This is a genomic window from Duganella paludis (assembly GCF_054461335.1).
Genome location: NZ_CM136922.1, coordinates 3,397,836 through 3,455,506, shown reverse-complemented (window position 1 = coordinate 3,455,506; position 57,671 = coordinate 3,397,836). Strand labels below are relative to the sequence as shown.

Below are 57,671 nucleotides of genomic sequence, written 5' to 3'. Positions count from 1 at the left end.
TTGCTGTCAGGCCCGCGCAGGATGTAGTTCTTGAACAGGCGCACGGCGCGGCCGTGCGCGGTCACGCCCTCCAGCACCGCGTTCTTGCGCGCCAGCGTGACGTCTTCAAACTCGGTCCAATGCTCATGCAGGGAGGTCAGCTTGGCAAAGGCGATCACGCCCAGCAGCACAACCAGCGCCACAATTACGCCAAACCCGGCGTGCAGCCGGGTCTCCATTTTCATTCGACTGAACATGGCCTGCCACCTTTTGAGGAGATTGATTCCCAATCATTGTGAACCTATATTTCGCCTCAAAACTCACGAATACTCACCGGCGCTAATGCTGCAGCCATTGCTTTTGCAGACGCGCGAAACTGCCATCCTGCTTCATGTGCTCCAGCGCCCGGCGCCACTGCGCAACCTGCGCTTCCGGGGCATCCACAGGGAAGGTCAGATAGCTCTCTATGTTCATCAGGAACAGTACCGGTTCCACCACACCCGGCGCCACCTTGGCTTGCGCCAGCAACGCCGGCAGTTGTTCGCGGTCGAGCACCATGGCCTGGCGGCGGCCCGCCAGCAGCATGGTCAACATGGTCTTGGTGCTGTTGACCGGCTCCAGGTTGGTGAAGCCGGCGTCGTTCAGATATTGGTAGGCGTAGAAGTCGCGCGACAGCAGGATGCCGTCAAGCGTGCGTGCATCGTCCAGCACATGCAGGTGCACATGCGATCCGCGCAGGGCGTAGAGATTGGTCTGGGCGTCCAGCACCGGCCCCACCCACTGGAACAGCGCCTCGCGCGCCGGCGTGCGCTTGGGGCAGGCCAGCACCACGTTCTCGCCGGCCAGCGCCATGCGGTAGGCGCGCGCCCACGGCACCACCTGCATCGGCGTGTGGTCGGCCACGCGGCGCTGGATTTCCTTCACCACCTCGGCGCAAAAGCCGGTGACCACGCCGTTGCGCATGAAGTACAGCGGCGCGATGTCCGCGCCCAAGATGCGCAAGGGGCCGCGTGCGGCCGTGGCGGGTGCTGCGGGCATCGCCAGCAGCAAGGCCACGACACAGGGAATCCAGCGCATTAAACATCCTCGGAACCTGAGTCCCTAAAACTTGATGAAGTTCGCCTCATCGGGGTCGTTCATGTCGGGCATGCGGCGGGCGGCCGCGTTGGCGCTCAAGCGCGACGGCTTGGCCGGCCGGCGCTGGCTCGGCGCAATCAGCGGCTTGTGCGCGGCGCCGGCCAGCTTGAAGAAGGACATGGCCTGTTGCAGCTGCTCGGCCTGGGCGCTCATCTCTTCCGCCGTCGCCGCCAGTTCCTCCGAGCTGGAGGCGTTCTGCTGGGTGGTCTGGCTTAGCTGCGTCACCGCCGCGTTGATCTGGCCCACACCGGCCGATTGCTCTTCCGAGGCCGCCGTGATCTCCTGCACCAGGTTGGAGGTGCGGCGGATGTTCGGCACCATCTCGTTGAGCAGCTGGCCGGCTTTTTCCGCCAGCTGCACGCTGCTCGACGCCACCTGTTCGATTTCCTGCGCCGCCACCTGGCTGCGTTCGGCCAGCTTGCGCACCTCGGCCGCCACCACCGCGAAACCCTTGCCATGCTCGCCGGCGCGCGCCGCCTCGATAGCCGCGTTCAACGCCAGCAGATTGGTCTGGTAGGCGATGTCGTCGATGATGCTGATCTTCTTGGCGATCTGCTGCATCGCCGCCACGGTCGACTTGACCGCCTCGCCGCCTTCGGCCGCTTCCAGCGCCGCCTTGCTGGCGATGCCGTCGGTGACCTTGGCGTTCTCGGTGTTCTGCGAAATCGACGCCGTCATCTCTTCGACCGAGGCGCTGGTCTGCTCGGTGCCGGCGGCCTGCTCGCTGGCCGCCTGCGACAGCGATTGCGCCGTGGCGCTGACTTCTTCCGACGCCGACGCCAGCGACTCGGCGCCGTTGTTCACTTCCTGCACCACGTTCGACAACTTGTCGATCATGCTCTTCATGGCCGCCAGCAGGCTGGTGGTGTCGCCGGCCGTGAGCTGCACGTCGGCGCGCAGGTCGCCGTCGGCCACCAGGCGCACGATGTCGGCCGCATAGGCCGGGTCGCCGCCCAACTGCTTCATGATGCCTCGCAAAATCAGCATGCCCAGGACCACCAGCACCACCAGCGCCACGGCGGACGCGGTGTACATGCTGGAGAAGGCGGTGGCGGAGGCAACGTCGGCCTGCTTGACGGCATCGTCGCCGTACTTGACGTTCAGTTCCACCAGCTTGTCCAGGTTGAGCTCAACCTCGTGAAAGGAAGTGCGGTTGTCCATCAGGTTGGCGTGCAGCGCGACAAACAGCTCCTTGCGCTTGCCCGGTTCCGCACTTTGGATCTGCGTCAGCAGGGTGGTGAATTCGTCGTTCTTGCGCTTCCAGGTGTCCCAGGCCTTGACGAAGACCTTCCACACCGCCTCTTCCTCCTTGGTTTGCGGCAGCGGCTCGTAGGCCTTCCAGGCCACCTCGATCTGGCTGAAGATCTCGGCGCGGCGCTTGATCTGCTGGGTGATTTCCGCCGTATTCTCCGGCGTCATGGCGGCGGCGTCGGCCGCGCGGTTGGCGGAGCGGATGCCGGTCTTGCCTTCGTTGATACGCAACAGCGCCTGCACCGATGGCATCCGGTTCTTGCCGATTTCGGCCAGCATCTCCCCTTGTTGTTTCAAGCCCTGGAAGGCGATCAGCACCACCAGCAACAACGCCAGCACAGCGACGCCGATCAGCGTCAGGAGCTTGGTCCGAACTGTAATGTTTGCAAACATGATGCCTCCTAGGGGATGTGCGCTACGAATTCCTGCAGGTGCAAGGTCGATACCAGGTGCTGCACGTCGAGCAGCAGCACGAAGCGGCCGCCCACCTTGCCGATGCCCTTGAGCAGATCGGCCTTCACGGCGCCGAAGCGCGGCGCCGGCTCGATGTCGGCGCCCGGTATGTCGAGCACCGCGTTGACCGCGTCCACCAGGATGCCGATGACGAACGGTCCCTCCTCGCCGGCCACCTCCACCACGATGATGCATGTGCGCTTGCTGATCGGCGACGGTTCGCGTTCCAGCCGCCGCGCCAGGTCCAGCACCGGCACCGCCGCGCCGCGCAGGTTGATCACGCCGCTGATCGCCGCCGGCATCTGCGGCACCGCCGTCACGCCGGCGTATTCCAGGATTTCGCGCACCGCCAGGATGCCCATGGCGAACATGTCCCGGCCCAGCATGAAGCTGAGGTACTGCGCCTGCGCCTGGGCCTGGCCCTGTATGGGTGCAGGCGGATCGGCGACGGTCAAGCTGCTCATGGTGTTACCTCGTTAGAATTTGACGAAGTGCGACTCATCCGGCTCGCTGACTTCCTTCATGCGGCGGCTCACCGCCATGCCGCCCGACAGGCGCGGCGGCTTGCGCGCCGGCGAAGGCGTAGCGCGCACCATATGCGAGGCGCCGGCCAGCTTGAAGAAGGACATGGCCTGCTGCAGCTGCTCGGCCTGGCCACTCATCTCTTCGGCCGTCGCCGCCAGTTCCTCGGAGCTGGAGGCGTTCTGCTGGGTGGTCTGGCTCAGCTGCGTCACCGCCGCGTTGATCTGGCCCACGCCGGCCGATTGCTCTTCCGAGGCCGCCGTGATCTCCTGCACCAGATTGGAGGTGCGGCGGATGTTCGGCACCATCTCGTTGAGCAGCTGGCCGGCCTTCTCGGCCAGCTCCACGCTGCTGGACGCCACCTGCTCGATTTCCTGCGCCGCCACCTGGCTGCGTTCGGCCAGCTTGCGCACCTCGGCCGCCACCACCGCGAAGCCCTTGCCATGCTCGCCGGCGCGCGCCGCCTCGATCGCCGCGTTCAGCGCCAACAGGTTGGTCTGGTAGGCGATGTCGTCGATGATGCTGATCTTCTTGGCGATCTGCTGCATCGCCGCCACGGTGGACTTAACCGCCTCGCCGCCTTCGGCCGCTTCCAGCGCCGCCTTGCTGGCGATGCCGTCGGTGACCTTGGCGTTCTCGGTGTTCTGCGAAATCGACGCCGTCATCTCTTCGACCGAGGCGCTGGTCTGCTCGGTGCCGGCGGCCTGCTCGCTGGCCGCCTGCGACAGCGACTGCGCCGTGGCGCTGACTTCTTCCGAGGCCGACGCCAGCGCTTCGGCGCCGTTGTTCACTTCCTGCACCACGTGCGACAGCTTCTCGATCATGCTCTTCATGGCCGCCAGCAGGCTGGTGGTGTCGCCGGCCTTGACGTCGACCTCGATGCGCAGGTCGCCGTCGGCCACCTGGCGCACGATGTCGGCCGCGTAGGAAGGGTCGCCGCCCAGCTGCTTCATGATGCCGCTCAGGATGAACAGGCCGATCACCACCAGCAGCGCCAGCGCCACGCCGGAAGACAGGTACATGCTCTTCATGGCGCTGGCGGATGCCGCTTCGGCGCTTTTCACGGCGTCATCGCCGTACTGGGAGTTCATGTCCACCAGCTTGTTGAGGCTCTCTTCCGCTTCGCGGAACGGCGCGCGGCTTTCCTGGATCGCGTTGTGCAGAAGCCCGGACAGTTCCTTGCGCTTGGTCGCGTCGGCCCGGACGATCTGGCCGGCGATGTCGGTGATCTGCGCATCGCGCTGTTTCCAGTTGTCCCATTGCTTGACGAAGCTCTTCCACAGCACGGCTTCCTCCGGCGCCTGCGGCAGCGGATCGTAGATCTTCCACGCCTTGTCGATCTCCGCCCACGACTCCTGCTTGCGCTTGAGCTCATGGCTGACGCCATCCGCTTCCTCCGCGTACATGCCCATCGCGTCGATGGCGCGGCTGGCCGAGCGCAACGCGGTCTGTCCTTCGCTGATCACCAGCAGCGCCTGCACCGACGGCATGCGGTTGCCGCCGATCTCGGCCAGCATCTCGCTCTGCTTCTTCATGCCAGCAAAGGCGATCAGCACCACGGTCACCAGCGCGGCAACGGCCACCGCAAGCAAAATTAAAATCTTCGATCGTACCTGCAATGTCGACAACATCAGTGTTCCCCTCTAGCTTTGGTTATGTGTATGCTTACTCTTCGCCGGCCAGCGCGCGCAATCTGCGCCGGTCCTGCCTGATCCACCCCACCAGCTCTTCGGCCGGCATGGGCTTGGCCAGTAAATACCCCTGCGCCATGTCGCAACCGAGGTCGCGCAACAGCTTCCAGTCCTCCACCGTTTCCACCCCTTCGGCCACGGTGGCCACGCCCAAACTCTGCCCCAGGTCGAGCGCGCTTTTCAGCACCATCAGGCGGTTGGGCCACTGCGCCGCGCCGTTGACGAAGGCGCGGTCGATCTTCAGTTCCGTGAACGGGCAGCGCGCGAACTGCTGCATCGACGAATAGCCGATGCCGAAATCGTCCATCGCCAGGCCATAGCCGGCCAGCCGCAGGCGGCCCATATTGGTCAGCGCCTGCGACAGCTGGCGCATCACGCTGGTCTCTGTCACCTCCCACACCAGCGAGGCCGGCGCCACCCCGGAGGCGGCCACGCGCGCCATCAGGCGGTCGATGAAACCGCGGTCGGCCAGGTTGTCGGCCGACAGGTTGACCGACACCGTCAGCGGCGGCAGGCCGTGCTGCTGCCAGTCCAGGATGCGCTCCAGCACCTGCTGCACCAGCTCCAGCGTGAAGTCGGCCATCAGCGGATGGCCTTCCAGCGTGTCGATGAAGTGCGCCGGCGACAGCATGCCGCGCTGCGGGTGCTTCCAGCGCGCCAGCGCCTCCACCCCTTTCAGGTGGCCGTTCTGCATGGCGATCTTGGGCTGGAAGTAGGGCACGAACTCGCGCCGCGTCAGCGCCTGCGCCAGTTCCTCCAGCGTCGCCTGCGGCAGTGGCTGCGGCGCGGCCGGGGCGCAATCGCCGGAACGGTCGCCGGCCTTGACCAGCAACTGCGTCAGCGACTCCACCTGCACCGGCTTTAGCAAGGTGCCCAGCAGGCCGAAGCCGTCGTCTTCGCAAGCCATGTTCTCGATGATCTCCAGCAGGCGCGGGTCGCGCGCGCTGATCACGATCAGGTTTTCCGCCAGCCGGCGCTCGCGCAGCTGGCAGGTCAGCTCGATGCCGTCCATGCCCGGCATTTCCAGATCGGTCAGCACCAGGTAGATCGGCTTTTCCGCGCAGGTCTCCAGCACGCGCAGCGCCTCGTTGCCGTCGCCCGCTTCGAGGATCTGGCCGAAGTTCAGCTGCCGCAGCAGGCCCACCAGGTAGCCGCGCTGGACCACGCTGTCCTCCACCACCAGCACGCGGCGGCCGGTCCAGCAGGGCACGGCGGCGGCAGTGGTAGCGGCGCTGGTGGCGCTGGTGGCGCTGGTGGCGCTGGTGGGTATCGTATTCATCATCAATACTGCAACTGTTGCAGGATTTCGCGGTAGATCGCGTTCAGCGGCACCGACTTCTCGACGCCGCCGCGCTTGACCGCTTCCTTGGGCATGCCGTACACCACGCAGCTGGCCTCGTCCTGCGCCACGGTGCGGGCGCCGGCCTTGAGCATCTCCAGCAGGCCGGCCGCGCCGTCGTCGCCCATGCCGGTCATGATCACGCCCAGCGCATTGGCGCCGGCCGCGCGCGCGGCGGAGCGGAACAGCACATCGACCGAAGGCCGGTGGCGGTTCACCAGCGGCCCGTCGACCACCTCCACGAAATACTGGGCGCCGGTGCGCCGCAGCAGCATGTGCTTGCCGCCGGGCGCGATCAGCACCTGGCCCTGCAGCACGCGGTCGTTGTTGGCCGCTTCCTTGACGCGCACCTGGCACACGCTGTCGAGCCGCGCGGCAAAGGCGGCGGTGAATTTTTCCGGCATGTGCTGCACCACCACGATGCCCGGCGCCACGCGCGGCAACGCGGTCAGCACTTCCTCCAGCGCCTGCGTGCCGCCGGTGGAGGTGCCGATCGCCACCACGCGCTCGGTGGTGGTGGTCATCGGACGCGCATCGGCCGGCGGCAGGATGGCGTCCGCATTCAGCTTGACGGTCACCGGCGGCGGCGGACGGTTGGCCAGCTTGCCGACATGGGCGCCGGCGGCGGCGCGCACGGCCGACACCAGTTCGTCGGCGCTGTCGTGCAGGAACTGCTTGAGGTCCAGGCGCGGCTTGGTGATGATGGCCACCGCGCCGGCGGTCAGCGCCTCCACCGAGGTCTGCGCGCCCTTCTCGGTCAGGGTCGAGCAGATCACCACCGGCGTCGGATGTTCGGACATCAGCTTGCGCAGGAAGGTGATGCCGTCCATCTTCGGCATCTCCACATCGAGCACGATCACGTCCGGCCACTGCACCTTCATGCGCTCCATGGCCAGCAGCGGGTTGGCCACCGCGTGGGTGACGGTGATGCCGGGGGCCGCGTTCAGCAGGCCGCTCAGCACCTGCCGCACCACGGCCGAGTCGTCGACGATCATGACCTTGATTCCGCTCATGCCTGGTTTCCTGTCCCTGTGCCGCTCCACGCCGGTTCCGGTGGAACCTGGCGGCTCAACACCTCGCCGCTGCGGATGGTGAAAATCAATTGACGGTGCCCCTCGCCGAACAAGCTCTCGGACACCACGTGTATGCCGTGCTGCTGCAACATGCTGCGCGCGTAATCGCCGTTCTGGGTGCCGATGTCGCGCACCTTGCCGCTGCGCGGGAACATGGCGCCGCCGCCGAAGATCTTGCCCTGGCACTGGGTCAGCGGCACGCCGTGCTGCGCCATGCCTTCCACCATCAGGCGCATGGCGTCGGCGCCGTACATGCCCGGCTTGTCGGACGGGCGGTCCTGCTTGCGGCGGCCGTGGCCGGGCAGCAGGAAGTGCGACATGGCGCCGATGCGCGTCGCCGGGTGCCACAGCGTGATCGAGACGCAGGAGCCGAGCAGCGTGCGCACGCGGTACTGCGCATCGCCGACGAAAAATTCGCCCGGCATCAGAAAGATATCGATCAGCTTGGCGGCAGTCATGGCTTGCGATAGATCGAGGGCGCCACGGCGGTCACGCTGTCGTTGATGTCGTTCAGCGTTTCCGAATGGCCGATCAGGAAGTAGCCGCCCGGCCGCAGCTGCGCCAGCAATCGCGCCACCACCTGGCGCTTGGTCTCCAGGCTGAAATAGATCATCACGTTGCGCAGGAAGATCACGTCGAAGGTGCCGATCTTGGGCAGCGGCGCGTTCAGGTTCAGGTGCTGGAACTGCACGCGCTGGCGCAGCCCGCGCTCGATCAGCAGGGTGCCGGCCTCGCTGCCCTGCCCCTTCAGGCAGAAACGCTTCAGGTAGGCCTGCGGCATATGGGCCGCGCGCTCCATCGGATAGTGGCCACGGCGTGCGCTGTGCAGCACGCGGGTGCTGATGTCGGTGCCCAGCACCTCCCACGCCGCATCCTCGCCCATGGCGTCGGCCAGCACCATGGCGATGCTGTACGGCTCCTCGCCGCTGGAACTGGCGGCGCTCCACACGCGCAGGCCGCGGTTCTTGGCCGCCGCATCCTGCGCCAGGTCGCGCAGCAGGGCGAAGTGCTTGGGTTCGCGGAAGAAGTAAGTCTCGTTGGTGGTCAGCAGATCGACCGCCATCTGCAGCTCGGCCGGCTGCGCGCGGCTCTCCAGCAGGCGCAGATAGTCGCCGTAGCTGTCGAGCTGATAGTGCGCCAGGCGCTTGGCCAGGCGGCCGCTGACCAGCGCCTGCTTGCCGTTGGCCATGGTGATGCCCGCCGCATCGTAGATGAAGCGCTGGAACTGCGAAAACTCGCGCTGGGTGATCATGGTTACCGGCATGGCGCACCGCCCGTCATGCTGCCGCGCTGGCGGAGGCCGTGCCGCGCGCCATGTCGACGATTTCCTCGCTTGAGAGCACGCGCTCGATGTCGAGCAGGATCACGAAGCGTCCATTGTACTTGCCCATGCCGGCGATGAAGTCGGGACGGATGCGGGTGCCGAACGACGGCGGCGGCTCGATGTCGGCGGCGGCGATTTCCACCACCGCGTTGACCGCGTCCACCAGCATGCCCAGCACCTGCTTGCTGTCGCTGTCCTCGCCCTCGGTCTCGACGATGACGATGCAGCTGCGCTTGCCGATCACGCTGGGCGCGCGGCCAAAGCGGGCCGACAGGTCCATCACCGGCACCACCGCGCCGCGCAGGTTGATCACGCCGCGCACGCAGGGCGGCATCATCGGCACCGTGGCCAGGCTGCCGTACTCGATGATCTCCTTGATGTGCAGGATGCCCACCGCATACTGTTCCTCGCCCAGCATGAAGGTCAGGAACTGGCTGGGCAGCGCGGCCCCGCTCTGCAGCGCGACGATGGCACTGCTGCCATATGGGACTACATTCGTGACTACATTGGCCTCGTTTGCGGCACTCATCTCATCCTCTCCGGTTTATGCTGCCAGGGCGACGACGCCCTTGCCGCCCACGGTGTGCATCAGCGCCGACACGTCCAGGATCAGCGCCACTTCGCCGCTGCCCAGGATGGTCGAACCGCTGATGCATTTGACTTCGCTGAACATCGGGCTGAGCGGCTTGATCACGGTCTGGAATTCGCCCAGCAGGGTGTCGACCACCAGGCCGGCGCGGTGGTTGCCGAACTTGAGCACCACGATGCTCTCGCGCCGCGTGGCCGCGCCCTCAATGCGGAACAGCTCGCGCAGACGCACCAGTGGCAGCACCTGGCCGCGCAGGTTGGTGTAGTCCTGGCCCGGCTCGGTGGCGTACTCGATGCACTCCTCGATCATGTCGAGCGGGATGACGAACACCGACGATCCCACCTGCACCAGGAAGCCGTCGATGATGGCCAGGGTCAGCGGCAGGCGCACGGTGACGGTGGTGCCCTGCCCTTCGCGGCTGCCGACGTCGACGCTGCCGCGCAGCGCCGTGATGTTGCGCTTGACCACGTCCATGCCGACGCCGCGCCCGGACAGGTTGGTGATCTTCTCGGCGGTGGAAAAACCGGCTTCGAAGATCAGGTTGTAGATTTCGCTGTCGGTGAGCTTGCGGTCGGGGTCCACCAGCCCGCGCTCAATGGCCTTGGCCAGGATCTTCTCCTTGCGCAGGCCGCCGCCGTCGTCGCTGACCTCGATCACGATGCTGCCCGATTCGTGGAAGGCGTTCAGCTTGATCATGCCCTTGGCCGGCTTGCCGGCCGCCACCCGCACTTCGGCCGGTTCGATGCCGTGGTCCATGGCGTTGCGCACCAGGTGCATCAGCGGATCGCCGATCTTCTCCACCACGGTCTTGTCGAGTTCCGAGTCCTCGCCGTCGACGATCAGGCCGATGTCCTTGCCCAGTTCGCGCGCGACGTCGTGCACCACGCGCTGGAAGCGGTTGAAAGTGGCGCCGATCTTGACCATGCGCAGTTCCAGCGCGGCGTCGCGCACGTCCTCAACCAGCCCGGTCAGGGTCGAGGTGCATTCGAGCAGTTCGACGTTCTGGATATGCTGGCCGATCATGCTGGCGCGCGCGCCGGCGATGATCAATTCGCCCACCAGGTCGATCAGGCGATCGAGCTTGTCGGAGTCCACGCGGATCGAGCGGCTCTCCTGCGCCTTCTGGTCGCTGACCTGCTTCTGCTTGGCCAGCGCCGCCTCCACCACCACCGGCGGCACGTTGCCGGCGCCGACCAGGATGCTGCCCAGCTGCTGGGGCGGCGCGTCCTCGGCGCGGTTGTCGGGATTGGACTGCTGCTGCAGCGCGCCGTCGAGTTCCTGCTGGGTCACGCTGCCGCAGCGCACCAGGATCTCGCCAAGGCGGGCGTCGCGTTCCGGCAGGGTGCGGATCAGGTTCACGTATTCGGACACCTTGCTGTGCGGGGGCAGGATGCGGATCTCGCAATCGTCCTGGACGAACTCGAACACGCCGGCGATGGCGTCGCGGTCGGCCGCGCTGTCGAAGGCGATTTCAAAGCCGAGGTAGCACAGTTCGGCGTCCATCTCGTCGGCCGACGGCAGCGCGTCCGGCAGCGTGGCGATGCCGACGATGCGGCCCAGCTTGGACAGGTAGCGCAGGAAGGCGATCGGGTCCATGCCGTTCTGCAGCACCTCGCGGCCGAAGCGCAGCGAGATGTGCCAGAAGTCGTTGCGCCGTTCGTCGAGGCGCTCGGCGTCGATGCGGTGCACGCCCGGCTCCGCTTGCGCATGCACCACCGGCACGGCGGGAATCGCCGGAGCGGCGTCGCCGTCCATGTGGCGCCGCAGCTGCTGTTGCAGCATCTCGCCTTCGGGCGCGGTGTCGGGGTCTTGCTCGGTCTGGCCTGCGGCCAGGCCGTCGGTCAGGCCGGACAGGTAGTCGCAGCAGGACAGCAGCAGCACCACCATTTCATCGTTGAGCACCACGCTGCCGTCGCGCACCTTGTCGAGAAGGCTCTCGACCACGTGGGTGAAGCCGACGATGTGGTCCAGGCTGAACAGGCCGGCCGAGCCCTTGATGGTGTGGGCGGCGCGGAAGATGGCGTTGATCGCCTCGCCCTGATCGCCGGCCAGGTCGACGTTGAGCAGCGCGTTTTCCATTTCTTCGAGCAGCTCGCGGCTTTCGGCGATAAATGTCTGTAGCGCTTCGTCCAGGTTCATGGCTCTTCCCTTGTCAGGCGTGAATCAGCACGGCGTCGCCGAAGAAGGCGCCGAGATCGAGCATCTCAAAGATTTCCATCACGGCCGGGCTATGCTGCAGCAGGCGCAGCTCGCGCTGGTCGGCGGCGGCTGCCTGCTTGGCCAGCATCAGCACCTGCAGGCCGGAGGTATCGAGTTCGGTCACGCCGGACAAATCGATTTCCAGCACGCGCGTCTTGCGCAGCGCCTCCAGTACGGTGACCTTCAGATCGGCGGCGCGGTAGATGTTCATCTCGCCGTCGATGGAAATACGCGTGACATCATCGGCCATGGCGGTCTCCGTGGACTCGGTTGATCAGGGCAGGACCAGCTTGGCGACGGCGCCCAGCAGCACTTCCGGCTTGAACGGCTTGACCACCCACGCCTTGGCGCCGGCCGCCTTGCCTTCTTCCTTCTTGCTCTCCTGCGATTCGGTGGTGAGCATGATCACCGGGGTGAACTTGTAGTTGGGCAGCTGCTTGAATTCGCGCACGAAGGTGATGCCGTCCATATTGGGCATATTGACGTCGCACACCACCAGATGGATTTTCTGGCCGGTGCACTTGGACAGCGCGTCGACGCCGTCGCGGCCTTCGATCACATCGTAGCCGGCGCCCTTGAGCGCGATGCCGACCACTTGCCGCAGGGAGGCCGAATCGTCGACCACCATAATGGTTTTTGCCATAACTTAGCTACCTCTAGAAAAAAGTGATTTCATCGGCTTGCGCGGCGGCCGGCGCGGCCAGCCTGGCGCCGCTGTGCACCGCATGCTCTTCCGCCATGGCGTAGGTCTTCTGCAACTCGTGCAGCAGGCGGTCGGGATCGAGCGGTTCCAGCACGCCGCCGGACGCGTAGAGGTCGCGGTTCTCGCGCAGCAGCGCCGGCAGGCGCTCCATGTTCTCGCGCACGTGCGCCATCACCTGGCTGACACGGTCCTGGAACTGCAGCTGCACCAGCGCCTCGCCCACTTCGCCCTGGATACCGATGCTCTCCTGCTTGAGCAGCTCGGACGACTGCACCAGCGTGTCGGTCATCTGGCGGAATTCATTGAGCACGCCCTCGATCATGCCTTCGGCCGACTGCATCGACTTGCCTTCCGCCTCGCTCGACTGGTCGGCCAGCTGGCTGGCGGCCAGAATGGCGCTGCTGATCAGGCCGACGCGGTTGGTGATCTCCTTGCCGGTGTCGGCCGAGCGCATCGACAGCTGGCGCACTTCCTGCGCCACCACCGCGAAGCCGCGTCCCGCCGGGCCGGCGCGCGCCGCCTCGATGGCCGCGTTCAGCGCCAGCAGATTGGTTTGCGCGGCGATGCTGGCCACGCCTTCGGCCATGCCGCGCAGTTCGCGCGTGAAGCGTTCGAGGTCCTTGATCTGCGCCAGCATGGCCTGCTTGGACGACATCGCCGATTTCATCGACGTCACCACCGAGCCGAGCTGCTGTTCGCTGTGCGCGAACAGCTCGGTCATCGAGCCGCCGCCCTGCTTGTTGGCGCTGGAGACGTGCACCGCGTTGTCGAGCTTGTCGACGATGCTGGAGAAGCGCGACGCCAGGTCGGAGACCGCCTCCTCCATCTGCGTGCGCGAGTTTTCGATATGCCGGCACCACACCGGCAGCACGGCGTCGCCGAAGCGTTCGCGCGCGGCCAGGTAGTCGTCGATCATGGCGTTGTCGCCCGTGGCGCCGGATGTGCCGAAACTCGTATCGCGCGCCAGCCAGGCGGCCGCGCCGAACAGCAGCGCCGCCCAGATCAGGGTGTACCACCCCCACGCGCTCCAACCGGCCACCACGGTGCCCAAGGCACCGGCGCCGGCAAAGGCGAACGGCACTAGCATTTTGCTATGTAGATTCACTGGATGCCACCTTGTTATCGTTCTATCGTCCCCAACAAACTCCGCTTTTTCACAGCGGCGAAAGGTAAAACCATTGTATCTGTAGTTTCACGCTTGAGCGGCGCAAAATGGCGCGGCGAGGCAATTACATGAAGTTAATGTAGCTGTATTCCGCCAGCGGCGAGCCTTGCCGGCAAAGGGCTGCTTTGTTTTCAACGAGATGCATCTTGCTAGCCGTTTGTTGCGCAACTGCATCACATCCGCTGCGGACGCGCTGCGACACCGGGGCGATGTCCCCTATGGACACGGTCGAATTACCAAGGTTGCGCAGAACGCAATTCGCGCTAGGCCAGCAGCGTTCGGGACGGTCCGCGCACGCCCGGCCGCACGTCTTCCAGTTTGAAGATGCTGACCGCGCTGGCCAGCAAGGCGGCCTGCTCCTGCATGGAGCCGGCGGCGGCGGCGGCCTGTTCCACCAGCGCCGCGTTTTGCTGCGTCACGTGATCCATCTGCGCGATGGCCAGGTTGATTTGCTCGATGCCATGGGTCTGCTCGATGCTGGCGTTGCTGATCTCGGCCATGATGGCGGTCACGCGGTGGATGCTGCCCACCACCTCCTCCATGGTGCTGCCGGCGCGGCCCACCAGGCGCGTGCCCGCCTCCACCTTGCCGACCGAATCGTCGATCAGCGTCTTGATTTCCTTGGCGGCGCTGGCCGAGCGCTGCGCCAGGCTGCGCACCTCGGAGGCCACCACCGCGAAGCCGCGCCCCTGCTCGCCGGCGCGCGCCGCTTCCACCGCCGCGTTCAAGGCCAGGATGTTGGTCTGGAAGGCGATGCCGTCGATCACGCCGATGATGTCGACGATCTTCTTCGACGAGGCGTCGATCGAGGCCATGGTCTGCACCACGTCCGACACCTCGGCGCCGCCGCGCTGCGCCACCTCGGCGGCCTTGGCCGCCAGCTGGTTGGCCTGGCGTGCGTTCTCGGCGTTCTGCTTGACGGTGCCGGTCAGCTCCTCCATCGAGGAGGCGGTTTCCTCCAGCGAACTGGCCTGCTGCTCGGTGCGCGAGGACAGGTCGAGGTTGCCGGCGGCGATTTCCGACGAGGCGGTGCTGATGGTGTCGGTGCCGCTGCGCACCTCGCCGACGATGCGCACCAGGCTCGACGACATGCGGTTCAGCGCATGCAGCAGCTTGCCCGGCTCATCCTTGCTGTAGTCGCTGGGCGAGCGGTGGCTGTGGTCGACCAGGTCGCCTTCGGCCACGCACTGGGCCAGCGCCACCGCCTCGTTGATGGGGCGGGTGATGCCGCTGGTGAGCCACCACGAGAAGCTGACGCCGAAGCCGACCACCAGCACCGCCAGCAGGGCCAGCTGGTTGCGGCTGCTCTCGGCCACCTGCTCGATGCGGGCGGCGGCGGCGTCGATCTCCTTGCGCTGGTGGTCGAGGATGCGCTGCAGCATGCCCTCGTAGACCTTGGACGACGGCAGGTAAACCTGCTCCAGCAGGCGCGTGGCTTCGGCGGCGTCGCCGGCGGCCTTGGCCTTCATCAGGCCGTCGCGCGAGCTGACGTAGATCTTGCGGGTTTCCACCAGCTCTTCCATCAGCTTCTTGTCGCCGTCGTTGGACAGCTCTTCGATTTTCTTGATCAAGCCTTGGGAGAAGGCGGTGGCGGTCTTGGCTTCCTCGGCGAAGAAGGTGGCCAGCGACGGGTCGGCGCTCTTGGCCACGGCGGTGGTGCGGCGGATGCCGGCGTACACCATGCGGTACCAGTCCGAAATCAGGCGCTCCTTGGCCAGCGGCTGCGCCATCATGGCGCGGGTGGATTCGGCCACGCCCTGCAGGCGGTAAATGCCGAGGCCGGTATTCAGGATCAGGATGGCCAGGATGACTGCAAAGCCGAACGCCATGCGCCTGCCGATGCTGAGATCAGAGATTTTCATGCCAGTCTCCTGTAGCGAATCGTTCTTCTAAATTGTTCTTCTATAGTAACGCCAAACCCGGATTAAACGACTAGACTGGGACGCAGCCGCACCAGATTCCAACACTTCTTCAACTACTTTAAATTTAAAATATATTTTAATTTGCATTCTAATTTGCAACAAATATTGCACCGCCCCGTGTGAAAACGTTTACACTTCGAAATTCGTTTTGTACGGCCGTTTACATAGCGGGATTTTAAATACAACATTGTCCGTTCGGCCAACCGCACTCCTAAACCACTGAGTCATGAGCAACGCATTCCTAGAACATCGCGCCAAATACCGCGAAGCCGTTTCACGCCGCTACGGCGTGTCCCCAGAACTGTACGATGAAGCATCGCGCCTGCTGGCGCCGCTGGCCGCGCCCTTCAGCATGCGCAAGGGCGAGTACATGCAGCGCATCGGCACGCCGGCGCAATATGTGCACTGGCTGCACAGCGGCGTGGCGCGCACCGGGTTCATCACCGAAGCCGGCAACGAAGTCACGCTGCACTTCCAGACCGACGGCGAGCCGGTGGCCGCGCACGACGACCTGCTGCGTTCGCGCGACGCCCATCCGGCGCTGAACTTCGTGGTGGCCGAGACCGCCATCCACGGCTACCGCCTGGACTGGGCCGAAGTCAATGCGCTGTATGCGCAGCACAGCCACCTGCGCGACTACTACCTGGCGGCCGCCCAGCGCAGCATCATCGACCAGAGCCGCCGCCTGTACCTGAACGCCTCGCCGGCGCAAGGCCGCCTGAACGCCTTCCGCCGCGAGTACCCGGGGCTGGAGCAGCGCATCTCGCAGAAAGTGGTGGCGTCCTTCCTCGGCATTACGCCGCAGTACATGTCGCAGCTGCTGCGCCAGGACGGCAGCAAATAAAGTCATGGACGTAAAAAAAGACGCCTGCGGCGTCTTTTTTTGTCCGGCATGCATTACTTCTTCATGCTGGTGATCTTGTTGTTGGCGTCGACGAAGGCGACCTTCGGCACATAGGTCTCGATTTCCTGGTCGGTCATCGGGCCGTAGGTGCAGATGATCAGCAGGTCGCCCAGCTGCGCCTTGCGGGCGGCGGCGCCGTTGAGCGAAATCTCGCCGCTGCCGCGCTTGCCTGGGATGGCGTAGGTGGCAAAGCGTTCGCCGTTGTTCACGTTATACAGCTCGATCTGCTCGTTGACCTTGATGTCGACCGCTTCCAGCAGGTCGACGTCGATGCCGCACGAACCTTCATAGTGCAGGTCGGCCTGGGTCACCGTCACGCGGTGCAGCTTGGAGCGCAGCATAATACGTTGCATAGTCTAGTTCATCCTCGATAGTAATCATTCAAACTTTGCATCCTGTCCACGCAAAGGCAGCGACGCGAGGCGGGCATTGTATCACCAGCCCCCCATTCCAGCCCGCTTTGTGGCATATTGCCTCTAGTAAAATCCCTCGACTATCGCCATGAAACTCTCGCGCTTGCTGACGCTGTCCACCGCCGTGCTGGCGGTGCTGGTGTGCGGCATGCTGGGCCGCATCACGCGCGACGCCTGGATCCACTACGACGATGCCGGCACCGGCCTGCGAGCGCTGCGCCTGAACCAGCGCGCCATGGTGGCGGCCGAAAAGCTGTCGGCGGAACGTGGCCCGTCCAACGCCGTGCTGGGTGACCGCCAGCCGGGCGACCCGGCGCGTCGCACGCAACTGACGCAGGCGCGCGCCGCCACCGACCTGGCGCTGTGGCAGCTGGCGCGCGAACTGCAGGTCGATGAAGGCGCGCCGCACACGGCGCAATCGGCGCCGCCGGTGAATATCGCGCCGCTGCGCCGGGCCCTGGCCGCCGCCCGATCCACGGTCGACCGGCTGGCCGCGCTGGCGCCGGGCGAGCGCCAACCGGCGCCGCTGAACGGCGCGGTCGAGCAGATGTTCGCGCTGGTGCCGCAGACGCTGGACGCGGCCAGCGGCTACACGCTGGCGTCCGAGCGCGCCTACCCGCGCATCGCGCGCACGCTGATCAAGGCACGCCATGCGGTGGAACTGCGCGAGTACGCTGGCCGCCTCGGCTCCGTGCTGACGGTGGCGCTGGCCACCGGCCTGCCGCTGAACGACGCGCAGTACGAGCAGTTGCAGATCCTGCGCGGACGCATCGTCCAGCTACGCCAGCAGATCGACGCAGCGGACGACGGCCAGACCGCCGGACTGTCCAAGGCCATCGCCGGCATGGATCAGATGTACTTCGGCGCCGGCCAGCGGCTGGTGGCGCAGGTCGAACAAGCCAGCCGGGCCAAACGCAGCTACGGCATGGACACCGGCCAGTTCGCGCAGCGCTATGTGCCGACCATGGCGCCGATATTGGCCCTGCGCGATGAACTGCTGCGCAAAGCGCAGGCGCAGGCGGAGTCCGACCACGTTCACGCGCGGCGGGAACTGCTGATCGTCGGCCTGTCCGGCGTGGCGATCCTGCTGGCGCTGACGCTGTTGCTGTTGATCGTGCGGCGGCGCGTGATCGTGCCGCTGCTGCGCGCCACGCGCGCAGTGATCCGGCTGGGTGATGGCGACTATACGCGCGATGTGCGCGACGGCGGTGAAGGCGGCGTGCCGCGCGGCGACGAAATCGGCGACATGCTGCGCGCCCTGTCCACCCTGCGCACCAACAGCATCGAGCGCCAGCAGCTGGAGCTGGAACGCAAGCGGCTGATCGAAGAACTGCGCAAGCGCGCCGACACCGACTACCTGACGGGCATCCTGAACCGGCGTGCCTTCACCCAGGCCGGCAACCGACGGATACGCGGCGCGCATGAGCGCAATGAATCGCTGTCGGTGCTGTTGTTCGACATCGACCACTTCAAGTCGGTCAACGACACGCACGGCCACGAGACCGGGGACCAGGTGCTGGTAAAGGTGGTGGCGGTGGTGCGCGAGCAGCTGCGCGATGGCGAGATCGTGGCGCGCCACGGCGGCGAGGAGTTTGTCATCATGCCGTCGCACTGCACGCAGGAGCAGGCGTGGCTGCTGGCGGAGCGGCTGCGCGGCGCCATCGCCGGCACGCCGCTGACGCTGGCCGATGGCCAGCTGCTGCACGTGACGGCCAGCTTCGGCGTGGCCAGCGCCACCGGCCCGCAAGCGGCGCTCGACCACCTGCTGCATGCGGCCGACCTGGCGCTCTACCGCGCCAAACGCAAAGGCCGCAACCGCGTGGAGAGCGCCTAACTTCGGGGTCAGTTCCGACATTCGGACACGAGCCCAACCGTAGCGGCGGCTACGGTTGGGCTCGTGTCCGAATGTCGGAACTGACCCCGAAGTTGTTACTTCACAGGCGTGAAGCTGAGGTCGCGGAAGTCGTAGCTGAAGTCGGTTTCGGTGGACACCGGCGCCATCTTCATGCGCTCGATGCTGCCGTCCGGATTCAAGGAGAAGGTGACGTAGGCGTCGGCGTTGAAGTTGCGTTCCTTCCAGCGCACGATGAAGGTGTCGTGCTGGAAGTGCTCCAGCTCTCCACTCAGGTCCGGCGTGCGCTCGAAGCGCAGGATGCGCTTGCCGCCCTCCTCGCGGATGCTGGCCTTGCCGTACCACGCGTCCTCGTACTCGCCGTCATACGACGCCAGCGGCAGCGAAGGCTTGGAGCCGGCCGCGCGCGAAGTGTGCGCCTTGCCCTGGCGCTCCAGCTCCTCATTGTGCATGGCCGCTTCCTGCTCCGCGTACAGCGTGATCCAGTCGCTCGGCGCCACCTTCAGGTACTGGTCCAGGATGCGGTAATACAGCGCGGCCATGGCCGGGCTGTTCTCGGCGTTGGTCAGGATGGCGATGCCCAGCTTCTCTTCCGGCACCATCAGCACCGTCGAATAAAAACCCTGCAGCGCGCCGCCGTGCATGGCAAGCTTGCGGCCCTTGTAGTCGCGCAGCTGGAAGCCCAGCCCATAGGCGTAGAAGTTCGGCTTGGTGGCCGCCAGCGCCGGCTTGGGTTCGCGGATGCGCATCGGCGTCTGCTCGGTCCACATCTCGGCCGCCTGCTTGGCGCTGAACAGCTGCGCGCCGTTGTCCATCTTGCCTTGGTTGAGCAGCACCGTCATCCAGCGCGCGATGTCCTCGGCGTTGGTGTTGATGCCCACCGCGCCCGCCGCATTCGGCACCGGCATCGGCTTGACCACGGCGATGCGGTCGTTGATCTTGCTGTGCGGCGCCGAGTAGTCGCTGGTGGCCAGCATCTCGGCCACGCTGGTCTTGGTGCCGGTCATGCCAAGCGGCGTGAGGATGCGCTCCTGCATCGCCTCGCCCCACGGCTTGCCGGCCTTTTCCGCGATGATCTTGCCGGCCACGATGTAGAGCAGGTTGTCGTAGGCGTAGCTGGCTCGGAAGCTGGTCGCCGGTTTCACGTGGCGCAAGCGGGCGATGATGTCTTCGGTGCTGAAGGTGGTGCTCGGCCACCACAGCAAGTCGCCGGCGCCGAGACCCAGGCCGCTGCGGTGCGTCAGCAGGTCGCGCACGGTCATCTGGCCGGTGACGTAGGAGTCGTACATCTGGAAGCCCGGCAGGTGCTTGGTGACCGGGTCGTCCCAGGCCAGCTTGCCTTCGTCGACCAGCATGGCCAGGCCGGCGGCCGTGAAGGCCTTGGAGTTGGAGGCGATTTCAAACAGCGTCTTGCCGTCCACCGGCGCCGGGTCGCCCAGCTTGCGCACGCCGTAGCCCTTGGCCGCGACCACCTTGCCGTCCTTGACGATGGCGATCGCCATGCCCGGCACGTCGAAAGTTTTCAGTGCGCGGTTGACGTCCGCGTCGAGATTGAATGCGGGTGCCGTGGCGGCATTGGCCGGCGCAACAAAAACAGCCAGCGTCAGGGCGCCGGCTGCAACGGTACAGTACAGGTTCATGGTTTTTTAAAGGCTTTGTCTACGGCGGCTTGCGTCAACGGGTGATAGTGCGAACGGGTCTTGGCGTACAGCGATTTCGCCCAATCCTTCTCGTTCGGGTTTTTCAGCAGGGCGCTGTACAGCGGCACCACGAACAGCTTGCGGCCCACGCTGGTGAGGAATTTACCCACCGGCTCGCGCACGTTGTAGCCGGCCTTGATCGAGGAACGGTAGAAGCGGAAGGCGATTTCATTGTTGCCGCTCTTGCCCAGCGCGAAGGCCTGGTCCAGCTCCTGCATCTGCGCGGCGCTGGCCTTGCCGTCGATGTCGTTCAGGAAGTGCATCCACTCCAGCGCGATCCAATTCTTGCCGTTCAGTTCCGCCGTCGGCAGTTCGCCTTTCAGCCATGCGCTGCGCTGCGCGTCCAATGCGGCCAGGCGCGGCGAGGCCGCGCGCTTGGCGCTGGCCGGAATGCCGGCGCTGTACAGCCATTCGTCGAGCTCCGAGGCGGCCATGTATTCCGGATGGGCGTCGAGCAGGTTCTTCTTCAGGTAGTCCACGAATTCGTCGGTGGTGGCCGACTTGAAGGCGTGCGACTCGAACCAGCCGCGCAGGAAGGAATCGAACACCTCGCGGCCGGCGCGCTGTTCCAGCGTGCGCAGGAACCAGGCGCCCTTCGGATAAATCAGGCTGCCGTCCGAGTACGCCGACGGGTCGTTGTCGGCGCCGCGCGTGGCCAGTACCTGCTTGGCCGCCGGGATGGTGGTCAGCGACACCAGCGCTTCTTCCTGCTCGACCTGCAGGTTCATCTCGGCCACTTCTTCGCCGTACAGCTTTTCGACGATGCGGGTGGTCACGTAGGTGGTGAAGCCTTCGTTGAGCCACATGTACTTCCACGAGGCGTTGGTCACCAGGTTGCCGGACCACGAGTGCGCCAGTTCATGCGCGATCAGGTCGACCAGGCTGCGGTCGCCGGCGATCATGGTCGGCGTGAGGAAGGTCAGGCGCGGGTTCTCCATGCCGCCGTACGGGAAGGACGGCGGCAGCACGATCATGTCGTACCTGTCCCAGCGATACGGGCCATACAGGCCTTCGGCGGCGTTGATCATTTTTTCGGTGTCGGCCAGCTCGTAGGCGGCCGCTTCGATGCGCGCCGGTTCGGCGTAGACGGCCGAACGCGGACCGAGGTTGCGCACTTCGATTTCGCCGATGGCGATGGCCAGCAGGTAGGACGGAATCGGCTGCGTCATCTTGAATTTCCAGCCGCCGGCGCCGGTGGCCTTCTGGTCGTTCTCGGCGCTCATCAGCACGCGTAGGCCGGCCGGCGCGTCGACCCGGGCGCTGTAGGTGAAGCGCACCGCCGGCGTGTCCTGCACCGGCGCCCACGAACGGGCGTTGATGTCCTGCGACTGGCTGAACATGAACGGACGCTTGCCGGACATGGTCTGCTCGGGCGCCATCCATTGCAGCGCGGCGGCCGACGGCGCGGTGCGGTAGTAGACGCGCACCTTCTGCGACTGGAACGGCAGGGAGATGCGCAGCGCGCGGCCCTTTTCCACGTTTTTCACATCCAACTTGTCGAGCATGAAAGAGACGGCGCTCCAGCGACCGTTCGGGTTCAGCACCTGCACCTTGGCGATGTTCAGTTCATTCGTATCCAGCACCAGCGTGCGGGCGGACTTGTCGATCCAGTTCAGCGTCAGTTCGGCGTAGCCGGACAGGATCTTCTGGCCGAAGTCCGCCTTCAGGTCGAGGTGCAGGTCGGTGGTGCGCACCTGGTCGTAGCGGGCGTAGCTCAGCGGATCGGCGTGCGCGGCGAGCGCCATGCATGCGGACAGCACCAGCGCGGATATGGTCTTCTTGATCATGTAGTACTTTCAATATTTGTATGAAGCGCGGAGCAGAATACCATAGGCATGTTTCCGGCATGTGTTAAGATATCGCCCGTAATTGGGGAGTAGTCGGCTTGCGCCTCCCCGGCGCAAGAACCTGTGTCAACATAATCGGTCCGCAGACCGTGGTGCAGGTGGCTTAAGGGCTTGACGAGACCATGATCGATGCGCGGCCGGAAGGGCCGGTGCCGCGCTTCGTTCATTGGTTTTTCGTATCCGGCCCACTCACCACCTACATACCATGGAAGCTTTCCTCGTCTCTACCGGCATCGTCGCCCTCGCTGAAATCGGCGACAAAACCCAGCTGCTCGCCTTCGTTCTCGCCGCCCGGTTCCGCCGTCCCCTGCCCATCGTTGCCGGCATCTTCGTCGCCACCATCGCCAACCACGCGTTTGCCGCCGCCATCGGCGCCTGGATCACCAGCCTGATGGGGCCTGAGCTGCTGCGTTGGGTGCTGGGCGGATCGTTCCTGGCCATGGCGGCGTGGACCCTGGTGCCCGATAAACTGGACGAGGAAGACACGCAACTGGCGCGCTACGGCGTGTTCCTCACCACACTGATCGCCTTCTTCATCGCCGAGATGGGCGACAAGACGCAGGTCGCCACCGTGGCGCTGGCGGCGCGCTACCACGGCATCGTCGCCGTGGTAGCCGGCACCACGCTGGGCATGATGCTGGCCAACGTCCCGGCGGTCTACTTCGGCGACAAGATCGCCAACCGCGTCTCGCTCAAGCTGGTGCACGGCATCGCCGCGCTGATCTTCGCGGCGCTGGGCGTGGCGACGCTGTTAGGCGCCGGCGCCTCCCTGGGCGTCTGACGTCGCCGAAGCAGGCAACAGCAGCTCCACCTGGCGCGTGCCGCCGCCGTCGACCAGCTCAATCATCTGGTCATGCTGCGGCACGCCGTCCACCGTCAGCGACGGCGTGGCGCGGGCCTGCTTCACCACCCGGATCACGTATGACGTACTCAGATAGCGGTACGTCAGCGTGAAGGTGGTCCAGCCCTGCGGCATGCGCGGCTCGAGCCGCAGATGATGCGCCGTGCGCGTGAGGCCCAGCAGCGACTCGATGATCAAGCGGTACATCCAGCCCGAAGACCCGGTGTACCAGCTCCAGCCGCCGCGCCCCACGTGCGGCGCCACCGCATAGACGTCGGCCGTCACCACATACGGTTCCACCTTGTACACCGCCGTACCCTCGGCGGTGCGGCCGTGCATGACCGGATTGATCATGCGCGCCAGCTCCCATGCGCGTTCGGTGTCGCCGAGGCGGGCGAAGGCCATGGCGGTCCAGATGGCGGCGTGGGTGTACTGCCCGCCGTTCTCGCGCACGCCCGGCACGTAGCCACGGATGTAGCCAGGATTCGGGCCGGCCTTGTCGAACGGTGGATCGAGCAATTGGATGATGCCCGAATCGCGCCGCACCAGGCGCTGGTTGACCTGCTCCATGGCGCCGCGCACCCGCACCGGATCGGCGGAGCCGGACAGCACGCCCCAGCTCTGCGAAATCGAATCGATCTGGCATTCCTCGTTGGTGTGCGAACCGAGCGGCGTACCGTCGTCGAAGTAGGCGCGGCGATACCATTCGCCGTCCCACGCATTCTGCTCGACGTTGGCGGCGATACGGAGCGCCTGCTCGCGGCACTCGGCCGCGAACTCGCCGTCCTGGCGCAGGTCGGCCACCTCGGCGAAGCGCTTGAGCACCTCGCACAGGAAGAAGGCCAGCCACACGCTCTCGCCCTTGCCATGCTCGCCCACCTTGTCCATGCCGTCGTTCCAGTCGCAGGAACCGATCAGCGGCAAGCCGTGCTGGCCGAAGCGCAGGCCGTTGCGGATGGCGCGCACGCAGTGGTCGTACAGCGAACCCTGCTCGCCCGAGCGCGCCGGCATGTCGTAGTAGGAATCCTCTTCCGGCTTGACCGCGCGGCCCTCCAGGTAATGCGCGGTGTCGTCGAGCACACTCATGTCGCCGGTGGTGGAGACATACCGCCAGGCGCCCAGCGGCAGCCACAGATAATCGTCCGAGCAGTGCGTGCGCACGCCGCGATCCGACGGCGGATGCCACCAGTGCTGTACGTCGCCTTCCAGGAACTGGTGGGCGGCGCACAGCATCAGCTGGTCGCGCAGCAGTTGCGGCTGGGTGTGCACGGTGGCCATCGCATCCTGCAGCTGGTCGCGGAAGCCGAAGGCGCCGCCGGACTGGTAGTAGCCGCTGCGCGCCCAGATGCGGCAGGCGATGGTCTGGTACATCAGCCAGCCGTTGGCGATGACATCAAGCTCCGGTTCCGGCGTTTCGATGCGCACCGCGTTCAGGGTCTGGTCCCACTGCGCGTGCACGGCGGCCAGCGCTTCCTGCGCCGCGCCGGCGGTGCGGTATTTCTGTACCAGGCTGCTGGCGTCGGCATTGCGGCGACCGCCCACGCCCAGCACGAACACGATCTCGCGTTCCTGGCCCGGCAGCAGTTCGAACGGCGCCTGGATCGCGGCGCAGGCGTCGAGGCCCGCGCCGTTCTTTCCGGACAGGCGGGTGCGGCGCAGCGCAGCGGGCGACGCCAGCGCACCGTTGCGGCCGACGAACTCGGTGCGGTCGCCGCTGACGGTGCGCACCGCCGCGTCGCAATTGAAGAAGGCCACGCGGCCGCTGAACTCCGTGTTGTAGGCGTTCTTGGCGAACAGCGCGCCGCTGACCGGATCGGCCTCGGTGATGATGTGCATGCCAGACTTGGAACGCATGTCGCCCAGTACCCACTCCACATAGCCGAACACCGAGAGGCGGCGCGCCACCTCCGAGTCGTTGCGGACCTTGATCACGGTGTACTTGATCGGCGCGTCGACCGCGACGAAGGTGGTCATCTCGCTGTGGATGCCGGCCTCCATGTGCTCGAACACGCTGTAGCCGAAGCCGTGGCGCGTGATGTACTCGCCGCTGCCGCGCGCCGGCAAGGCGGTCGGCGACCAGAACTGGCCGCTCTGCTCATCGCGCAGATAGAAGGCTTCGCCGCTGGCGTCGCTGACCGGGTCGTTGTGCCACGGCGTGAGGCGGTATTCGTGGGCGTTCTCGTGCCAGGTGTAGGCCTGGCCGCTTTCCGAGATCACCGTGCCGAACTGCGGATTGGCCAGCACGTTGGACCACGGCGCCGGCGTGCGCTGGGTGTCGCTGGTGGTGATGACGTATTCGCGGCCATCCGGCGTGAAGCCGCCGATGCCGTTTTCCAGCACCAGGCCGCGCGCCGGATGCGTGACCGGACCGGCCTTGTCGTACTCGCCGCGGCTGTCGGCGATCAGCGGCGGCATGCGCATGGCCGGCGCGGCCGGACGCTTGATCTGCTCGGCCAACGTGCCGCGCGCATCGCTGATGATGACGCGCGCCACCGATTGCAGCAGCACCCGGTCCTCGTTGGCGATCTGGTCGGCCAGGCGCACGAAGATGCCGCCCGGCCGGTCGATCGCCTGAGCGTCGATGCCGGAGGCGATCAGGCCCATGATCTGGTCGTGCAGCGCCTGGCGGTAGCCCGACAGATCCTCGTACCAGATCACCAGGTCCACCACCAGCCCTTTCAGGCGCCAGTAGGCGTGCGCCTGCACCATCTGGCGCGCCAGTTCGATGTTCTCCGGGTCCTTGATCTGCAACAGCACGATCGGCAGGTCGCCGGAAATGGCGTAGGCCCACAGGCCGGACTGGCCGCGCTGGTTCTTGATCAGCGTGCCGGCGTCGGCGCGCAGCGCGGCGTTCGGGTAGATCACCGAGTTGGCCAGGCGGCCGTACAGCTGGCCGTCGGCTTCGCTGGCGTTCAGTTGGCGCAGCACGACCTGGCTGTGGGTCCATGCCAGTTCGAACACGCGGTCGGCCAGGTGGCGGTCCTGGTATTTGTCGATCAGGTGCAGCGCCGCTTCGCGCTGCTCGGTCATGCCGGTGACGATATCGACCGTCGCAAACTGGTCCGGCTGCAGCGTGATGGTGTAGCGGATCGCCACCACCGGATCGAGCACCGAGCCTTCGGCGCCGCTCAGCGGCCCCGGATCCAGCATGGCGCTCGGCGCGGCGGCCGTGTTGCCGCGGCCGATGAAGCGCGAGCGGTCGGTTTCGAACGACACCTTGCTGACCGGCGCATCGTGCACCATCATCGAGTGCATCAGCCACGGCATGACCTCGTTCTGGCCGCGCGGACGGCGCGTGCACAGGATGGCGTTTTCGTCGCGCAGGATTTCGGTTTGCACGAACAGCTTGCTGAACGCCGGATGGGCGTTGTCGGCGGCGGCCGGCGCCATCACCACTTCAGCGAAGCTGGTCACCTCGATGGTGCGCACGCGGTCGCTCTTGTTGGTGATGCGGGTGCGGCGCAGTTCGATATCGTCCTCGGGCGAGACCACGATTTCCGTGTACAGGTCGATATTGCGGTCGGAGCGGCGGAACTCGGCACGGCCTTCCGAGAAGACCACTTCGAACTTGCGCGGCTCGGCCAGCGTCGGCTGGTAGGTGGTGGACCAGAACTCGCCGTCCTCGACGTCGCGCACGTAGCAGAAGTTGCCGTAGTTGTCGCGCGTGCTGTCCTCGCGCCAGCGGGTGACCGCCAGGTCGCGCCAGCGGCTGTAGCTGCCGCCGGCGTTGGTGACCATCACGTGATAACGGCCGTTGGACAGCAGCTGCGTTTCCGGCACCGGCGTCGAATGCTGGGTCAGTATGCGCATCGGCATCGACTGGTCGGGCGCGGTGGTGCGGATCGCCGCCAGCTCGGTGGTGTTGGAGTAGAAGGCGCCGGCCTGCGGGCTGCGTTCCTGCAGCACCAGCAAGGTCGATTGCAGCAGCGGGTCGGACTCGAAGCGACGCTGCATCGGCCGATCGTGCAGCAGGTAGCTCAGCGACAGCAGGCCCATGCCCTGGTGGTGGACCATGAAGGAACGGATCACCGCATGGCTTTGGCCGCGCGGCAGGCGCGAGGTGGTGTAGTCGACCGCCTCGTAGAAACCGTAGCGGCCCATGAAGCCCAACTCCGCCATCTTCTGCAGGTTGGCGCAGGACGCTTCCGGCTGCACCATCAGGCCCATCATGCTGGCGTATGGGGCGATCACCAGATCGTCGGCCAAGCCGCGCTTCAGGCCCAGGCCAGGCACGCCGAAGGCGCGGTACTGGTAATTGAGGCTGGCGTCCACCGTGTTGTAGCCGGATTCGGAAATCCCCCACGGCACGTTGCGGCGCTTGCCGTAGTCGATCTGCGCGTCGATCACCGACGAGTAGGTCTGATCCAGCAGCGTGCTCGGATAGTTGGGCATGACCAGCAGCGGCATCAGGTACTCGAACATCGATCCGCTCCACGACAGCAGCACCGGCTTGCCGGAGACGATGCACAGCTGGCGGCCCAGCGCGAACCAGTGCTCCTGCGGCAGTTGGCCCTGGGCGATGGCGACGAAGCTGGCCAGCCGCACTTCCGATGCCAGCAGGTCGTAATAGCTGGCGTCCAGGCGGCGGTCGGTGACGTTGTAGCCGATCGCCAGCAGGTTGGTGACCGGGTTGTAGAGGAAACCGTACTCCATCTGGGCGAAGGCGCCGCAGCGCTGCGCCAGATCGGCCAAGGCACGCATGCGTTCGTGCGCGGCGGTGCTGCCCTGCTCGACCAGCTGCGCCAGCTGCTGCTGGCGTTCGCGTTCGGCCGGCGCCAGGTCGCTGGCGGCCACCGAGGCGGTGGCGCTGCGGGCCAGGCCGGCCAGCTCGCGCAGGGTCGGCATGCGCATCATGCTGGTGTCCAGCACCACGTCGGCCGACAGCGCGGCCCACGGCAAGAACGCGGCCATCTCGTCCAGCGCGGCGCGGCATTGGGTCGACAGCGAGGTGCACCACGAGGTGCCGGCGTCGCTGTGGGCGGCCGCCTGCGGCTGCAGCGCCTCGGCGGCTTCTGCCACGCGCAGCAGCCAGGCATGCAGCTGCTGCAGGCTGCTGGTATCGGGCGCCGGCGTCAGCAAGGTCAGCAGGTTGGCGACTTCGATGGTGTCGTTGTCGGCGCCGGCGGCCAGCGTCTCGCGCAGCACGCGGGCGGTGGTGGCGACGCCTTCGACGATCTGCGGGCCGAGCACCGGCGCGTCATACAGGCCGGTCAGGCCGGGCTGCAAGGTCAGCAGGTGGCCGGCCAGGTTGCCGCTGTCGACGGTCGAGATGTAGACCGGATGCAGCGGCTTCAGGGTCAGCGTGTCGTACCAGTTGTAGAAGTGGCCGTGGTGGCGCTCCAGCTGGTCCATGCTGTCGAGCGTGTGGGCGGTGCGCGCCATCATCTGCGCCACGGTGATGTAGCCGAAATCGCAGGCCGTCAGGTTGGCCAGCAGCGCCATGCCGATATTGGTCGGCGAGGTGCGGTGCGCCACCACCTGCACCGGGTGCTCCTGCATATTATCGGGCGGCAGCCAGTTGTCTTCCGGGCCGACGAAGTGGTCGAAATAGGCCCAGGTCCGTCGTGCCAGGTTGTGCAGGAAGGTGTGCTGGTCCGGCGTCAGCTGCGCGTCCTTGCGCGCGATCGGACGGCTGATCCAGTCGGCCACCGCCGGCGCCACCAGCCAGGCCAGCAGGAACAGCGCGGCCGGCGGCAAGCTGCCCGGACGCCAGCCCAGCAAGGCGCCGCCGACGAACAGCGCCAGCACCGGCGAGATCCACATGGTGCGCCAGGTGCTGGCGGCGCCGTCGGCCTGGCGCGCCAGTGCCGAGGCGCGCCATTCCAGCAGATGGCGATGCGACACCAGCGAGCGCCACAGGCTGCGCAGGATGGCGTCCATGCTGAACCAGGCTTCGTACGGCAGGAACACCAGCATCAGGATGGCGTGCGAGAAGTGCAGGCCGCCGCGCCGCAGCGAGGCGCGCACGTGCTGGCTCCACAAGGTGTCGCGCGGACGGCGGCACAAATCGTACACCAGGCTAACCAGCGGCGGCAGGAAGATCACCGCCAGCACGGCGCCGGTCCACATCCAGGGATCTGGCAGCCAGCGCCACGCGGTGATCAGCGACAGCACCAGCGCCGGCGCGGTCAGGCTGCGGCGCAGGTTGTCGAACAGCTTCCAGCGCGACAGCAGCGACAGGGGATTTTTTTCACGCTTGCCGCCGTGGCCGGGCACGCGCCCGGCCAGCCAGCCGATCAGCTGCCAGTCGCCGCGGATCCAGCGCTGGCGGCGGCCGACGTCTTCGCTGTAGCGTGCCGGATAGGCTTCGTACAGCTGGCCGTCGCTCAGCAGGCCGGCGCGCAGGTAGCAGCCTTCCAGCAGGTCGTGGCTGAGGATTTTGTTTTCGGGCAAGCGTCCGCCCAGCACTTGCTCGAAGACGTCGACATCGTAGATGCCCTTGCCGATGAAGGAGCCTTCGAAGAACACGTCTTGGTAGACGTCGGACACGGTGCGGGTGTAGGGGTCGATGCCCGGCTCGCCGCCGCACAGCTTCTCGTAGCGCGAGGCGTTCTCGCTCGGCAGCGCCACCGCGACGCGCGGCTGCAGGATGCCGTAGCCTTCGACCACGCGGCCACGCGCCACGTCCACGCGGGCGCGGTTGAGCGGGTGCTGCATGGTGGCGACGAATTGCGCGGCGGCGTCGCGCGGCAATTGGGTGTCGGTGTCGAGCGTGATGACGTAGCGGATGCTTTCCAGCTCGCTGGTGTCGCCCACCACCACCGAGAATTTGTCGCGGGCGCCGCCGCGCAGGTAGCGGTTGAGATCTTCCAGCTTGCCGCGTTTGCGTTCATAGCCCATCCACACGCCTTCCTGCGGATTCCACAGGCGCGGACGGTGCAGCAGCAGGAACGGCGACTGCGGCTGGGTGTCGGCGTATTTATGGTTCAGGTGCGTGACCTTGTGCTTCATGTGCTCGACCAGCGCATCGTCGGTCGGCAGCTTCTCGGCGCGGGCGTCGGAGAAGTCGGTCAGCAGGCAGAACATCAGGTTGGGGTCGCGGTTGGCGAGGAAGCGCACTTCCATCTGCTCGAACAGGTCGTCGATGTTTTCCTTGCTGTAGACCAGCGTCGGCACCACCACCATGGTGCGCGCGTCGGCCGGTATGCCTTCCTTGAAGTCCATGCGCGGCAAAGGCTTGGGGATGGTGACCAGGGTGGCGAACCAGTTCACCAGGCTGAGCGCCAACTGACTGCTGCCCAGCAGCGCCAGCAGGCCCAGCGCGATCAGCACGAAGCCGTGCGTGCCGTCGTTGACCGCACGCTCCATCAGCAGCGCGGTGGCCACCAGCGAGATGGCGGCGATGGCGCCGAGGTAGGACGTCAGCGGCGACGCGCGCGAGGTCTGTTGCAGCGCCTCCAGCCACGGCCGGCGCATGCCGGTCTGTTTTTCCAGCAGCGGCAAGCCGCCGCCGATCAGGTAGAAGCCGACGTGGCCGTGGCGGGCATCGCCCTCGCCGTGGTTGTTGAGCGCCAGCTGCAAGGCTTGCTGCGCCACTTCCACTTCCGAAAAGCGCGAGCGCTTGGCGATCTTCTCGATCGCATGGCGGTACTGGTCGCGCGTGGCGAATTCCATTTTGCCGTAGACGTCGGCGGGGTCCTGGCGCAGGGTCTGTTCGACCACGCTCATGGTCTCGACGAACTCCTGCCAATCCATGGTGCCGAGGAAGCGCAGGCTGCCGATGCTGTTGGCGATGGAGACCTGTTCCGCCGCCTGCTGCTGAATCTCGGCCTGGATCTGCTGCTCGATGGTCTGGCCGCTTTCGGCCAGGCGGTGGGTGATCCAGGTCAGCGCCATGGTCAGCGACGGGCTTTGTCCCTGCAGGCGGCGCGCCAGTTCGGCCACGAAGGCGCTGGTGATGGGCGGGTTGGAACGGGCCATGTCGGCCACCATCAGAATCAGGCCGCTCGGATTTTTATCGGCCACCTCGGTCATCTGGTCGGCCCAGGTGGTGGCGAGATCGCGCTGGATGCGGTTCTCGGCCACGCGCGCGGCGACGCGGCGCAGGTTTTCAATCAGGGCCAGGCGCAGCATGATGGGAATCGCCCACAACTCGCCCAGCTTGAGCGTGGCCACTTCCTGGTAGGCGTCGACGAAACGGCACAGCGATTCGGGATCGACCCGGCCATCGCCGTGCGAGATGATTTCCAATGCGATCTTGTAGACGCGCGGGCAGCCGTCCGGCGCGCCCTTGCCCAGGCGCGGCAGCTCCTTGCTGTAGTCCTTCGGCAGGTGGCGGCGGGCGATGCGGATCTGCTCTTCGATCAGGTAGAAATTATCGAGCAGCCATTCCGAAGCCGGCGTGATCTGGCGGCCGGCCTTGGCGGCGGCGGTCAGCGCATCGCAGGTGGCGTCGATGACGGCAGCGTTTTCGGACAGGCGCGACAGCAGGCGGTCGCGCGAGCTGCGCTTGCTCAGCTCATGATGCTTGGCGAGTGTTTTGCCGTGCGCCGCCATTTGGGCTGCGCTGAATAGCTCCGCCCGCAAGGGCAGGTCTTCATCGTCTTCGTCGGAGAGTGACGCGCCGGTGGGAGATTCTCGAAAGCCCAGGGATAACTCGGGCAGCAGGGGATTGGACTTGTTCAACTTGGACCTCGCTCGGCGTCTGCGAATGGAAAATTATGGGCCAAGCAATGGTACGGTGGCGCACGGATCGGCACTGTACGGTGGCGTACACAACCGGGACGCGAGAAAAGGAAAGCGGCGACGCGTCGTTCCCGCGCAAGCGGGAACCCATGCTGCGCATCAGAACATGCGGCCTATGGATTCCCCCATGCGCGGGAACGACGTTTTCGGCAACATTACGCGGCGAGGGCCAATCCGCCGCTGAGGCTGTAAGCCTGCTGATAGCCTAGCCGGCGCAGGCACTGCGCGGCCTTCATGCTGCGGTTGCCGCTGCGGCAGAAGAACACCAGCGGCGTCTGCTCCGCATGCAGCCACTCGCTGGCGTGTTCGGCCAGGCGGCTTAACGGTACGCTCAACGCCGCGCGGCCGTCCGCAGCCGTCACCGATGCCAATGGCGCGACGGTGGCCGCGAATTCGTAAGCCTCGCGCACATCGACCAAGCGCGCGTTCGGATGGGCTTGCAGGAAGGCCGACAGCGCGTCGCTGTTGAGTTGCGCGTCGGCAGCGATGGTTGCCACCGGCTCAGCAATGGTGCAGAACTGGTTGAGTTCATCGCGGGTGGGACAGAGCAGCGTTTGTGCACTGCTGACCGCGCGCAGCGTCTGCCACGCCGGGCGCGCGCTGAACGCGAAGCGCACCGCCGCCGCCGGCAGCGACTGCCGCTGCGACTGCGTTTGCGGCGTGCCGAGCAGATAGGCGCGCAGCTCATCGCCGGCGCCGCAGTGCACGCAAGCCAGCACTTGCGCGCCGAGCGCGATGGCGTCCGCACGCGCGCCGTTGTCGAGCGTGACACCGCCGGCGTTCTGCGGCCAGCCGTACTCGTCCACGTCCAGGTGGCGGTTGAAGTGACGGCCCAGTGCTTCTATCAGCATCACCCGGCCGGCGTTGGGCAAGGTGCTGACGATGGCTTGCACCTGGTAGTTCTGGCAGCGCACATAGGCTTCGATGCGGGCCACGTGGTCCGGCAAGGGATCGATGACGATGCAGCTGCGGCTGGCGGCGTCCAGCACCATCCAGCTGCAGGCGCCCTCCACGCCCAGCTGCAGCAGGCCGTCGTGCGGCACGGCCGTGCGTTCGGAAGGAATCAGGCAACTGGAGCGCAGCGCGACGCCGCAGTGTTCGATGCGGGCGCAGGCGGCGGCGATGGTGGCCTCATCGACCAGCGGGCCGAAGGACATGCGGATGGCGCCGGCGCTGCGCCACAGCGGCAAGCCCATGGCGTCCAGCACATAGCTCGGCGCGGCCTTGGCCGACGAGCAGGCGCTGCCGGCGCTGACGCGTACTTCGGCGGCGTCGAACACATCCATCAGCTCGCGGCTGGAAAGGCCGGGCACGGAAAAATTCAGCGTGGTCGGCAAGGCCTTGTCGAAGGGATTGTTGAACACCACGCCGGGCAAGGCCGCGCGCAGGCTGTCGGCCAGGCGCGCGCGGAAACCGTACAGCTCGCCCGCCGTGCGGAAGGTGTCGCCACGCTCCAGCGCGGACAGCACGGCGCCGAACGCGGCGATGCCGGCCATGTTCTCGGTGCCCGAGCGCTGGCCGCCCTCCTGGCCGCCGCCCATGATCAGCGGCGTGAACGGCGCCCCGGCGCGCACGTACAACATGCCCACGCCCTTGGGCGCGTACAGCTTGTGGCCGGAGAACGGCGCGTAGTCGATGCGGGTGGACGACAGGTCCAGCTGCAGCTTGCCCAGCGCCTGCACGCAATCGACCATCCACAGCGCGGCGCTGCCGGTGTCCGCCAGCACGGCGGCGATGCCGTCCAGGTCGCTGACCACGCCGGTTTCATTATTGGCCGCCATGGTGCAGACCATGGCCGCCTGCGGTGCGACCTCGCGCAACGCTGCCAGGTTGTGGACGCCCTCCTGGTCGACCGGCAGCTTGTGCAGGGTCAGGTTCAGGCCCAGCAGGCGGTTCCAGTGCGCCAGGCTTTCCGGCACGGCCTTGTGCTCGGTCGCGCCATAGACCAGCAGCGTGCCGATGGCGGCACCGGCGTCGCGCCGTTCGCGCAGGCTCACCAGGGCCGACAGCACGGAGGTCTGGATGCCTTCGGTGGCGCCGCTGTTGAACATCAGGCGGCCGCCGCCGACGCCGAGCAGGCGCACGGCGCAGGCACGCGCCTCGTCCAGGATGGCCCTGGCTTTCAAACCGGTGGCGTGGGTGCTGCTGGGATTGCCGTAACGCTGGGCCATGGCGTCGATGGCCGCAGCCAGCGCGGCGGGGAGCACAACGCTGGTGGCGTTGCTGTCGAGATAGATTTCAGTAGTCATCCGTATAGCTTACGCACTGGAACTGAAATAGTCGTGCTAAAGTTTCGCCCTAGAGCACTATTTGTAGATGCTTTATGCCATCAAATACGGATTAACAGCATGAACCAACTTGACCGCTACGATTACGCCATCCTGGACGCCCTGCAACGCGACGGTACGCTGTCCGTCGCCCAGCTGAGCGAGCAGATCGGCCTGTCCTCCACGCCCTGCTGGAAACGCCTGCGGAGGCTGGAAGAGGAAGGCTATATCGAGAACCGCGTCGCCATCATCAACCGCCGCAAGGTGGGCTTGCCGGTGACGGTATTCGTCAGCATCCGCATCAACCAGCACGACGAAGCGTGGTTCGCCCGCTTTGCCGACGCCGTGGCGGCGCTGCCCGAAGTCCAGGAATTCCACCGCATGAGCGGCGACGTCGATTACCTGTTAAAGGTGGTTACCATCGATATCGAAGGTTATGACCGATTTTACAAGAAATTGATCAAATCCGTGCAGCTCAACGGCGTTTCCTCGGCGTTCTCGATGGAACAGATCAAAATCACAACGTCCTTGCCGCTGGGACTGGTGTCGCACCAATAAATGCGATAATGCATCTTTTAAATACTTGATTAAGACCATGCGCGCCTTCTTTGCCAGCTGGCTGCCCAGCGCCGCCACCGCCAACCGCCGCGAACAGTTGCGCGCCGCCATAGGCGCGCTGCTTGGCATCATGCTCACCGCCCTGCTCAGCCAGGCGCTACTGCAATCGACCCACGCCGCCATCTTCCTGGTGGCGCCGATCGGCGCCTCTTCCGTGCTGCTGTTCGCGCTGCCGGCCAGCCCGCTGGCGCAGCCGTGGTCCGCCATCGGCGGCAACGTCATTAGCGGTCTGGTGGGCGTGGCGTGCGTGCGCTGGCTCGGCGACAGCCTGCCGCTGCCGCTGCTGGCCGGACTGGCCTGCGGCGCGGCGATTGCCGCCATGTTCACCATGCGCTGCCTGCATCCGCCCGGCGGCGCGGTGGCGCTGACCACGGTGATCGGCGGCACGGCGGTGCATACGGCCGGCTTCGAATTCGTGCTGATGACGGTGCTGGCCGACAGCGTGCTGCTGGTGCTGATGGCCATCACCTACAACAACCTGACCGGGCGCAGCTATCCGCATGTGCAGCAGAACGCGCACGCCAATCCGCACGCCACCAAAGATACCGTGCCGACGGTGCGGCTGGGTTTCAAGCCGGAAGACCTGGACGCCGTGCTGCAGCAGCACAACCAGGTGCTCGACATCAGCCGCGACGACCTGGAATCGCTGTTCATGCAAACCGAACAGCGGGCCTACCAGCGCCGCTTCGGCATCATCGACTGCGCCGGCATCATGTCGCGCGATATCGTGAGCGCCGAGTTCGGCACGGGACTGGAACAGGCGTGGCAGCAGATGCGCGCGCACAAGATCGCCGCGCTGCCGGTGCTGAACCGCGCGCGGCGCGTGATCGGCATCGTCACTCAGACCGATTTCCTCGAGCATGGCGGGCTGGACGACTACCGCAGCATCCGCCAGCAACTGCGGCGCTTCCTGCGCAAGAGCGGCGTCAGCCACACGGAAAAAGCGGAGGTGGTGGGTCAGATCATGACCCAGCATCCGACCACCGCGCGGATCGACACGCCGATCGTGGATCTGGTGCCGCTGATGGCGGACTCGGGCTTTCACCACATCCCCATCGTCGACCATGAGCAGCGATTTGTCGGCATCGTCACGCAATCGGACCTGGTGGCGGCGCTGTACGAAAGCCGCTTCGCGGAAGCGGCCGCCTAGGATGTCCTGATACAAAATTTGTTCCGCGCGTGAGCGCTGATGGCTTATGCTATCGGCCAACTTTGTTACACCAGGGACCAACAGACATGACGCATCGCCGCAACATCATCGCTCCACTGGCCGCCGCTATCGCGCTGGCGTTCGCCCCGCTGGCCGCCGGCGCCGCCGCACCCGCGCAAAAAGCCAGCGCCGCAGTCGCCGCCGCTTCCCAGAAACAGCTGCTGGCCATCGCCGACCAATACTACGACGCCGCCGCCCGCTTCGAACCGATCGGCGCCACCGAGAACGGCGACAACCGCTTCGACGATCAGCTGGGCCTGAGCATCGCCCCAGCCCAGCGCGCCGCGCAGTTCAAGCTGTACCGCCAGTTCGCCCAGCGCCTGCAAGCCATTCCGCGCGAACAGCTGCTGACGCCGGACCGCATCAACTACGACATCCTGCAATACGAGCTCAAGGGCCTGATCGCCATGGAGCGCTTCCCCGAGCACCTGCTGCCGATCAACCAGATGGACAGCATCCCGGTCACGCTGGCGAACTACGCCGGCGGCGAAGCGTCGCAGCCGATCGGCACCGTCAAGGAATATCAGGCCTACCTGAGCCGCCTGCAGCAGATGCCAGCGTGGATCGACCAGGCCATTGCCAATATGCGCGCCGGCATCAAGCAAGGTGTGACGCAGCCGCAGGCGATCATGGTGTCGGCCCTGCCGCAATTCCAGAAGCTGGTGAGCGCCACGCCGGAAGCGAGCATCTACTACACGCCGATCAACAAGCTGCCGGCCTCGTTCTCCGCCGCCGACAAGCAACGCCTGAGCGCCGCCTACCGCAAGACCATCAACGACAAGGTCATGCCGGCGCTGGTGCGCCTGGCCGGCTTCCTGGAAAAGGAATACGTGCCCGCCTGCCGCACGTCGACCGGCCTGGGCGCCGTGCCGAACGGCGCCGCCTGGTATCAGGCGCGTGTCGCCAACGCCACCACCACGACGCTCGAACCGGAGCAGATCCACGCCATCGGCCTGAAGGAAGTGGCGCGCATCCAGGCCCAGTTTGAAGTGCTGGGTCCGAAGCTCGGCTACACCGGCCCGGCCGCCGGCCTGCCGGTGTGGGTGGCGGCGCAAGCCAAGTTCTATCCGTTCAAGACCGAGGACGAAGTGCAGGCGGTCTACCACAAGCTGAACGACCTGCTCGACACCAAGCTGCCGCAGATGTTCACCCTGCTGCCGAAAGCCAAGCTGGACCTGCGCCTGGAGCCGGAGCTGAGCCGCGCCACCGCCTCCGACCACTACACCGCGCCGGCCGGCGACGGTTCGCGTCCGGGCGTGTTCTGGTCGGTGGTCAACGACCCGGCCAAATACGGCAGCACCGGCATGACCACCTTGTTCCTGCACGAAGGCAAACCGGGCCACCACTTCCACATCGCCCTGATGCAGGAACTGAACCTGCCGAACTTCCGCAAGTTCGGCGGCAACAACGCCTTCACCGAAGGCTGGGCGCTGTATTCGGAAACGCTGGGCAAGGAAATGGGCTTGTTTGAAGATCCGGCCCAGTACTTCGGCCATTTGAACGACGAGCTGCTGCGCGCCGTGCGCCTGGTGGTCGACACCGGCATGCACGCCAAGGGCTGGACCCGCGAGCAAAGCATCCAGTACATGAAGGATACGCTGGGCTACGACGTGGTGGCCAAGAGCGAGACCGAGCGCTACATGGCGTGGCCCGGACAGGCGCTGGGCTACAAGGTCGGTTCGCTGAAGATCCAAGAACTGCGCGCGCGCGCCGAGCAGGCGCTGGGCGGCAAGTTCAGCCTGCCTGCCTTCCACGCGGTGGTGCTGGGCGACGGCACGGTGCCGCTGGCCCTGCTGGAGCAAAAGGTCGATCACTGGATCGCCTCGCAGCAATAATCTGAAAAAGGCGGGCCGCCCGGCCCGCCTCCCTCCTTACTTCGCGTATTGCTTGATGCGCTCGATCACCTCCCCCGGCAATGCTGTAATTTGCTTAGCGTGGTTGGCGAACACAATCTGCTGGCGCCCCACGGAGACCGGCTTGCCATCGGCATAAAAGCGGAACTCCAGCCAAAACGAGCACTTCTTAACGTCATATGCGTTCAATTCGCAGGAAACTTCCTGGAACGGGAAAGTCCCCTGCAAATAGTCCTGCTCGGCGTGCTTGGTGATGAACACGCCCTCCTTCTGCAGCATGTCGCGCGAAATGCACTCAAAAAACCCCTTTTCGCGGCAGATGCCCTGCCACTCAAAGTAACGCGCGAAGTAGGTATTGCCGTAGGCATTCGAATCCTTCAGGTAAATGGTCAGGGTATGGGCGAAGGTTAGCGTGGTAACTTGCATCAGCATGGGATACTCCTAAAAGTGTGATGCCCGACCGGGCAAGAGCACTACAAGGGCGATCGAGCGCCCGATGTTTGATCTGGCGCAAATCCTGTTCCGATATACAAGCGTTCGTGTTCGGCAAGCGCAATACTTGTCTGACCTCTTCATTCGCCAGGATTCAGCGCCATGCATTCCCTTTTGCCCGCCATCGTTTCCCTGCTGTTTCTTTGCTACGGCGGCTATGTGCTGCATTCGCGCGGCGTCAGCCGCATCAGCCTGACCTTCTTCCAGCTATGCGCCGCCACCTTCTGCTGGCAATTCACCTGGGCCATCCTGTTCCAGATGCAGGACGAGGACGAAGCCCTGTCGCTGGCCAAGCTGGGCTACCTGCTGATCCTGTTCCTGCCGACCACCCTGTACCACTTCATTGCCGAACTCACGCCCCAGCGCGGAGAGCGACGCTGGGTGGCCATGTCCTATGCGTTTGCCGGCGTGCTGCTGTTGACCAGCGACTGGCTGGTGGCCGGGCTGTACCACTATTTCTTCGGCTTCTATCCCAAGGCCGGCCCGCTGCATCCGCTGCACCTGCTGCAGACGGTGCTGGTGGTCGGGCGCGGATTGTGGCTGCTGTACCGGCGCCAGCGCATGGCGGTCTCGACCGAGCGCACCCGGCTGCGCTATTGCCTGGTGAGCTTGCTGATCTACTTCTTCGCCTCGGTCGATTACCTGTGCAACTACGGCGTGCAGTTCTATCCGCCGGGCGTGTTGTTCGTCGCCACCAGCCTCGGCCTGATCGCCCAGGCCATGGTGCGCCACAACCTGCTGGCCGATCCGCTAGAGGTGGCGGCCACCATCGCCCATGAAATGCGCACGCCGCTGGCCACCATCCGCAACCAGTCGCGCATCCTCAGCCGCTGCCTGCCGGATCTGCTGGCCGGCTACCAGAGCGCGGTACAACAGCAACTGGTCGCGCCCACGCTGTCGCCGGCGCAGCTGGAATATTTACAGAAAATCAACCAGCACATCGAAACCGAGATCAGCCGCTCCAATTTTATCGTCGACATGATGCTGGCGTCGGCACGCGCGGGCACGCTCAATCGTCGCGATTTTGCCGACTACTCAGCGAAGAAATGCGTGGAAGAGGCGCTGGCCAGTTACCCGTTTGAAAGCGCGACTCGCGACAAAGTACGGGTACGCGGATCGGAAGACTTCACCTTCTTCGGCTCGGATGTGCTGCTGGTGTACGTGCTGTACAACCTGTTCAAGAATGCGCTGCATGCCATCAAAGCGGCCGGGCGGGGCGAGGTGGAGATATTGCTGACGGGTCGGCAATTAATGGTGACGGATACCGGCGTCGGTATTCCCGACGATGTATTGCCTCATGTATTCGAACCGTTTTATAGCACCGGTGGCACCGGCATGGGATTGGCGTTCTGCCATAAAGTGATTACCGCGTTTGGCGGTAATATTCAATGCGAGTCACAGGCCGGCAAATATACCCGATTCGCGCTGTCATTTCCGCAGCGGTTTAATTACCCGGCCAATTGATTTAAATCGTCGCCGCTGACTTTTTCCAGATCGGTTTCATCGCCCAAAACATAAATCTTTTGGCCGCGTAAAACTTCAAGAATAAAAGGCTGCTGTTCGCGCAAGCGGCGTTTAAAATCGGGAATGGAATAAAGGTTGGGATTGATTTTACGGCGCAATAAACGTTCGGCCACCGGCAGGCGGGATAATAATTCACCATAACTGGTGTTATCACCGATCAGCAATAATTCAACGGCGGTATCCATGCCCTCCTGTTCCTTGGCGGTGGCGCCATAAACAAAGGCCACATTCAACACATGCTGCAGCGGCGCCAGCGCCGAATTCAACACGCTGACCAGGCCGAAGGTTTTCTTCACCAGACCGCTCAACTCACCGAACACGATGCAATCCTGGTTCGGCTTAAACCGGCGCACATTACCGATCCGCTCCGACACGATCACCCCCGACTCGTGCAGCCGCTTCAACTCGCGCTGCGCCGAGGCGCTGCCCAAGCCGGTCAAGCGCATGATCTCATTCAGGTGGAAACCCTGGTTGACACGTACAAACAGCAAGCCCAGCAGTTTTTGCTGGGCGGGAGTGAAGAGGGCTTGAGCAATCATAGCCAAATCTTAGCATGAACACACCATCGTCTGGCATGTAAAACCCGGGGTCAGGTCCTCCATTGCTACACGAGCTCAGTCGTAGCGTTCGCTAGGGCTGAGCTCGTGTAGCAATGGAGGACCTGACCCCGGATAAAAAAACGGCACCCGAAGGTGCCGTTTTTGTTGACGCTAATTGAATTACGCTTCGTCGCTGTGCGGAGCCGTTTCGGTGGCTTCGATGTCGGCGCCGGAGATGGCGGCTTTTTCAGCTGCCAGCAGAGCTTGACGCTCTTCGACTTCCCACTGCTCTTTCTCTTTGCGAGCGCGGTGGAAGGCCAGACCGGTACCGCCTGGAATCAGACGACCAACGATGACGTTTTCTTTCAGACCACGCAGACCATCGCGTTTGCCCATAATCGCGGCTTCGGTCAGAACGCGGGTGGTTTCCTGGAACGATGCGGCCGAGATAAACGAATCGGTCGACAGCGATGCCTTGGTAATACCCAGCAGAACGTTTTCGTAGGTTGCAGGAATCTTATTCTCTGCATTCACACGATCGTTTTCATCCAGCAGTTCCGAACGCTCAACCTGCTCGCCAACGATGTAGTTGGTGTCGCCGGCATTAACGATCTGAACGCGACGCAGCATCTGACGCACAATCACTTCAATGTGCTTGTCGTTAATCTTCACGCCTTGCAGACGATAAACGTCTTGCACTTCGTCGACGATGTAACGGGCCAGCGCTTCGATACCCAGCAGGCGCAGAATGTCTTGTGGATCGGCCGGGCCGTCGACAATCATCTCACCTTTATTCACTACCTGGCCGTCGTGAACCAGCACTTGCTTGTCCTTGGTAATCAGGAACTCGTGCTTGTTGCCGTCCATGTCGGTGATTTCCAGGCGCTGCTTACCTTTGGTTTCTTTACCGAAGGCAACAGTACCGGTCACTTCCGCCAGCATGCCCGCGTCTTTCGGCGAACGTGCTTCGAACAGCTCGGCGACGCGTGGCAGACCACCGGTAATATCGCGGGTCTTCTGCGATTCGGTCGGGATACGTGCCAGCACTTCACCCACCGATACCGCCTGGCCGTCTTTCACCATGATCAGCGCGCCGACCTGGAAGCCGATCGCCACGGCGTGTTCGGTGCCGGCGATCTTCACTTCGTTGCCGTCTTCGTTCAGCAGCTTGACCTGTGGACGCAGGGTCTTGGTCAGCGAACCACGACGCTTCGCATCGATCACCACCAAGGTTGCCAGACCGGTCACTTCGTCCACCTGACGGGCCACGGTCACGCCTTCTTCGACGTTCTCGAAACGCACCGTACCGGCGTACTCGGTAATGATCGGACGGGTCAGCGGATCCCAGGTCGCCAGGGCCGTACCGGCCTTGATGACCATGCCGTCCTTGACGATCAGGGTCGCACCGTACGGTACTTTATGACGCTCACGCTCACGGCCGTGGTCGTCGGTGATCAGCACTTCGCCCGAACGGGAAATGACGATTTGCGCGCCCTTGCCGTTGGTGACGTAACGCATGGTCGAGGTGAAACGGATGGTACCGTTCGACTTCGCTTCGACCGACGATGCCACTGCTGCACGCGATGCCGCACCACCGATGTGGAAGGTACGCATGGTCAGCTGGGTACCCGGCTCACCAATCGACTGTGCCGCCACAACACCGACTGCTTCGCCGGAGTTGACCAGCATGCCGCGGCCCAGGTCGCGACCGTAGCACTTGGCGCACAGGCCGAAGCGCGTGTCGCAAGTCAGCGGAGTGCGAACCTTGACTTCGTCGATGCCGACGCGTTCGATCTCTTCAACCATGTCTTCGTCCAGCAGCGTGCCGGCTTCGAACAGGGTGGCCTGAGTTTCAGGGTTGACGATGTCGGTGCCCGCCACGCGGCCGAGGATACGGTCGCGCAGGGCTTCGATCACTTCACCACCTTCGACCATCGCCTTCATCAGCGTGCCGTTCGAGGTGCCGCAATCGTCTTCGATCACCACCAGATCCTGGGTCACGTCGACCAGACGACGGGTCAGGTAACCCGAGTTTGCCGTTTTCAGTGCCGTATCCGCCAGACCTTTACGAGCGCCGTGGGTCGAGATGAAGTACTGCAACACGTTCAGGCCTTCGCGGAAGTTCGCGGTAATCGGCGTTTCGATAATCGAACCGTCCGGTTTCGCCATCAGACCGCGCATACCCGCCAGCTGGCGAATCTGGGCTGCCGAACCACGTGCGCCCGAGTCGGCCATCATGTAAATCGCGTTGAACGATTCCTGGGTCGACTTGGTGCCGTCACGCTTGATGACGTCTTCCACTTTCAGCTGGTCCATCATGGCCTTGCCGACTTCATCCGAGGTTTTGCCCCAGATGTCGACTACCTTGTTGTAACGCTCGCCGGCGGTCACCAGACCCGAAGCGTACTGCTGCTCGATCTGTTTGACTTCGGACTCTGCAGCCGAAATCAGGGTGACTTTTTGTGGCGGTACCAGCATGTCGTCCACGCAGATCGAAATACCGGCGCGGGTCGCCAGGCGGAAGCCCGACTGCATCAGTTGGTCAGCAAACACGACCGTCGCGCGCAGGCCGCACTTACGGAACGAGGTGTTGATCAGCTTGGAAATTTCTTTCTTTTTCAGCGCGCGGTTCAGCACCGAGAAAGGCAGGCCTTTCGGCAGGATTTCCGACAGGATGGCGCGGCCAACCGTGGTTTCGTAACGGGTCACGGTGCGAACGAATTCGCCCGTCGTTGCATCTTTTGGATTCTCAACGATACGTACGGTGATACGGGTGGTCAGTTCCACTTCCTTGTTGTCGTAGGCACGGATGACTTCCGACACGTCAGGGAACAGCATGCCTTCGTTTTTCGCATTGATCGCTTCGCGGGTCGCGTAGTACAGACCCAGCACGATATCCTGCGAAGGAACGATCGATGGTTCGCCGTTCGATGGGAACAGGATGTTGTTCGAAGCCAGCATCAGGGTGCGGGCTTCCATCTGTGCTTCGATCGACAGCGGCACGTGAACTGCCATCTGGTCACCGTCGAAGTCGGCGTTGAATGCGGCGCAGACCAGTGGGTGCAGTTGGATTGCTTTACCTTCGATCAGGACCGGCTCGAAAGCCTGGATGCCCAGACGGTGCAGGGTTGGTGCACGGTTCAGCATGATCGGGTGTTCGCGGATCACGTCTTCCAGGATGTCCCAGACGACCGGTTCCTGGATCTCGACCAGCTTTTTAGCGGCCTTGATCGTGGTAGCCAAGCCCATCAGTTCCAGCTTGTTGAAGATGAACGGCTTGAACAGTTCCAGCGCCATCAGCTTCGGCAGACCGCACTGGTGCAGTTTCAGCTGTGGACCCACCACGATGACCGAACGGCCCGAGTAGTCGACGCGCTTACCCAGCAAGTTCTGACGGAAGCGGCCGCCCTTACCTTTGATCATCTCAGCCAGCGATTTCAGCGGACGCTTGTTGGCGCCGGTCATCGCTTTGCCGCGACGGCCGTTGTCCAGCAGCGAATCGACCGCTTCTTGCAGCATGCGCTTTTCGTTGCGCGTGATGATCTCTGGAGCGCGCAGCTCCATCAGGCGTTTCAGACGGTTGTTACGGTTGATCACGCGGCGATACAGATCGTTCAGATCCGAGGTCGCGAAACGGCCGCCGTCCAGTGGTACCAGCGGACGCAGTTCCGGTGGCAGCACCGGCAGCACTTCCATGATCATCCACTCAGGCTTGATGCCCGAACGCTGGAACGCTTCCAGCACTTTCAGACGCTTGGCGTATTTCTTGATCTTGGCTTCGGACTTCGATTCCTTCAGTTCCACGCGCAGGGTCTCGGCATCGCGGTGGATGTCGATCGAGCGCAGCAGTTCGCGGATACCTTCAGCGCCCATGAAGGCGGTGAAGTCGTCGCCGTACTCTTCGTACTTGGCGGCGTAGTCGTCTTCCGACATGATCTGGCACTTCTTCAGCGGGGTCATGCCTGGATCGGTCACGACGTATGCTTCGAAATACAGCACGCGTTCGATATCGCGCAGGGTCATGTCGAGGACCATGCCCAGACGCGACGGCAGCGATTTCAGGAACCAGATGTGCGCGGTTGGCGACGCCAGTTCGATGTGGCCCATGCGTTCACGACGCACTTTGGCCAGGGTGACTTCGACGCCGCACTTTTCGCAGATGACACCGCGGTGTTTCAGGCGTTTGTACTTGCCGCACAGGCATTCGTAGTCTTTGATCGGGCCAAAGATCTTGGCGCAGAACAGACCGTCGCGCTCAGGCTTGAAGGTACGGTAGTTGATGGTTTCCGGCTTTTTAACTTCGCCGTAGGACCACGAACGGATTTTTTCAGGCGAAGCCAGACCGATTTTGATCGCGTCAAAGGTCTCGTTCGTCTGTACTTGCTTGAATAGATCGAGCAGTGCTTTCATGTATCACTCCAGGTAGTGATGAATTCTTAAACTGCCCCGCCGGCGAAGGCCGGCGGGGCCCGTGCATGTGTCTTAGTTGCGTTCCAGGTCGATATCGATACCCAGGGAACGGATCTCTTTCACCAGCACGTTGAACGATTCAGGCATACCGGCGTCGATCACGTGGTCACCTTTGACCAGGTTTTCGTACACTTTGGTACGGCCGTTCACGTCATCCGACTTAACGGTCAACATTTCTTGCAGCACATACGATGCGCCGTATGCTTCCAGTGCCCACACCTCCATCTCACCGAAGCGCTGGCCGCCGAACTGGGCTTTACCGCCCAGTGGCTGCTGCGTCACCAGCGAGTATGGACCGGTCGAACGCGCGTGCATCTTGTCGTCGACCAAGTGGTGCAGTTTCAGCATGTGCATCACGCCCACGGTGACCTTGCGCTCGAACGCTTCGCCGGTGCGGCCGTCGTACATGGTGACCTGGTTCTTCGACGGCGTCATGCCCAGCTTGTGAGCGACGTCGTCCGGGTAGGCCAGATCCAGCATGCGGCGGATTTCCGACTCGTGCGCGCCGTCGAACACCGGCGTGGCGAACGGCACACCTTTTTTCAGGTTGTGCGCCAGGCTCATGATCTCAACGTCGTCGAAGTTGTCCAGGTCTTCCGGACGGCCCGACTCGTTGTACACAGTGGTCAGATACTTGCGCATCTCTTCCACTTTGATCTGCTGCGCCAGCATTTCGCCGATGCGGATGCCCAGGCCTTTGGCGGCCCAACCCAAGTGGGTTTCCAGGATCTGACCGACGTTCATACGCGACGGCACACCCAGCGGGTTCAGCACCACGTCCGCCGGCGTACCGTCGGCCATGTATGGCATGTCTTCCACCGGCACGATACGCGAGACCACACCTTTGTTACCGTGGCGACCCGCCATCTTGTCGCCCGACTGCAGGCGGCGCTTGACGGCCAGGTAGACCTTGACCATCTTCTGCACGCCAGGTTGCAGTTCATCGCCCTGGGTCAGTTTCTTGCGCTTCTCTTCGAAGGCCAGGTCGAACTGGTGGCGCTTCTCGTTGATCGATTCCTTGATCGCTTCCAGCGAGGTAGCAGCGGTGTCGTCCGCAGGGCGGATGTCGAACCAGTGGTACTTGTCCAGATCGGCCAGGTATTCCTTGGTGATCTTGGCGCCTTTGGCCAGCTTCTTCGGACCGCCGTTGACCACCAGGCCAATCAGCATTTTTTCCAGACGCTGGAAGGCATCGCCTTCCACAATACGCATCTGGTCGTTCAGGTCCAGGCGGAAGCGTTTCAGTTCATCGTCGATGATCTGCTGGGCGCGTTTGTCGCGCACGATGCCTTCGCGGGTGAACACCTGGACGTCGATCACGGTGCCGACCATGCCCGAAGGCACGCGCAGCGAGGTGTCTTTCACGTCCGACGCTTTTTCACCGAAGATGGCGCGCAGCAGCTTCTCTTCCGGGGTCAGCTGGGTTTCGCCTTTCGGCGTCACTTTACCAACCAGGGTGTCGCCGGCTTGCACTTCAGCACCGATGTAGACGATGCCCGATTCATCCAGACGCGCCAGCTGGTTCTCAGCCAGGTTCGAGATGTCGCGGGTGATTTCTTCCGCGCCCAGCTTGGTGTCGCGCGCAACCACCGACAGCTCTTCGATGTGAATCGAGGTGTAGCGGTCGTCTTTCACGACGTTTTCCGAGATCAGGATCGAATCTTCGAAGTTCAGACCATTCCATGGCATGAAGGCCACGGTCATGTTCTGGCCCAGCGCCAGTTCGCCCAGGTCGGTCGATGCGCCGTCGGCGATCACGTCGCGCTTGGCGACGCGGTCACCCACTTTGACGATAGGACGCTGGTTGATGTTGGTGTTCTGGTTCGAACGGGTGTACTTGATCAGGTTGTAGATGTCCACGCCGACTTCGCCAGCGGTGGCTTCATCGTCGTTGACACGGATCACCACACGGCCGGCATCGATGTAATCGACGATACCGCCACGCAGGGCCTGCACGGTGGTGCCCGAGTCGACCGCAACAGTGCGTTCGATACCGGTACCGACCAGCGCCTTTTCAGGACGCAAGCAAGGCACAGCCTGACGTTGCATGTTGGCGCCCATCAGTGCACGGTTCGCATCATCGTGTTCCAGGAATGGAATCAGCGATGCTGCGACGGACACGATCTGGCCTGGAGCCACGTCCATGTACTGCACGCGCTCCGGCGACACCAGAATGGTTTCACCGGCTTCACGCGACGACACCAGTTCGTCCACCAGTTGACCCTGCTCATTCACTTTGGCGTTGGCCTGGGCGATGATGTAGCGGCCTTCTTCGATGGCCGACAGGTAGTCGATCTGGTCGGTAACCTTGGAGCCTTCAACCTTGCGGTATGGGGTTTCCAGGAAGCCGTATTCGTTCAGGCGGGCGTACAGTGCCAGCGAGTTGATCAGGCCGATGTTCGGGCCTTCAGGCGTTTCGATCGGGCATACGCGGCCGTAGTGGGTCGGGTGCACGTCGCGCACCTCGAAGCCGGCGCGTTCGCGGGTCAGACCGCCAGGGCCCAGAGCGGAAACACGACGCTTGTGGGTGATTTCCGACAGCGGGTTGGTCTGGTCCATGAACTGCGACAGCTGCGACGAACCGAAGAACTCGCGAATCGCTGCCGAGATCGGCTTGGAGTTGATCAGGTCGTGCGGCATCAGGTTGTCGGCTTCCGCCTGGCCCAGACGCTCTTTCACGGCACGCTCAACACGCACCAGGCCGGCGCGGAATTGGTTCTCGGCCAGTTCGCCGACGCAACGTACGCGACGGTTACCCAGGTGATCGATATCGTCGACTTCGCCGCGGCCATTGCGCAGTTCCACCAGGATCTTGATCACGGCCAGCACGTCTTCGTTCGACAGGGTCATGGCGCCGGTCAGTTCATCGCGGCCAATGCGGCGGTTGAACTTCATGCGGCCCACGGCCGACAGGTCGTAGCGGTCCGGGCTGTAGAACAAGCCGTTGAACAGTGCTTCCACCGATTCTTCGGTCGGCGGTTCGCCAGGACGCATCATGCGGTAGATCGCGATGCGCGCGGCCATCTGGTCGGCGGTGTCGTCGATGCGCAGGGTTTGCGAGATGTAGCCGCCCTGGTCCAGATCGTTGGTGTACAGGGTCTGGATGTCGGTGACGTTGCTGTCGCGCAGGCGGTTCAGCACTTCGTCGGTCAGCTCATCGTTGGCGTTGGCGATGACTTCGCCGGTGTCCGCATCCACGATGTTCTTGGCCAGCACGCGGCCGACCAGGTAGTCTTCCGGTACCGAGATGTGTTTCAGGCCGGCGGCGTCGATGTCGCGTACATGCTTGGCATTGATACGCTTGTCTTTCATCACCAGGGTCTTGCCGGTCTTCGGATCGACGATGTCGAAGCGCGCGACTTCGCCGCGCAGGCGTTCGGCCACGAATTCCATCTCGGCGCCTTCGGAGCGCAGGTGGAAGTTGTCGAAGACGAAGAAGTTCGCCAGGATCTGTTCCGGCGACATGCCGATGGCCTTCAGCAGGATGCTGACTGGCATCTTGCGGCGGCGGTCGACGCGGAAGTACAGGATGTCTTTCGGGTCGAACTCGAAGTCCAGCCACGAGCCGCGGTAAGGAATGATGCGGGCCGAGAACAGCAGTTTGCCGGACGAGTGGGTCTTGCCGCGGTCGTGTTCAAAGAACACACCAGGGGAGCGATGCAGCTGCGAAACGATAACGCGCTCGGTACCGTTGATGACGAACGAACCGGTGGAGGTCATCAGGGGCAGTTCGCCCATGTAGACTTCCTGTTCCTTCATCTCTTTAACGACCGGCTTGGTCGGCGATTCCTTGTCCAGGATCACCAGACGGACCTTGGCGCGCAGCGGCGACGCGAACGTCAGGCCACGCAGTTGGCATTCCTTGACGTCGAAGGCAGGATCGCCGAGGACGTACGACAGGAATTCGAGACGCGCAAAACCATTGTGCGAAACGATAGGGAAAATCGAGGTAAAGGCCGACTGCAGGCCATCGTTCTTGCGCGTCGACGGTGCGATGTCTTCTTGCAGGAAGCTGTGGTAGGACTCGAGCTGGGTAGCCAGCAGGAACGGAACGTTGTGAACGTTGGCGCGCTTCGCGAATGATTTGCGAATGCGTTTCTTCTCAGTAAATGAGTAGTGCATGGACACTCCGTGAGTGACAGAAAGGGAAAAAATTTCAGGTTTTGCCTGTATTCCAGCAAGAACCGGGCTGTCTGTCACACAGACGAAACCTGAAACTTCTACCATTTCCAGCTGATTCAATTGGAACTGCAACGTCGGGAAAACGCTACAAATACGACACAGACGACAAAGGAGCCAAAGCCGAATGTTTCCCCTCTTTCAAGGAGAAACATTCTCAGCTTTGGCTCGTGGCGCTAAGTACTAGCCTTAGCTACCGGTACCACTGATTACTTCAGTTCGGCCTTGGCGCCAGCTTCTTCCAGCTTCTTCTTAGCGGCTTCAGCGTCAGCTTTCGACAGGGCTTCTTTTACGGTTTTTGGTGCGCCATCGACCACGTCTTTGGCTTCTTTCAGGCCCAGACCGGTGATTTCGCGAACTGCTTTAATCACGCCAACTTTGTTTGCGCCGACTTCGGTCAGAACAACGTTGAATTCGGTCTGCTCTTCAGCAGCAGCAACAGCTGCGCCGCCAGCTGCTGGAGCAGCCATTGCAGCGGCCGATACGCCGAATTTTTCTTCGAAAGCTTTGACCAGGTCGTTCAGGTCCATTACGGACATTTCGCTAACTGCGTTCAGGATGTCGTCTTTGCTAATTGCCATTTGAAACTCCAATAATTTTTTGATTCGTTAATACATCAGAATGCTACTTGATAAAAAACCCGCTCCGCCGCGTGCGGCGGAACACAACCGCCTATTAGGCTGCTGGGGCTTCTTCTGCTGCAACTTCTGCAACAGGAGCGCCTTCGGATTTTTTCGCTGCCAGAGCAGCCAGACCACGTGCAAAGCCCGATACCGGAGCCAGCATAACGCCCAACAGCTGCGAGATGAGGACTTCACGGCTAGGAATGCTCGCCAACGCGGTGACAGCAGCTTTATCCAGCTGCTTGCCTGCGTAGTTACCGGCAGTGATGACCAGTTTGTCGTTGGTTTTAGCGAAGTCGTTGATGACTTTAGCTGCTGCAACGGCATCGTCCGAGATCGAGTAGATCAGCGGACCGGTCATGCTGTCTGCCAGGGCGGCAAATTGCGTGCCTTCAACGGAGCGACGTGCGAGGGTGTTTTTCAACACTCGCAGGTACACGCCTTGAGCGCGCGCTTTGGCACGGAGTTGCGTCAAGTGAGCAACCTGGATGCCACGATACTCGGCCACGACGATAGTTTGCGCAGTTGCTACTTTTGCGGAAACTTCGGCGACGACGGCCTTTTTGTCATTCAGATTGAGACCCACGGTCAATCTCCTTAAATGATCGCCGGCGAAATTGCCGGCCATCGGTTCGAACAACGGCGTCCGAGGTTAGGAGTCCAATGGACTGCAAAACTTGATCGGGAACACCATCTGCGTTGGGTGAGACATTCAATTAACCGGATGCCTACTTGATGCATCTGGCCCAACGGTCTTTGATTGCGGCTGCTGCCGAAACAGCAGCCATCCCAAAGAACTGCGCCTGGCTTTTCAGCTCGGCGACTTAATTTTGTAACTTAGGCTGCCAGGGTGGTCTGGTCAACACGGACGCCAGCGCCCATGGTCGACGACAGCGACACTTTACGCAGGTACACGCCTTTCGACGATGCCGGCTTGGCTTTGTTCAGCGCGTCGATCAGGGCAACCAGGTTGCTCTTCAGATCTGCGTCGGCGAACGATTTGCGGCCGATGGTCGCGTGGATGATACCGGCTTTGTCGGTACGGTACTGAACTTGACCGGCTTTCGCGTTTTTCACGGCGGTAGCGACGTCAGGAGTAACAGTGCCAACCTTCGGGTTAGGCATCAGGCCACGTGGGCCCAGGATCTGACCCAGGGTACCAACGATACGCATGGTGTCTGGCGAAGCGATGACGATATCGAAAGGCATGTCGCCGGCTTTGACGCGCTCGGCCAGGTCTTCCATACCAACAACGTCAGCACCAGCGGCTTTAGCTTGTTCAGCTTTCTCGCCCGAAGCGAACACAGCCACGCGAACGGTTTTGCCGGTGCCAGCTGGCAGCACGACGGAACCGCGAACGACCTGGTCCGACTTCTTAGGATCCACACCCAGTTGGACCGACACGTCGATCGATTCATTGAACTTGGCGGTGGCCAGTTCTTTGATCAGAGCAACAGCGTTGTCGAACGAGTAGTTCTTGGTGGTATCAACTTTAGCTTTGATAACTTTTGCGCGTTTGGACAGTTTTGCCATGATTACAGACCTTCCACCGTGATGCCCATCGAACGTGCGGAACCAGCGATGGTGCGTACAGCAGCATCCAGGTCGGCAGCGGTCAGATCAGGGGTTTTCAATTTAGCGATTTCTTCAGCTTGAGCACGGGTCAGCTTACCGACTTTGTCGGTATGTGGCTTCGGCGAACCTTTGGTGATGCCCGAGTGTTTCTTGATCAGGAAGGTTGCTGGTGGGGTCTTCATCACGAAGGTGAAGGACTTGTCAGCGAACGCGGTGATCACGACTGGGATAGGCATGCCTGGTTCCATACCTTGGGTCTGCGCGTTGAACGCTTTGCAGAATTCCATGATGTTCAGACCGCGTTGACCCAGAGCTGGACCGATCGGTGGGGATGGGTTTGCTTTACCAGCTGGCACTTGCAGCTTGATAAAACCAATGATTTTCTTTGCCATGATGGCTCCTATCTTGGATATGAGTAGTAGCGCCCCACCATGCGTGTTCTGCAGGGCGGGGCTCCTCTTTTGCCAGATTAACTAGGGTTTTGACACCGTCGCCCGTTCTGGCGAACGGTGCTGCTTATACTTTTTCGACCTGGCCGAATTCGAGTTCGACTGGCGTTGCGCGGCCAAAAATGGTGACCGAGACGCGCACTTTCGATTTCTCGTAGTTGACTTCCTCGACGTTGCCGTTGAAGTCGGTGAACGGGCCGTCCTTGATGCGGACTTGCTCGCCCACTTCGTACAGCACTTTCGGCCGTGGCTTCTCGACGCCTTCTTGCATCTGCTGCATGATCTTGTCGATCTCGCGCGCTGGAATCGGGGTCGGTTTGTTCGATTTGCCGCCGATGAAACCGGTCACTTTGCTGGTATTTTTCACCAGGTGCCACGTTTCGTCGGTCATTTCCATCTCAACCAGCACGTAGCCAGGGAAGAAACGACGTTCGGTAACCGACTTCTGGCCGTTGCGGACTTCGACCACTTCTTCGGTCGGCACCAGGATCTGGCCAAACTGTTCTTGCATGCCGGCGCGCTCGACGCGCTCGGTCAGCGCGCGCTGCACGCTTTTTTCCATGCCGGAATACGCATGTACAACGTACCAGCGCTTGTTGCTCACTGGTACGCTGATTGGCGCTGTGTCAACAGCTTGCTCCGGGGCGCCGGCCGCAGGAGCCTCGCCCTGAGCGTCATCTTGCACATTTTCGCTCATTATTTTCGTATTTCCAGAATGATGTCGTACAACAAAAATTCCAAGGTCTTGTCCGTGCCCCACAGGAACAGCGCCATCACCAGCACGAAGGCGAATACGATGCCCGTGATCTGGGTTGCTTCGCGACGGGTCGGCCATACGACCTTTTTCGTTTCGCGAACGGCTTCTTTGGCAAAATTCAGGAAATCACGGCCAGTCGACGAAGTCCACAAGATCAAAACGGCAAAAGCCAAACCAGCCACAAGTGCGCCCGCGCGCACCAGAGCTGGTTTGTCCGACAGGTAGTAAAAACCTATCACGCCTGCGATTGCAATGGCGATGGCCAGTGCAACCTTAATCTTGTCATTCGACGTGCTGACGGTCTGCACGGATTGATTAGACATTTATATTTACTTTCGGTGCCCTGCACCATATTCGGTGGCAGGGGCGGAGGGCCTCGAACCCCCAACCTTCGGTTTTGGAGACCGACGCTCTGCCAATTGAGCTACGCCCCTACATAAAACTACAAAGGATCCGGATTATACCACCCGGACACCCGGGTGGCAATCTCACATCCTATTAGGCCAGGATCTTGGCAACGACGCCTGCGCCTACGGTACGGCCACCTTCGCGGATTGCGAAGCGCAGACCTTCTTCCATCGCGATCGGGTTGATCAGCTTAACAGTGATCGACACGTTGTCGCCTGGCATAACCATTTCTTTGTCCGCCGGCAGTTCGATCGAACCGGTCACGTCGGTGGTACGGAAGTAGAACTGTGGACGATAGTTGTTGAAGAACGGGGTGTGACGGCCGCCTTCATCTTTCGACAGAACATAGATCTCGCCGGTGAAGTGGTTGTGCGGCTTGATCGAGCCTGGCTTCGCCAGAACTTGACCACGTTGCACGTCTTCACGCTTGGTGCCGCGCAGCAGCAGACCAACGTTGTCGCCTGCTTGACCTTGGTCCAGCAGTTTGCGGAACATTTCCACGCCGGTGCAAGTGGTTTTGACGGTGTCGATGATACCAACGATCTCGATCTCTTCGCCAACTTTCACCACGCCACGCTCAACACGGCCGGTCACCACGGTACCGCGACCCGAGATCGAGAACACGTCTTCCACTGGCATCAGGAAGGCGCCGTCCACTGCGCGCTCTGGCGTAGGGATGTACGAATCCAGTGCGTCGGCCAGAGCCATGATGGCTTGCTCGCCCAGAGGACCGGTGTCGCCGTCCAGTGCTTTACGTGCCGAACCTTTGATGATAGGCAGGTCGTCGCCCGGGAATTCGTATTTCGACAACAACTCACGAACTTCCATTTCAACCAGTTCCAGCAGCTCTTCGTCGTCGACCAGGTCGCACTTGTTCAGGAACACAACGATGTACGGAACGCCAACTTGACGGGCCAGCAGGATGTGCTCGCGGGTCTGTGGCATTGGGCCGTCAGCTGCGGAGCAAACCAGGATCGCGCCATCCATCTGCGCAGCACCGGTAATCATGTTTTTGATGTAGTCGGCGTGGCCTGGGCAGTCAACGTGGGCGTAGTGACGGCCGGCGGTTTCGTATTCTACGTGCGCGGTGTTGATGGTAATGCCGCGTGCTTTTTCTTCTGGTGCAGCGTCGATCTGGTCGTAAGCTTTAGCTTCGCCGCCGAATTTTTTCGACAGAACGGTTGCGATCGCAGCGGTCAGGGTGGTCTTGCCGTGGTCCACGTGGCCGATGGTGCCGACGTTAACGTGCGGCTTGGTCCGCTCGAATTTCTCTTTTGCCATTTTAGACTCCTAACGATTTTGTGTGATTGGCAGGGAACCCTGCCCAACTGTCTTTGATAGTGCTACCGTACTGCCGTGCTGCGTATTCTGGTGCCCTTTACGTGGATTGAACACGTGGCCTCTCCCTTACCAAGGGAGTGCTCTACCACTGAGCTAAAAGGGCTTATTGGGTACTACGCTTACTGCCGCGATACTTGCGTATCTGATTGCAACAACACTGAACAACACTGGAGCGGGTGAAGGGAATCGAACCCTCGTCGTAAGCTTGGAAGGCTTCTGCTCTACCATTGAGCTACACCCGCGAGGTATTGGTTCAATTCATTTCACTTGCTGCGCCACTCAGTCTTTTTGCAAAAACTTGGTGGAGGGGACTGGATTCGAACCAGTGTACTCTGAGAGAACGGATTTACAGTCCGTCGCCTTTAACCACTCGGCCACCCCTCCGCGAGGAACCGCAGAGTATGAAGCAATTTTTACGACCTGTCAACCCTGTTTTTAACATCTTGCCGATGTTGCGTTGATAGTTCGTCTGCTTCGGGGCGAGATTTTAAACGTACCGGCTGCGATTGTGCAAGTGTTGTTTTTAGGTTGAATGTTTTCCTATACAATCTTCCGACCCGATGAGACTCCTGGAGCCCTGCGTTTGAATAATCGAAGCGGTCGCTGGCACACCTTCCTGCTCGCCAACCTGGCCCTGTGGGCCGCCTATTTCGCGGCCGGGCGTCTCGGTCTGCTGCTGGCGCTGCCGCCGGGTTATGCCTCCCCCATCTTCCTTCCCGCCGGTATCGCCCTGGCCGCCTGCGTGGTCGGCGGCCAGCGCCTGCTGCCGGCCGTCGCGCTCGGCTCGCTGGCGGTGAACCTGATCATGCCGGTGCTCAGCCCGACCGGCATCACCGGCCTGGCCCTGCTGGGCGCCTGCGCGCCGGCGGTCGGCGCCGCGCTGCAGGCCTGGGCCGGCAGCACCCTGTTCCGCCGCTACATCGACCCGGCCATCGGCTCGGGGCGCGACGTGGTGCGCTTCATCCTGCTGGCGATCAGCATTACCGTGGTGTCGAGCACAATATCGATCGCCGGCATGCTGGCCTTGGGCATCCTGCACGGCGACTTTGTGGCCATCGACTGGCTGGCCTGGTGGATGGGCGACACCATCGGCATCCTGCTGGCGGCGCCGTTGACCTGGATCGTCATCGGCCGCCCGCGCGCGCTGTGGGCGCGCCGCCGCACCCTGGTCGGCCTGCCGCTGCTGCTGTCGGCGGCCGCCTTCATCGCCATCTACCTGCAGGCCGACCGCTGGGAAAACAGTCAGCAGCTGCAAACCTTCCGGCTCAAGGCGCAGCAGACCGGCGATTTGCTGCAAGCCCAGTTCAGCGAGCACGAGCGCTTCATCTATGCGATGGCCAAGGCGCTCAACGACCCGCGCCGCTCGATCAACGCCGACGACTTCGGCAACCTGGCGCACGGCTACCTCGATCAACGTCCCGAGCTACTGTCGATGGGCTGGCTGATGCCGGTGGCCGGCGCCGAGCGCAGCGCCTTCGAAGCGTGGGCGCGACAACAGGTGGCGCCCAACTTCGCCATCCGTGAGCGCACCCCGACCAGCCAGGCCATGCGCGAGGCCGCCGAGCGCGAGCGCTACTTCGTGGTCACCTTTGTCGAGCCGACGGCGGCGCGCGATTACGTCGGGCTGGACTTCCTCTCCGAAGAGCGCCGCCGCGCCGCGCTCGAACGCGCCATCCAGTCCGGCCAGCCGACCGCCACCGCGCCGTTACAATTCGGCCGCACCCTGCCCGGCACCGGCCTGTTGCTGCTGCAGACCGTACACCCGAGCAACAACCATCGGCAGGCGGTGGGCGCGCTGCTGATCGCCATGCAGTTCGAGGCCTACCTCAACCAGGCGCTCAAGCGCTCCGAGTTCCCGCACTTCCTGGTGCGCTTCGAAGACACCGACGACGATAGCCCGCGCCGCCAGGTGCAGGACACGCTGCGGCGCCCGCTGCACGCCGGCGACTACCAGCGCCAGCTGCATTTCGGCGGCCGCATCTACGAACTGACGCTGGCGCCGACGCCGGCCTACCTGCAACAACAGCGCGGCTGGCAAAGCTGGACCGTGCTCACCTGCGGCCTGCTGCTGACTGGCCTGCTGGGCACCTTGATGATGCTGATCAGCGGCGAGCGCGCGCGCATCCAGGCCGAAGTCAAGGACTCCACCTCGCGCCTGCGCCAGCGCGAAGCGCGGCTGCAAGCGATCCTCAACAAGGCGGCCGACGCCATCCTCACCATCGACAGCAACGGCGCGCTGATGTCGGCCAACGCCGCCGCCGGCCGCCTGTTCGGCTACCTGCCGGACAACATGACCGCGCTGCCGCTGGACAAGCTGATCCCGGTCGGCGTCGGCGAAGCGGCCGGCCTCGACGCGGCGGGCCTGCTGCGCATGATCGCCTGCGGCGTCACGCACGAATACGAACTGCCGGGCTGGCGCAGCGACGGCAGCGAATTCCCGCTGGCGATGTCGGTATCGGAAGTAGAGCTGCCGGACGAGCACCTGTTCGTCGCCATCCTGCACGACCTCACCGAGCAGCACCTGGCGCAGGAACGCATCCACCGCCTGGCACACCACGACACCCTGACCGGGCTGGCCAACCGCCTCTCGCTCAATCTACGGCTGGAGCAGTTGCTGGCGCAGACGCGGCGCAGCGGCGGCCACGCGGCCGTGCTGTTCATCGACCTCGACCACTTCAAGAAAATCAACGACACCCACGGCCACGCCACCGGCGACCTGCTGCTGGTGGCGGTATCGCAGCGGCTGCAGGAACTGCTGCGCGAAGTCGACACCATCGCCCGCCTGGGCGGCGACGAATTCATCGTCGTCACCGACGGCGCGGTGACGCCGGACGAGGCCTCCAACATCGCCGTGCGCATCGTCGACGCCCTGACCGCGCCCTATCACCTGCAAGGCAAGACAGTGCACAGCGGCGCCAGCGTGGGCGTGGCCATGTTCCCGGACGACGGCGAGGACGCCGGCACCCTGATGCGCCACGCCGACACCGCCATGTACGCGGCCAAGAGCCAGGGGCGCGGCAACTTCCAGTTCTTCTCGGCGGAGATGAACAGCGCCACGCACGAGCGCCTGATGCTGGAAAACCGTCTGTGGCAGGCGCTGGAGCAGAACGAATTCGAACTGTATCTGCAACCGCAGATCGAGCTGGCGACGCAGCGCATCATCGGCGCCGAAGCGCTGCTGCGCTGGCACCATCCGGAGCTGGGCATGGTGGGTCCGGACCGCTTCATCCCGATCGCCGAGGAATCGGGGCTGATCCTGCCGCTGGGCGACTGGGTCTTGCAGCGCGCCTGCACCCTGCTGCACTCGTGGCGGGTGCCGGAGCTGGCGCACCTGCGGCTGGCGGTGAACCTGTCGGCGCGCCAATGCCACGGTCCCGGCCTGCTGCCGCACCTGGACCGCATGCTGCACAGCCACGGCATCGACCCGGCCTTGCTGGAGCTGGAAATTACGGAATCGGCGGCGATGCAGGACCCGGAGCGCAGCCGCGCGCTGCTGATCGAACTGCGTTCGCGCGGCATCAAGGTCGCGATCGACGACTTCGGCACCGGCTACTCATCGCTGAGTTATTTGAAGCTGTTTGAAATCGACCGCATCAAGATCGACCGCGGCTTCGTGAAAGACATCGAAAGCGATCCGGACGACGCGGTGATCGTGGCGGCCACCATCGCGCTGGCGCACTCGCTGGGGCTGGAAGTGATTGCGGAAGGGGTGGAAACGGAAGCGCAGCGCGACTTCCTGCGCGCCAAGCAATGCGACGAAGCGCAAGGCTACCTGTT

39 protein-coding genes, 4 tRNA genes and 1 riboswitch (2 of these 44 cut by a window edge) are annotated in these 57,671 nt (G+C 63.5%); of the genes, 8 read left to right on the top strand and 35 right to left on the bottom strand.

Going from position 1 to position 57,671, the window contains the following annotated elements:
• The 15 genes from ACXZ1M_RS15365 to ACXZ1M_RS15295 all read right to left on the bottom strand — a co-directional run.
• Positions 1-236, bottom strand: the beginning of a protein-coding gene (locus ACXZ1M_RS15365; protein WP_459048563.1) for a methyl-accepting chemotaxis protein. Its footprint begins 1,240 nt before the window's first position; the window shows 236 of its 1,476 coding nt (coding positions 1-236); the start codon lies at positions 234-236; its stop codon lies off the left edge, out of view.
• Between the two features lie 82 nt (positions 237-318).
• Complete coding sequence (locus ACXZ1M_RS15360; RefSeq protein ID WP_459048562.1) at positions 319-1,056, bottom strand: substrate-binding periplasmic protein; 738 nt, start codon at positions 1,054-1,056, stop codon at positions 319-321.
• A gap of 24 nt (positions 1,057-1,080) precedes the next feature.
• A complete protein-coding gene (locus tag ACXZ1M_RS15355) occupies positions 1,081-2,760 on the bottom strand; it encodes a HAMP domain-containing methyl-accepting chemotaxis protein (protein WP_459048561.1) in 1,680 nt (559 codons plus the stop codon).
• An 8-nt stretch (positions 2,761-2,768) separates the two neighbouring features.
• Positions 2,769-3,284, bottom strand: a complete 516-nt coding sequence (locus tag ACXZ1M_RS15350; RefSeq protein ID WP_459048560.1) for a chemotaxis protein CheW — start codon at positions 3,282-3,284, stop codon at positions 2,769-2,771.
• Positions 3,285-3,296: 12 nt separating this feature from the next.
• Entirely contained in the window at positions 3,297-4,973 is a 1,677-nt protein-coding gene (locus ACXZ1M_RS15345) for a HAMP domain-containing methyl-accepting chemotaxis protein (RefSeq protein WP_459048559.1), read from the bottom strand.
• A gap of 34 nt (positions 4,974-5,007) precedes the next feature.
• Positions 5,008-6,315, bottom strand: a complete 1,308-nt coding sequence (locus ACXZ1M_RS15340) for an EAL domain-containing response regulator (protein WP_459048558.1) — start codon at positions 6,313-6,315, stop codon at positions 5,008-5,010.
• Complete coding sequence (locus ACXZ1M_RS15335) at positions 6,315-7,385, bottom strand: protein-glutamate methylesterase/protein-glutamine glutaminase (protein ID WP_459048557.1); 1,071 nt, start codon at positions 7,383-7,385, stop codon at positions 6,315-6,317. The genes ACXZ1M_RS15340 and ACXZ1M_RS15335 overlap by 1 nt, the downstream gene beginning before the upstream one ends.
• Positions 7,382-7,903 (bottom strand): chemotaxis protein CheD, encoded by a 522-nt coding sequence (locus tag ACXZ1M_RS15330; protein WP_459048556.1) that lies wholly within the window; start codon positions 7,901-7,903, stop codon positions 7,382-7,384. Before ACXZ1M_RS15330 ends, ACXZ1M_RS15335 begins: the two co-directional genes overlap by 4 nt.
• Positions 7,900-8,709: a CheR family methyltransferase gene (locus tag ACXZ1M_RS15325; RefSeq protein WP_459048555.1), complete on the bottom strand. Its 810-nt coding sequence runs from the start codon at positions 8,707-8,709 to the stop codon at positions 7,900-7,902. Before ACXZ1M_RS15325 ends, ACXZ1M_RS15330 begins: the two co-directional genes overlap by 4 nt.
• A 13-nt stretch (positions 8,710-8,722) precedes the next feature.
• Positions 8,723-9,298, bottom strand: coding sequence for a chemotaxis protein CheW (locus ACXZ1M_RS15320; RefSeq protein WP_459048554.1), 576 nt, complete (start codon positions 9,296-9,298; stop codon positions 8,723-8,725).
• A gap of 15 nt (positions 9,299-9,313) precedes the next feature.
• The gene (locus tag ACXZ1M_RS15315; protein WP_459048553.1) at positions 9,314-11,497 is read right to left on the bottom strand and encodes a chemotaxis protein CheA; all 2,184 of its coding nucleotides are present in this window, start codon (positions 11,495-11,497) and stop codon (positions 9,314-9,316) included.
• A gap of 13 nt (positions 11,498-11,510) precedes the next feature.
• Complete coding sequence (locus tag ACXZ1M_RS15310) at positions 11,511-11,807, bottom strand: STAS domain-containing protein (RefSeq protein WP_459048552.1); 297 nt, start codon at positions 11,805-11,807, stop codon at positions 11,511-11,513.
• A 24-nt stretch (positions 11,808-11,831) separates the two neighbouring features.
• Positions 11,832-12,200, bottom strand: coding sequence for a response regulator (locus ACXZ1M_RS15305; RefSeq protein WP_459048551.1), 369 nt, complete (start codon positions 12,198-12,200; stop codon positions 11,832-11,834).
• Between the two features lie 13 nt (positions 12,201-12,213).
• Entirely contained in the window at positions 12,214-13,347 is a 1,134-nt protein-coding gene (locus ACXZ1M_RS15300) for a methyl-accepting chemotaxis protein (RefSeq protein WP_459048550.1), read from the bottom strand.
• Between the two features lie 341 nt (positions 13,348-13,688).
• The gene (locus ACXZ1M_RS15295; protein ID WP_459048549.1) at positions 13,689-15,287 is read right to left on the bottom strand and encodes a methyl-accepting chemotaxis protein; all 1,599 of its coding nucleotides are present in this window, start codon (positions 15,285-15,287) and stop codon (positions 13,689-13,691) included.
• A 286-nt stretch (positions 15,288-15,573) separates the two neighbouring features.
• Between ACXZ1M_RS15295 and ACXZ1M_RS15290 the strand changes: the two genes are divergently transcribed.
• A complete protein-coding gene (locus ACXZ1M_RS15290; protein WP_459048548.1) occupies positions 15,574-16,191 on the top strand; it encodes a Crp/Fnr family transcriptional regulator in 618 nt (205 codons plus the stop codon).
• A gap of 53 nt (positions 16,192-16,244) precedes the next feature.
• Here the strand turns inward: ACXZ1M_RS15290 and panD are convergent, their stop codons facing one another.
• On the bottom strand, positions 16,245-16,604 hold the full coding sequence (gene panD / locus ACXZ1M_RS15285) for an aspartate 1-decarboxylase (protein WP_373990078.1): 360 nt from the start codon (positions 16,602-16,604) through the stop codon (positions 16,245-16,247).
• A gap of 148 nt (positions 16,605-16,752) precedes the next feature.
• On the opposite strand from panD, the gene ACXZ1M_RS15280 reads away from it, so the two are divergent.
• Positions 16,753-18,498: a diguanylate cyclase gene (locus ACXZ1M_RS15280; protein ID WP_459048547.1), complete on the top strand. Its 1,746-nt coding sequence runs from the start codon at positions 16,753-16,755 to the stop codon at positions 18,496-18,498.
• A gap of 95 nt (positions 18,499-18,593) precedes the next feature.
• Here ACXZ1M_RS15280 and ACXZ1M_RS15275 read toward each other — a convergent pair whose 3' ends face one another.
• Both ACXZ1M_RS15275 and ACXZ1M_RS15270 read right to left on the bottom strand, forming a co-directional pair.
• Positions 18,594-20,156 (bottom strand): serine hydrolase, encoded by a 1,563-nt coding sequence (locus ACXZ1M_RS15275; RefSeq protein WP_459048546.1) that lies wholly within the window; start codon positions 20,154-20,156, stop codon positions 18,594-18,596.
• Positions 20,153-22,003: a M1 family metallopeptidase gene (locus tag ACXZ1M_RS15270; protein WP_459048545.1), complete on the bottom strand. Its 1,851-nt coding sequence runs from the start codon at positions 22,001-22,003 to the stop codon at positions 20,153-20,155. The genes ACXZ1M_RS15275 and ACXZ1M_RS15270 overlap by 4 nt, the downstream gene beginning before the upstream one ends.
• Positions 22,004-22,075: 72 nt before the next feature.
• Positions 22,076-22,254: riboswitch (yybP-ykoY riboswitch) on the top strand.
• A 14-nt stretch (positions 22,255-22,268) separates the two neighbouring features.
• On the opposite strand from ACXZ1M_RS15270, the gene ACXZ1M_RS15265 reads away from it, so the two are divergent.
• Positions 22,269-22,844, top strand: coding sequence for a TMEM165/GDT1 family protein (locus tag ACXZ1M_RS15265; RefSeq protein ID WP_459048544.1), 576 nt, complete (start codon positions 22,269-22,271; stop codon positions 22,842-22,844).
• On the opposite strand, the gene ACXZ1M_RS15260 is transcribed toward ACXZ1M_RS15265, so the two are convergent.
• Together ACXZ1M_RS15260 and ACXZ1M_RS15255 are read right to left on the bottom strand one after the other, a co-directional pair.
• On the bottom strand, positions 22,815-31,529 hold the full coding sequence (locus ACXZ1M_RS15260; protein WP_459048543.1) for a GH36-type glycosyl hydrolase domain-containing protein: 8,715 nt from the start codon (positions 31,527-31,529) through the stop codon (positions 22,815-22,817). The two genes, ACXZ1M_RS15265 and ACXZ1M_RS15260, sit on opposite strands and share 30 nt — an antisense overlap.
• A gap of 215 nt (positions 31,530-31,744) precedes the next feature.
• Positions 31,745-33,838 (bottom strand): aminotransferase class V-fold PLP-dependent enzyme, encoded by a 2,094-nt coding sequence (locus ACXZ1M_RS15255; RefSeq protein ID WP_459048542.1) that lies wholly within the window; start codon positions 33,836-33,838, stop codon positions 31,745-31,747.
• A gap of 99 nt (positions 33,839-33,937) precedes the next feature.
• Between ACXZ1M_RS15255 and ACXZ1M_RS15250 the strand changes: the two genes are divergently transcribed.
• The 3 genes from ACXZ1M_RS15250 (at position 33,938) to ACXZ1M_RS15240 (ending at position 37,519) form a co-directional block, all read left to right on the top strand.
• Positions 33,938-34,414 carry an Lrp/AsnC family transcriptional regulator gene (locus tag ACXZ1M_RS15250; protein WP_459048541.1) on the top strand — a complete coding sequence of 159 codons (477 nt, stop codon included), beginning with the start codon at positions 33,938-33,940 and terminating at the stop codon, positions 34,412-34,414.
• A 37-nt stretch (positions 34,415-34,451) separates the two neighbouring features.
• A complete protein-coding gene (locus ACXZ1M_RS15245; RefSeq protein ID WP_459048540.1) occupies positions 34,452-35,624 on the top strand; it encodes an HPP family protein in 1,173 nt (390 codons plus the stop codon).
• Between the two features lie 86 nt (positions 35,625-35,710).
• Entirely contained in the window at positions 35,711-37,519 is a 1,809-nt protein-coding gene (locus tag ACXZ1M_RS15240) for a DUF885 domain-containing protein (RefSeq protein WP_459048539.1), read from the top strand.
• A gap of 36 nt (positions 37,520-37,555) precedes the next feature.
• Here the strand turns inward: ACXZ1M_RS15240 and ACXZ1M_RS15235 are convergent, their stop codons facing one another.
• Entirely contained in the window at positions 37,556-37,969 is a 414-nt protein-coding gene (locus tag ACXZ1M_RS15235) for an acyl-CoA thioesterase (protein WP_459048538.1), read from the bottom strand.
• A 162-nt stretch (positions 37,970-38,131) separates the two neighbouring features.
• Between ACXZ1M_RS15235 and ACXZ1M_RS15230 the strand changes: the two genes are divergently transcribed.
• Positions 38,132-39,493, top strand: coding sequence for a sensor histidine kinase (locus tag ACXZ1M_RS15230; protein ID WP_459048537.1), 1,362 nt, complete (start codon positions 38,132-38,134; stop codon positions 39,491-39,493).
• On the opposite strand, the gene ACXZ1M_RS15225 is transcribed toward ACXZ1M_RS15230, so the two are convergent.
• The 14 genes from ACXZ1M_RS15225 to ACXZ1M_RS15160 form a co-directional block, all read right to left on the bottom strand.
• Positions 39,478-40,092: an ArsR family transcriptional regulator gene (locus ACXZ1M_RS15225; RefSeq protein WP_373990067.1), complete on the bottom strand. Its 615-nt coding sequence runs from the start codon at positions 40,090-40,092 to the stop codon at positions 39,478-39,480. The genes ACXZ1M_RS15230 and ACXZ1M_RS15225 overlap by 16 nt on opposite strands.
• A 180-nt stretch (positions 40,093-40,272) precedes the next feature.
• Positions 40,273-44,502: a DNA-directed RNA polymerase subunit beta' gene (gene rpoC / locus ACXZ1M_RS15220; RefSeq protein WP_459048536.1), complete on the bottom strand. Its 4,230-nt coding sequence runs from the start codon at positions 44,500-44,502 to the stop codon at positions 40,273-40,275.
• 72 nt (positions 44,503-44,574) lie between these two features.
• Positions 44,575-48,684, bottom strand: a complete 4,110-nt coding sequence (gene rpoB / locus ACXZ1M_RS15215; RefSeq protein WP_459048535.1) for a DNA-directed RNA polymerase subunit beta — start codon at positions 48,682-48,684, stop codon at positions 44,575-44,577.
• Positions 48,685-48,950: 266 nt separating this feature from the next.
• Complete coding sequence (gene rplL / locus ACXZ1M_RS15210) at positions 48,951-49,322, bottom strand: 50S ribosomal protein L7/L12 (RefSeq protein ID WP_459048534.1); 372 nt, start codon at positions 49,320-49,322, stop codon at positions 48,951-48,953.
• A 94-nt stretch (positions 49,323-49,416) separates the two neighbouring features.
• Positions 49,417-49,950, bottom strand: a complete 534-nt coding sequence (gene rplJ, locus ACXZ1M_RS15205) for a 50S ribosomal protein L10 (protein ID WP_459048533.1) — start codon at positions 49,948-49,950, stop codon at positions 49,417-49,419.
• A gap of 251 nt (positions 49,951-50,201) precedes the next feature.
• A complete protein-coding gene (rplA, locus tag ACXZ1M_RS15200; RefSeq protein ID WP_459048532.1) occupies positions 50,202-50,897 on the bottom strand; it encodes a 50S ribosomal protein L1 in 696 nt (231 codons plus the stop codon).
• A 2-nt stretch (positions 50,898-50,899) separates the two neighbouring features.
• On the bottom strand, positions 50,900-51,331 hold the full coding sequence (gene rplK / locus ACXZ1M_RS15195) for a 50S ribosomal protein L11 (protein ID WP_166107734.1): 432 nt from the start codon (positions 51,329-51,331) through the stop codon (positions 50,900-50,902).
• A 124-nt stretch (positions 51,332-51,455) separates the two neighbouring features.
• Complete coding sequence (gene nusG / locus ACXZ1M_RS15190; RefSeq protein ID WP_373990061.1) at positions 51,456-52,085, bottom strand: transcription termination/antitermination protein NusG; 630 nt, start codon at positions 52,083-52,085, stop codon at positions 51,456-51,458.
• Positions 52,085-52,468 carry a preprotein translocase subunit SecE gene (gene secE / locus ACXZ1M_RS15185; RefSeq protein WP_373990060.1) on the bottom strand — a complete coding sequence of 128 codons (384 nt, stop codon included), beginning with the start codon at positions 52,466-52,468 and terminating at the stop codon, positions 52,085-52,087. Before secE ends, nusG begins: the two co-directional genes overlap by 1 nt.
• 35 nt (positions 52,469-52,503) lie before the next feature.
• Positions 52,504-52,579 (bottom strand) — tRNA-Trp (locus ACXZ1M_RS15180).
• 64 nt (positions 52,580-52,643) lie between these two features.
• On the bottom strand, positions 52,644-53,834 hold the full coding sequence (gene tuf, locus ACXZ1M_RS15175; protein ID WP_459048531.1) for an elongation factor Tu: 1,191 nt from the start codon (positions 53,832-53,834) through the stop codon (positions 52,644-52,646).
• Between the two features lie 88 nt (positions 53,835-53,922).
• A tRNA-Thr gene (locus tag ACXZ1M_RS15170) sits at positions 53,923-53,997 on the bottom strand.
• A gap of 65 nt (positions 53,998-54,062) precedes the next feature.
• A tRNA-Gly gene (locus tag ACXZ1M_RS15165) sits at positions 54,063-54,136 on the bottom strand.
• A gap of 57 nt (positions 54,137-54,193) precedes the next feature.
• A tRNA-Tyr gene (locus tag ACXZ1M_RS15160) sits at positions 54,194-54,278 on the bottom strand.
• Between the two features lie 199 nt (positions 54,279-54,477).
• Here ACXZ1M_RS15160 and ACXZ1M_RS15155 point away from each other — a divergent pair.
• A protein-coding gene (locus tag ACXZ1M_RS15155; RefSeq protein WP_459053945.1) for a bifunctional diguanylate cyclase/phosphodiesterase crosses the window boundary here: on the top strand, positions 54,478-57,671 show its 5' portion. Its footprint extends 67 nt past the window's final position; 3,194 of the gene's 3,261 nt are visible here — the first part of the coding sequence; it begins with the start codon at positions 54,478-54,480; its stop codon lies off the right edge, out of view.

What these genes read in the sequence shown, in the direction of transcription:
- ACXZ1M_RS15315 (WP_459048553.1), bottom strand. Translation starts at nt 11,497, where the DNA reads ATGAACCTGGACGAAGCGCTACAGACATTTATCGCCGAAAGCCGCGAG.
- ACXZ1M_RS15350 (WP_459048560.1), bottom strand. Translation starts at nt 3,284, where the DNA reads ATGAGCAGCTTGACCGTCGCCGATCCGCCTGCACCCATACAGGGCCAG.
- rplA (WP_459048532.1), bottom strand. Translation starts at nt 50,897, where the DNA reads ATGGCAAAACTGTCCAAACGCGCAAAAGTTATCAAAGCTAAAGTTGAT.
- ACXZ1M_RS15325 (WP_459048555.1), bottom strand. Translation starts at nt 8,709, where the DNA reads ATGCCGGTAACCATGATCACCCAGCGCGAGTTTTCGCAGTTCCAGCGC.
- ACXZ1M_RS15250 (WP_459048541.1), top strand. Translation starts at nt 33,938, where the DNA reads ATGAACCAACTTGACCGCTACGATTACGCCATCCTGGACGCCCTGCAA.
- ACXZ1M_RS15235 (WP_459048538.1), bottom strand. Translation starts at nt 37,969, where the DNA reads ATGCTGATGCAAGTTACCACGCTAACCTTCGCCCATACCCTGACCATT.
- secE (WP_373990060.1), bottom strand. Translation starts at nt 52,468, where the DNA reads ATGTCTAATCAATCCGTGCAGACCGTCAGCACGTCGAATGACAAGATT.
- ACXZ1M_RS15290 (WP_459048548.1), top strand. Translation starts at nt 15,574, where the DNA reads ATGAGCAACGCATTCCTAGAACATCGCGCCAAATACCGCGAAGCCGTT.
- tuf (WP_459048531.1), bottom strand. Translation starts at nt 53,834, where the DNA reads ATGGCAAAAGAGAAATTCGAGCGGACCAAGCCGCACGTTAACGTCGGC.
- rpoB (WP_459048535.1), bottom strand. Translation starts at nt 48,684, where the DNA reads ATGCACTACTCATTTACTGAGAAGAAACGCATTCGCAAATCATTCGCG.
- ACXZ1M_RS15245 (WP_459048540.1), top strand. Translation starts at nt 34,452, where the DNA reads ATGCGCGCCTTCTTTGCCAGCTGGCTGCCCAGCGCCGCCACCGCCAAC.
- ACXZ1M_RS15345 (WP_459048559.1), bottom strand. Translation starts at nt 4,973, where the DNA reads ATGTTGTCGACATTGCAGGTACGATCGAAGATTTTAATTTTGCTTGCG.
- nusG (WP_373990061.1), bottom strand. Translation starts at nt 52,085, where the DNA reads ATGAGCGAAAATGTGCAAGATGACGCTCAGGGCGAGGCTCCTGCGGCC.
- ACXZ1M_RS15340 (WP_459048558.1), bottom strand. Translation starts at nt 6,315, where the DNA reads ATGATGAATACGATACCCACCAGCGCCACCAGCGCCACCAGCGCCACC.
- ACXZ1M_RS15305 (WP_459048551.1), bottom strand. Translation starts at nt 12,200, where the DNA reads ATGGCAAAAACCATTATGGTGGTCGACGATTCGGCCTCCCTGCGGCAA.
- panD (WP_373990078.1), bottom strand. Translation starts at nt 16,604, where the DNA reads ATGCAACGTATTATGCTGCGCTCCAAGCTGCACCGCGTGACGGTGACC.
- ACXZ1M_RS15275 (WP_459048546.1), bottom strand. Translation starts at nt 20,156, where the DNA reads ATGAACCTGTACTGTACCGTTGCAGCCGGCGCCCTGACGCTGGCTGTT.
- rpoC (WP_459048536.1), bottom strand. Translation starts at nt 44,502, where the DNA reads ATGAAAGCACTGCTCGATCTATTCAAGCAAGTACAGACGAACGAGACC.
- ACXZ1M_RS15330 (WP_459048556.1), bottom strand. Translation starts at nt 7,903, where the DNA reads ATGACTGCCGCCAAGCTGATCGATATCTTTCTGATGCCGGGCGAATTT.
- ACXZ1M_RS15310 (WP_459048552.1), bottom strand. Translation starts at nt 11,807, where the DNA reads ATGGCCGATGATGTCACGCGTATTTCCATCGACGGCGAGATGAACATC.
- ACXZ1M_RS15225 (WP_373990067.1), bottom strand. Translation starts at nt 40,092, where the DNA reads ATGATTGCTCAAGCCCTCTTCACTCCCGCCCAGCAAAAACTGCTGGGC.
- ACXZ1M_RS15230 (WP_459048537.1), top strand. Translation starts at nt 38,132, where the DNA reads ATGCATTCCCTTTTGCCCGCCATCGTTTCCCTGCTGTTTCTTTGCTAC.
- ACXZ1M_RS15270 (WP_459048545.1), bottom strand. Translation starts at nt 22,003, where the DNA reads ATGATCAAGAAGACCATATCCGCGCTGGTGCTGTCCGCATGCATGGCG.
- ACXZ1M_RS15240 (WP_459048539.1), top strand. Translation starts at nt 35,711, where the DNA reads ATGACGCATCGCCGCAACATCATCGCTCCACTGGCCGCCGCTATCGCG.
- ACXZ1M_RS15280 (WP_459048547.1), top strand. Translation starts at nt 16,753, where the DNA reads ATGAAACTCTCGCGCTTGCTGACGCTGTCCACCGCCGTGCTGGCGGTG.
- rplK (WP_166107734.1), bottom strand. Translation starts at nt 51,331, where the DNA reads ATGGCAAAGAAAATCATTGGTTTTATCAAGCTGCAAGTGCCAGCTGGT.
- ACXZ1M_RS15355 (WP_459048561.1), bottom strand. Translation starts at nt 2,760, where the DNA reads ATGTTTGCAAACATTACAGTTCGGACCAAGCTCCTGACGCTGATCGGC.
- ACXZ1M_RS15265 (WP_459048544.1), top strand. Translation starts at nt 22,269, where the DNA reads ATGGAAGCTTTCCTCGTCTCTACCGGCATCGTCGCCCTCGCTGAAATC.
- ACXZ1M_RS15320 (WP_459048554.1), bottom strand. Translation starts at nt 9,298, where the DNA reads ATGAGTGCCGCAAACGAGGCCAATGTAGTCACGAATGTAGTCCCATAT.
- ACXZ1M_RS15360 (WP_459048562.1), bottom strand. Translation starts at nt 1,056, where the DNA reads ATGCGCTGGATTCCCTGTGTCGTGGCCTTGCTGCTGGCGATGCCCGCA.
- ACXZ1M_RS15335 (WP_459048557.1), bottom strand. Translation starts at nt 7,385, where the DNA reads ATGAGCGGAATCAAGGTCATGATCGTCGACGACTCGGCCGTGGTGCGG.
- ACXZ1M_RS15255 (WP_459048542.1), bottom strand. Translation starts at nt 33,838, where the DNA reads ATGACTACTGAAATCTATCTCGACAGCAACGCCACCAGCGTTGTGCTC.
- rplL (WP_459048534.1), bottom strand. Translation starts at nt 49,322, where the DNA reads ATGGCAATTAGCAAAGACGACATCCTGAACGCAGTTAGCGAAATGTCC.
- ACXZ1M_RS15295 (WP_459048549.1), bottom strand. Translation starts at nt 15,287, where the DNA reads ATGAAAATCTCTGATCTCAGCATCGGCAGGCGCATGGCGTTCGGCTTT.
- ACXZ1M_RS15300 (WP_459048550.1), bottom strand. Translation starts at nt 13,347, where the DNA reads ATGCTAGTGCCGTTCGCCTTTGCCGGCGCCGGTGCCTTGGGCACCGTG.